47 protein-coding genes (2 of these 47 only partly in view) are annotated in these 57,671 nt (G+C 47.7%); 19 read left to right on the forward strand and 28 right to left on the reverse strand.

Annotated features, from left to right (window positions below):
• Both OCV37_RS16230 and OCV37_RS16235 read right to left on the reverse strand, forming a co-directional pair.
• On the reverse strand, window positions 1–777 hold the 5' end (the start) of the coding sequence (locus tag OCV37_RS16230) for a methyl-accepting chemotaxis protein (protein ID WP_038184265.1). 1,257 nt of this gene lie to the left of the window's left edge; 777 of the gene's 2,034 nt are visible here — the first part of the coding sequence; its start codon is at window positions 775–777; the stop codon falls past the left edge of the window.
• 354 nt (window positions 778–1,131) lie between these two features.
• Window positions 1,132–2,046, reverse strand: a complete 915-nt coding sequence (locus OCV37_RS16235; RefSeq protein WP_211252081.1) for a homocysteine S-methyltransferase family protein — start codon at window positions 2,044–2,046, stop codon at window positions 1,132–1,134.
• A gap of 239 nt (window positions 2,047–2,285) precedes the next feature.
• On the opposite strand from OCV37_RS16235, the gene OCV37_RS16240 reads away from it, so the two are divergent.
• Window positions 2,286–2,813: a PAS domain-containing protein gene (locus OCV37_RS16240; RefSeq protein WP_038184261.1), complete on the forward strand. Its 528-nt coding sequence runs from the start codon at window positions 2,286–2,288 to the stop codon at window positions 2,811–2,813.
• Between the two features lie 7 nt (window positions 2,814–2,820).
• Entirely contained in the window at window positions 2,821–4,305 is a 1,485-nt protein-coding gene (locus OCV37_RS16245) for a methyl-accepting chemotaxis protein (protein WP_051680752.1), read from the forward strand.
• A gap of 140 nt (window positions 4,306–4,445) precedes the next feature.
• On the opposite strand, the gene OCV37_RS16250 is transcribed toward OCV37_RS16245, so the two are convergent.
• Entirely contained in the window at window positions 4,446–5,666 is a 1,221-nt protein-coding gene (locus OCV37_RS16250; RefSeq protein ID WP_051680750.1) for an aldose 1-epimerase family protein, read from the reverse strand.
• Window positions 5,667–5,973: 307 nt separating this feature from the next.
• Between OCV37_RS16250 and OCV37_RS16255 the strand changes: the two genes are divergently transcribed.
• Complete coding sequence (locus OCV37_RS16255; RefSeq protein WP_038184259.1) at window positions 5,974–6,222, forward strand: type II toxin-antitoxin system Phd/YefM family antitoxin; 249 nt, start codon at window positions 5,974–5,976, stop codon at window positions 6,220–6,222.
• On the forward strand, window positions 6,212–6,496 hold the full coding sequence (locus OCV37_RS16260) for a type II toxin-antitoxin system RelE family toxin (RefSeq protein WP_038184256.1): 285 nt from the start codon (window positions 6,212–6,214) through the stop codon (window positions 6,494–6,496). Before OCV37_RS16255 ends, OCV37_RS16260 begins: the two co-directional genes overlap by 11 nt.
• A gap of 126 nt (window positions 6,497–6,622) precedes the next feature.
• On the opposite strand, the gene OCV37_RS16265 is transcribed toward OCV37_RS16260, so the two are convergent.
• The 4 genes from OCV37_RS16265 to OCV37_RS16280 all read right to left on the reverse strand — a co-directional run bounded on the left by OCV37_RS16265 (window position 6,623) and on the right by OCV37_RS16280 (window position 16,578).
• Window positions 6,623–7,504 (reverse strand): HEPN domain-containing protein, encoded by an 882-nt coding sequence (locus OCV37_RS16265; RefSeq protein ID WP_038184253.1) that lies wholly within the window; start codon window positions 7,502–7,504, stop codon window positions 6,623–6,625.
• 403 nt (window positions 7,505–7,907) lie between these two features.
• A complete protein-coding gene (locus OCV37_RS16270; RefSeq protein ID WP_038184251.1) occupies window positions 7,908–10,973 on the reverse strand; it encodes a TrlF family AAA-like ATPase in 3,066 nt (1,021 codons plus the stop codon).
• A gap of 1,245 nt (window positions 10,974–12,218) precedes the next feature.
• The gene (locus tag OCV37_RS16275; protein ID WP_038184244.1) at window positions 12,219–14,816 is read right to left on the reverse strand and encodes an ExeM/NucH family extracellular endonuclease; all 2,598 of its coding nucleotides are present in this window, start codon (window positions 14,814–14,816) and stop codon (window positions 12,219–12,221) included.
• A 310-nt stretch (window positions 14,817–15,126) separates the two neighbouring features.
• On the reverse strand, window positions 15,127–16,578 hold the full coding sequence (locus OCV37_RS16280) for a RimK family protein (RefSeq protein WP_038184241.1): 1,452 nt from the start codon (window positions 16,576–16,578) through the stop codon (window positions 15,127–15,129).
• A gap of 131 nt (window positions 16,579–16,709) precedes the next feature.
• Between OCV37_RS16280 and rimI the strand changes: the two genes are divergently transcribed.
• Window positions 16,710–17,822, forward strand: coding sequence for a ribosomal protein S18-alanine N-acetyltransferase (gene rimI / locus OCV37_RS16285; RefSeq protein WP_038184238.1), 1,113 nt, complete (start codon window positions 16,710–16,712; stop codon window positions 17,820–17,822).
• Window positions 17,823–17,928: 106 nt separating this feature from the next.
• Here the strand turns inward: rimI and OCV37_RS16290 are convergent, their stop codons facing one another.
• The 5 genes from OCV37_RS16290 to OCV37_RS16310 form a co-directional block, all read right to left on the reverse strand.
• Window positions 17,929–18,096 (reverse strand): hypothetical protein, encoded by a 168-nt coding sequence (locus tag OCV37_RS16290; RefSeq protein ID WP_162841939.1) that lies wholly within the window; start codon window positions 18,094–18,096, stop codon window positions 17,929–17,931.
• A 141-nt stretch (window positions 18,097–18,237) separates the two neighbouring features.
• Window positions 18,238–19,686, reverse strand: a complete 1,449-nt coding sequence (gnd, locus tag OCV37_RS16295) for a decarboxylating NADP(+)-dependent phosphogluconate dehydrogenase (protein WP_038184657.1) — start codon at window positions 19,684–19,686, stop codon at window positions 18,238–18,240.
• A gap of 13 nt (window positions 19,687–19,699) precedes the next feature.
• On the reverse strand, window positions 19,700–20,416 hold the full coding sequence (gene pgl / locus OCV37_RS16300) for a 6-phosphogluconolactonase (protein ID WP_038184235.1): 717 nt from the start codon (window positions 20,414–20,416) through the stop codon (window positions 19,700–19,702).
• Window positions 20,413–21,915 carry a glucose-6-phosphate dehydrogenase gene (zwf, locus tag OCV37_RS16305; protein WP_038184232.1) on the reverse strand — a complete coding sequence of 501 codons (1,503 nt, stop codon included), beginning with the start codon at window positions 21,913–21,915 and terminating at the stop codon, window positions 20,413–20,415. The genes pgl and zwf overlap by 4 nt, the downstream gene beginning before the upstream one ends.
• 246 nt (window positions 21,916–22,161) lie before the next feature.
• Window positions 22,162–25,056: an HD domain-containing phosphohydrolase gene (locus OCV37_RS16310; protein WP_038184229.1), complete on the reverse strand. Its 2,895-nt coding sequence runs from the start codon at window positions 25,054–25,056 to the stop codon at window positions 22,162–22,164.
• 304 nt (window positions 25,057–25,360) lie between these two features.
• Here OCV37_RS16310 and OCV37_RS16315 point away from each other — a divergent pair, with 304 nt between their 5' ends.
• Entirely contained in the window at window positions 25,361–26,107 is a 747-nt protein-coding gene (locus OCV37_RS16315; protein ID WP_038184226.1) for a phosphatase, read from the forward strand.
• A 175-nt stretch (window positions 26,108–26,282) separates the two neighbouring features.
• Window positions 26,283–26,639 carry a cytochrome b562 gene (locus OCV37_RS16320; RefSeq protein ID WP_038184223.1) on the forward strand — a complete coding sequence of 119 codons (357 nt, stop codon included), beginning with the start codon at window positions 26,283–26,285 and terminating at the stop codon, window positions 26,637–26,639.
• A gap of 162 nt (window positions 26,640–26,801) precedes the next feature.
• On the opposite strand, the gene nqrM is transcribed toward OCV37_RS16320, so the two are convergent.
• From nqrM to OCV37_RS16335, 3 genes are all read right to left on the reverse strand, one after another.
• Window positions 26,802–27,131, reverse strand: coding sequence for a (Na+)-NQR maturation NqrM (nqrM, locus tag OCV37_RS19835; protein WP_390902299.1), 330 nt, complete (start codon window positions 27,129–27,131; stop codon window positions 26,802–26,804).
• A 140-nt stretch (window positions 27,132–27,271) separates the two neighbouring features.
• Window positions 27,272–28,309, reverse strand: coding sequence for an oxidoreductase (locus OCV37_RS16330; RefSeq protein WP_038184217.1), 1,038 nt, complete (start codon window positions 28,307–28,309; stop codon window positions 27,272–27,274).
• A gap of 88 nt (window positions 28,310–28,397) precedes the next feature.
• Window positions 28,398–29,084 carry a helix-turn-helix domain-containing protein gene (locus OCV37_RS16335; protein ID WP_038184213.1) on the reverse strand — a complete coding sequence of 229 codons (687 nt, stop codon included), beginning with the start codon at window positions 29,082–29,084 and terminating at the stop codon, window positions 28,398–28,400.
• Between the two features lie 771 nt (window positions 29,085–29,855).
• On the opposite strand from OCV37_RS16335, the gene OCV37_RS16340 reads away from it, so the two are divergent.
• Complete coding sequence (locus tag OCV37_RS16340; RefSeq protein ID WP_038184210.1) at window positions 29,856–30,908, forward strand: NAD(P)-dependent alcohol dehydrogenase; 1,053 nt, start codon at window positions 29,856–29,858, stop codon at window positions 30,906–30,908.
• 230 nt (window positions 30,909–31,138) lie between these two features.
• Here OCV37_RS16340 and OCV37_RS16345 read toward each other — a convergent pair whose 3' ends face one another.
• From OCV37_RS16345 to OCV37_RS16375, 7 genes are all read right to left on the reverse strand, one after another.
• A complete protein-coding gene (locus OCV37_RS16345; protein WP_038184207.1) occupies window positions 31,139–31,822 on the reverse strand; it encodes an SDR family NAD(P)-dependent oxidoreductase in 684 nt (227 codons plus the stop codon).
• Window positions 31,819–32,292 (reverse strand): YhcH/YjgK/YiaL family protein, encoded by a 474-nt coding sequence (locus OCV37_RS16350; RefSeq protein WP_038184204.1) that lies wholly within the window; start codon window positions 32,290–32,292, stop codon window positions 31,819–31,821. Before OCV37_RS16350 ends, OCV37_RS16345 begins: the two co-directional genes overlap by 4 nt.
• A 76-nt stretch (window positions 32,293–32,368) precedes the next feature.
• Window positions 32,369–33,538, reverse strand: coding sequence for a sialidase family protein (locus tag OCV37_RS16355; protein ID WP_038184201.1), 1,170 nt, complete (start codon window positions 33,536–33,538; stop codon window positions 32,369–32,371).
• A gap of 86 nt (window positions 33,539–33,624) precedes the next feature.
• Window positions 33,625–35,505 carry a TRAP transporter permease gene (locus OCV37_RS16360; protein WP_038184198.1) on the reverse strand — a complete coding sequence of 627 codons (1,881 nt, stop codon included), beginning with the start codon at window positions 35,503–35,505 and terminating at the stop codon, window positions 33,625–33,627.
• A 24-nt stretch (window positions 35,506–35,529) separates the two neighbouring features.
• Window positions 35,530–36,525 carry a TAXI family TRAP transporter solute-binding subunit gene (locus tag OCV37_RS16365; RefSeq protein ID WP_038184195.1) on the reverse strand — a complete coding sequence of 332 codons (996 nt, stop codon included), beginning with the start codon at window positions 36,523–36,525 and terminating at the stop codon, window positions 35,530–35,532.
• Window positions 36,526–36,544: 19 nt separating this feature from the next.
• The gene (locus OCV37_RS16370) at window positions 36,545–37,429 is read right to left on the reverse strand and encodes a dihydrodipicolinate synthase family protein (RefSeq protein ID WP_038184192.1); all 885 of its coding nucleotides are present in this window, start codon (window positions 37,427–37,429) and stop codon (window positions 36,545–36,547) included.
• Window positions 37,430–37,437: 8 nt separating this feature from the next.
• Window positions 37,438–38,577, reverse strand: coding sequence for an iron-containing alcohol dehydrogenase (locus OCV37_RS16375; RefSeq protein WP_038184189.1), 1,140 nt, complete (start codon window positions 38,575–38,577; stop codon window positions 37,438–37,440).
• A gap of 194 nt (window positions 38,578–38,771) precedes the next feature.
• On the opposite strand from OCV37_RS16375, the gene OCV37_RS16380 reads away from it, so the two are divergent.
• From OCV37_RS16380 to OCV37_RS16390, 3 genes are read left to right on the forward strand one after another with little or no spacing between them, the layout of a single operon-like run.
• Window positions 38,772–40,136: a four-carbon acid sugar kinase family protein gene (locus tag OCV37_RS16380; protein ID WP_038184186.1), complete on the forward strand. Its 1,365-nt coding sequence runs from the start codon at window positions 38,772–38,774 to the stop codon at window positions 40,134–40,136.
• Window positions 40,137–40,160: 24 nt separating this feature from the next.
• Window positions 40,161–41,147 carry a 4-hydroxythreonine-4-phosphate dehydrogenase PdxA gene (gene pdxA, locus OCV37_RS16385; RefSeq protein WP_038184182.1) on the forward strand — a complete coding sequence of 329 codons (987 nt, stop codon included), beginning with the start codon at window positions 40,161–40,163 and terminating at the stop codon, window positions 41,145–41,147.
• Window positions 41,144–41,902: a DeoR/GlpR family DNA-binding transcription regulator gene (locus OCV37_RS16390; protein ID WP_038184180.1), complete on the forward strand. Its 759-nt coding sequence runs from the start codon at window positions 41,144–41,146 to the stop codon at window positions 41,900–41,902. Before pdxA ends, OCV37_RS16390 begins: the two co-directional genes overlap by 4 nt.
• Window positions 41,903–42,063: 161 nt before the next feature.
• On the opposite strand, the gene OCV37_RS16395 is transcribed toward OCV37_RS16390, so the two are convergent.
• On the reverse strand, window positions 42,064–42,741 hold the full coding sequence (locus OCV37_RS16395; RefSeq protein WP_051680748.1) for an expansin EXLX1 family cellulose-binding protein: 678 nt from the start codon (window positions 42,739–42,741) through the stop codon (window positions 42,064–42,066).
• A gap of 241 nt (window positions 42,742–42,982) precedes the next feature.
• Between OCV37_RS16395 and OCV37_RS16400 the strand changes: the two genes are divergently transcribed.
• The 6 genes from OCV37_RS16400 to astE all read left to right on the forward strand — a co-directional run bounded on the left by OCV37_RS16400 (window position 42,983) and on the right by astE (window position 49,831).
• Window positions 42,983–43,519 (forward strand): DinB family protein, encoded by a 537-nt coding sequence (locus tag OCV37_RS16400; RefSeq protein WP_038184177.1) that lies wholly within the window; start codon window positions 42,983–42,985, stop codon window positions 43,517–43,519.
• 207 nt (window positions 43,520–43,726) lie between these two features.
• The gene (locus tag OCV37_RS16405) at window positions 43,727–44,782 is read left to right on the forward strand and encodes an arginine N-succinyltransferase (protein ID WP_084717512.1); all 1,056 of its coding nucleotides are present in this window, start codon (window positions 43,727–43,729) and stop codon (window positions 44,780–44,782) included.
• A 63-nt stretch (window positions 44,783–44,845) separates the two neighbouring features.
• Window positions 44,846–45,880: an arginine N-succinyltransferase gene (gene astA / locus OCV37_RS16410; protein WP_038184649.1), complete on the forward strand. Its 1,035-nt coding sequence runs from the start codon at window positions 44,846–44,848 to the stop codon at window positions 45,878–45,880.
• Window positions 45,877–47,370 (forward strand): succinylglutamate-semialdehyde dehydrogenase, encoded by a 1,494-nt coding sequence (gene astD, locus OCV37_RS16415; protein WP_038184174.1) that lies wholly within the window; start codon window positions 45,877–45,879, stop codon window positions 47,368–47,370. Before astA ends, astD begins: the two co-directional genes overlap by 4 nt.
• 109 nt (window positions 47,371–47,479) lie before the next feature.
• Complete coding sequence (gene astB, locus OCV37_RS16420; RefSeq protein WP_038184647.1) at window positions 47,480–48,820, forward strand: N-succinylarginine dihydrolase; 1,341 nt, start codon at window positions 47,480–47,482, stop codon at window positions 48,818–48,820.
• A gap of 21 nt (window positions 48,821–48,841) precedes the next feature.
• Window positions 48,842–49,831 (forward strand): succinylglutamate desuccinylase, encoded by a 990-nt coding sequence (astE, locus tag OCV37_RS16425; protein ID WP_038184172.1) that lies wholly within the window; start codon window positions 48,842–48,844, stop codon window positions 49,829–49,831.
• 1 nt (window position 49,832) lies between these two features.
• Here astE and OCV37_RS16430 read toward each other — a convergent pair whose 3' ends face one another.
• From OCV37_RS16430 to OCV37_RS16440, 3 genes are all read right to left on the reverse strand, one after another.
• The gene (locus tag OCV37_RS16430; protein ID WP_169739376.1) at window positions 49,833–51,521 is read right to left on the reverse strand and encodes a sensor domain-containing diguanylate cyclase; all 1,689 of its coding nucleotides are present in this window, start codon (window positions 51,519–51,521) and stop codon (window positions 49,833–49,835) included.
• Between the two features lie 367 nt (window positions 51,522–51,888).
• On the reverse strand, window positions 51,889–52,950 hold the full coding sequence (locus OCV37_RS16435; protein ID WP_261888161.1) for an ATP-binding protein: 1,062 nt from the start codon (window positions 52,948–52,950) through the stop codon (window positions 51,889–51,891).
• Window positions 52,943–54,115 (reverse strand): FIST N-terminal domain-containing protein, encoded by a 1,173-nt coding sequence (locus tag OCV37_RS16440; protein ID WP_051680746.1) that lies wholly within the window; start codon window positions 54,113–54,115, stop codon window positions 52,943–52,945. Before OCV37_RS16440 ends, OCV37_RS16435 begins: the two co-directional genes overlap by 8 nt.
• 661 nt (window positions 54,116–54,776) lie before the next feature.
• Here OCV37_RS16440 and OCV37_RS16445 point away from each other — a divergent pair.
• Both OCV37_RS16445 and OCV37_RS16450 read left to right on the forward strand, forming a co-directional pair.
• Window positions 54,777–55,724 carry an SPFH domain-containing protein gene (locus tag OCV37_RS16445; protein ID WP_038184166.1) on the forward strand — a complete coding sequence of 316 codons (948 nt, stop codon included), beginning with the start codon at window positions 54,777–54,779 and terminating at the stop codon, window positions 55,722–55,724.
• Window positions 55,721–56,179 carry an NfeD family protein gene (locus OCV37_RS16450; protein ID WP_084717511.1) on the forward strand — a complete coding sequence of 153 codons (459 nt, stop codon included), beginning with the start codon at window positions 55,721–55,723 and terminating at the stop codon, window positions 56,177–56,179. Before OCV37_RS16445 ends, OCV37_RS16450 begins: the two co-directional genes overlap by 4 nt.
• 25 nt (window positions 56,180–56,204) lie before the next feature.
• Here the strand turns inward: OCV37_RS16450 and OCV37_RS16455 are convergent, their stop codons facing one another.
• Together OCV37_RS16455 and OCV37_RS16460 are read right to left on the reverse strand one after the other, a co-directional pair.
• Window positions 56,205–56,918, reverse strand: a complete 714-nt coding sequence (locus OCV37_RS16455) for an exonuclease domain-containing protein (protein WP_390902300.1) — start codon at window positions 56,916–56,918, stop codon at window positions 56,205–56,207.
• A gap of 18 nt (window positions 56,919–56,936) precedes the next feature.
• A protein-coding gene (locus tag OCV37_RS16460) for a DUF294 nucleotidyltransferase-like domain-containing protein (protein WP_038184158.1) crosses the window boundary here: on the reverse strand, window positions 56,937–57,671 show its 3' end. The gene runs 1,149 nt beyond the window's last position; only the last 735 of its 1,884 coding nucleotides appear in the window; its start codon lies beyond the right edge, outside the window; the stop codon is at window positions 56,937–56,939.

The following is a 57,671-nucleotide window of genomic DNA, read 5'->3' on the forward strand; positions in this document are numbered from 1 at the left end:
TTCGGCAAGAATCGAGTCTGCTTGTGTATTGTTGCCGCCGAGCAGATATTTTCCTTGGGCATGTTCACGTGCATCTACGACCATTGTGCTACCGGTTTTGCCCCACTTCACCTGAGTGAGATTACTCAAGAGCTTGATGGTTGCTTCTTCAACAGGAACACCGATAAACGAGATGGCCACAATCTGCTGGTGGCGATTTTTGATCGGATTGTAGTAAGTGAGATAATGCGTGCCAAACAGATTGACCTGAGCATAGTAGGGCTCACCACGGCTGAGTTTTGCATAGCCCGGGTGAGATTGCCCCAGCAACGTTCCGACGGCTCTCGCCCCTTGTTTATTTTTCAATGAAGTCGACACGCGCACCCAGTCCTGACCTGTCGGCAGAAATAAAGTGGCAATCGCGCCGGTGTCTCGCGTGAATTGATCCACGATATCGGTTGAGCCAATAACGCTTGTCCCGTTCATCGTCACATCTGTCACCGGGTAGCCACGAAAGTCAATGACCTGATCCTGCCATGTTAATCCTTTCAGGTAGCTGTTCTGGAAGGTTGATTCCAGTGTTTTGCTGGTATCCAGATAAGTGAAAAACTGTTGCGAGATGGCTTGGGCGATCCCCTCGACTTTAGATTGGTGATCGGTGAGTGTTGAGTTTAAGAGAATACTTGCAGCGCTACGGTATACAAGTAATGCAATGGTTGAAAAAGAGATGATTAAGCAAAAGAGCATGATTACTCGTAATTGAGTGTTAATACTCTTGTTTTCGTAGTAACGAATCATAGGCGTCCTATAGTAAAAATGAATGAGCTAACGTCTATAGAGTTTCATTTTTGAGTGAATTAACTTACTAGAAAGTCAATATTGCGTGATTCGATTCAGTAGCACATTGATTTGGATTAACAATTAGCGTCGTTTGTACGAAATAAATAAGAATGAACACGATCACTTCATATCGGTGCTTGTTTGGCCCTGATATCGGCTATTTCGCGTTATGTTTTTGAACCGAGATCACGTAATGACAGGTCAGTTCAGCGTCTAGCGCCGAACTGACCTGCAACAATACCTTGTCAGCAGATGTCCGATGATCCGGATAGGAAGGAAAGTCGGCCGGCTGAGCCGGGCCGAGACGTTGAATTAAGGTTTTAGATGTTGACGGAGTTCAGCAATATGCGCCGCCCCGATCCCACAGCAGCCGCCGATGAGTGAGGCGCCCTGACGGCACCATTGTTCCGCCCAGTTCACATAAGCCGGTGGCGTCATATCCGCTCTGATTTCATCGATCTCTTCATTCGCTGCCGCATCTTTTTTCTGCGGGGCAAATGCATTGGCATAAGCGCCGAGTTTGATGTGGTTTTTTCCGAGTTCAGCAAGCGTATTGCGGGCGACATCAATGGCATCACCGATGGTTTCCGGCTGACAACAGTTGAACAGAATTGCTTGAACATCCAGTTCGGCCATTGCCCGGACCGCTTGTGCAACGGTTTCACCGGAGCGGATCGAGGGGTGTTCGACCGGCTCTGAATCTTCCAGCGTAAATGAAACCCAAACCGGTTTTGGCTGTTTGCTGAAATGGTCAATCGATGCCTTGATGGCGATTGCTTCAGCAATCAGGCTTTGTGTTTCGAGCAGCCAGAAATCCACATAAGAGTCGAGTCCCTGAATCAGCGGTGCTGCAATTTCATCAACCCGGGCGGGTTCATATAAGTCCGGGCGATAGGAACCGAACAAGGGCGGCAGAGAGCCAGCAACCTGAGCGCCCGTCTGTGTGGCTGTGACGGCCTGACGAGCCATTTGCCCGGCAGTTTGTGCCAGCGTCAGCGCTTCATTTTTAAAACGGGTTTCACCGATATGAAAGGGAACCAAGGCATAGCTGTTCGTGCTGATGACCTCAGAGCCACTGTGGATGAACACTTCATGTGCCTGTTGAACAATCTCTGGTGTTTCAATCACAGCAAGGGCAGACCATTCGGGTTGGCGAAAGGGCGCTCCGAGACGTTCCAGTTCCCGGCTCATTCCGCCGTCGAGGAGGGTGACTTGATGTTCTGACATGAGATACCTCTGTGTTGATTGATGACCAAGAAAAAAATTAAATATACGTCTGGCAGTGTAGATGTCCGCGAGCAGTTTATCGCAATCGACCCGCGATGCAATAGATTCTGTGATTTTCCAGCTTGCGCATAAAGAAAATGAATCATAGAAAGTTGATATGTATCAAGGTATAAACTTTGCCATATTTTAGCCATAGCATATAGTTTCTTAAGAGGATCGATCATTGTCTAGGGAGAGGTATGGCGGCTACAGAACAGGAAGTATCATTCGATCGGAATGAACTGATTATCACCAAAACGGATTTGCAGGGGAAAATCACCTACGCAAACCGCACATTTATGCGCGTCGCGAACTATGTAGAATCAGATCTGCTGGGTCAGGATCATAATCTGATCCGCCATCCTTCAATGCCGCGAGGTGTCTTCTATGGTTTATGGCACGCCCTGAAATCAGGAACAGAGTTTTTCGGTTTTGTGAAAAACTATACCTCAGATAAAAATTACTACTGGGTTTTTGCCAATATCACGCCGGATCGTATCGGCACGGATGTTGTTGGTTTTTATTCAGTACGCCGGGTCGCTCCCAAAGCTGCGGTACAAACCATTGAAGGCATCTATCAAAAAATGCGCGAACTGGAACAGGCCACTGAAAGAAAACAAGCGCCTGAAGCTTCGTGGCGATGGCTGGTTGATTTGATTCATCAGCAATATCATATGGAGTATGAAGAATTCGTCATCGACCTTTACCAGAAACATCGTTCAGATTAAGGAGTGAATGATGCGTCATACGAGTCAGGTCAGTAGCAATATTTTATTTCAGCGCCAGAAGTTTTTGATTATCTGTTCAGTATTCACGATTGTGATTATTGGGTTATCGATTAGCAATATCTACGACCACGGTTTCAACTATTTTAATATTTTCTTACCGATCTTTACCGTGATTTTTTCAGCTTATGCCTATTGGGATCAACTGCAACCACTGATGGTGCTGAAACGGATTTGTGATGCTTTGAATGAGGCTAAAAAAGGCAATGTTCATATTCGTATTACTGATACCAAAGGGTTGGGAGAAGTGGGGCATGTTGCATGGGCATTGAATGATTTTCTCGATATTGTTGAGACAAACTTTAAAGAATTATCGAATACTTTTCAGCGAACCAGTAAGGGCGTGTTCTACCGCCGTGGGCTGGTGGACGGGATGCCCGGTGAGTTTTTCGAGACGATGCGGAGTATCAATGAGGCAATCGAATCGATGCAGCAAGCACATGTTTTTTCTCGGAAAAATCGTTTGAAAAGTGAATTGCATCATCTCAATACCACCAATTTGATCGTCAATCTAAAAAATAATCAGGAAGAACTGGTGACCTTGTCGAATCAGATGGATGATGTGCTGATGATTGCCACAGAGAGCCGTGATGGTGCAGAACAGAGTCGGGAAGTGGTGCGCGAGATTCGTCACGCGCTGGATGATGTCAATGTCCGGATGGAGAGCATGGAACAGACCGCGCAGACGTTGGGCAAGGAAAGCGTCCGGATTGCCGATACCATTAAAGTGATTACCGGTATTGCCGAGCAGACCAATTTGCTGGCCTTGAATGCTGCCATCGAAGCCGCCCGGGCAGGGGATGTCGGACGCGGCTTTGCCGTCGTTGCCGATGAAGTCCGTTTGCTGGCGGATCGCACCAGAAGTTCAACGGCAGATATCAGTGAGATCATTAATTCACTGATTGGCCCGATTGAAGAAATGGTGTCTCAGACACTGGCAGTCGGACAACAGATGAAAAGTGTCGGGGATGAAGTGACGAATTTCCATGGCAATTTTGACAAGGTTGCCAACGCATCCCAGCAAACTATCTCGTTAATGAATCAGGCGAAGGACTGTTCGTTTGCATCGTTGATTAAACTGGATCATGTCATTTATAAACAGAATGGCTATATCGCATTGGAATCAAACGGCGAAGGTGAGGAGGCAAAAGCAGTTCAGGTTGATCACTTCAATTGCCGGATGGGGCAATGGTATTACGAAGGTGAGGGATATACCGCATTTAGCCAGACAAATGCCTACCATCGTTTAGAAGAGCACCACAAAGCTGTGCATGACAGTATGCAAGCAGCGCTGCAATTGGTGCGTGAAGATTGGCTTGCAGACGATGAGGTGCTGAATCGTCTGGTGGCGATGGTCGATAAAGCTGAGTATGCCAGTAACCGTGTCATCGAATATGTCTCTGAAATGGTCAGGGAAAAACATCATCACGCATAGAGGTGCTGGGGCGATCGCATAAACAAATGCCGGATAAACAAAAAAGACCCGATATGATTGGGTCTTTTCTGCCATTGTGCGCCCATGCCTTGATATGTCTGTTCCTCAGGCAGAAACGACAAACTCAGCATGAGAACGCATTAATGAACCTTACTTAAATCAACCAATGGTTTTTTCACCTGCTTGACCGGGCGTTTGCCTTGAATGTCTGCGACAGCCGCTAAAGCCTGTTTGACTTCTCCGCTGTTACGTAAAACCGTATAAGTGACATCAAAATGTTTCGATGCACCGGCCCCGATTTTCGGAACCAATCCCAGCGGACGTTGATACTTGGTGTTATAAGCGTAGCTGGTGCCCGGTTCAATTCCGGTAACATAGCCTTGTTGCAGCGTATCGGTATTCTTCCAGATGGTCAGAACCGGCAGCTGTTTGATGTTGTAACCGACGGAGACGCCGAGGTTTCCGGCCTGATTATGCAGGACCGCCAGCGTGTTGCCCTGTTTGTCACCGATAGGTTTCAGGTTATAAACCATTTCATCATAGCCTTTGGTCGGACCGAGGTAGGTTTGCCAGTCTTTCAGGCCTTTTTTCGCGTAATCGTTAAAGGGAGAAATCTCACTGGCCGCTGCGGTAATTTTGGCACCTTTTTCCAGAATCGGACGGCCAAAGTTAGAGTGGTAAATGATTTGATACTCGTCTTCATAATCGGCTTTATTCGTTAAAGTGTCATGGACGGCGAACTGGTTGCTGCCGGGGGTGACAGAGAATGAGGTGAGTGTCACGAGTTCTGCTTTCTTGAAGGTTCTTTCAGAGACTTCCCCTTCGACGGTAATGGTATAAGGCGGTTGATCGTCGATCGTCACTTTAACCGTTGAAGCCGGGGTATTTTGAAGGCGGCCATGTAAACTGAGGAGTTGACCGTTGTCGTCAACGCCCGGGTGCCCCGTCCACTCGTAACCGCAGCGCACCATCATCTCATTGAAACCATCTAACCAGCCCAGTCCGTTGCGGCTTTCTAAATCGATAAAGGCAGGATTGACGATCTCTTTGACCGGCGAATCCCAGCCGAGAATGCGTTTGCCATCTTTCTTAACATTAAATATCCCCATGCCACGGGTGGGGACCAAGGTGATTTCTAACTCACCGTTGTTGATCACTAACGTTTCAACTCCCATCTGTTTGCCGCCATGCAACTGGCGTTTTTCGACGGAGAACGGTTGTTGGATTCCTAAATCTTTGTTGGTGACTTTCCAGGCACCGACATCAATATTGGCGGCAGCATCAGTTAAAACAAACTCCGCAGCGTTGACAAGACCGGGAGCAGCAATAAGTAGGGCAGCGACGAGTGGTTTGATCTTCATGACGTTTGATTCCTTGATTGTGAGTTTGATTTATTGTTCTACTGAATCGATTCAGCTAATAAAATACAAACTCACCATTCAGGATCAAATGCAAATCAGTGAAGGTGTGAGCTAATTCTTATGTTTGACAGTGCATGAACCGATTTCTGATTGATGGATCACGTTCAGCAATTGGAGAATTATTGAGCAAATTTTTTATGTTCATCATAAGGTGAGGGAGAATGAATGATAGATGCGATGACCTCTTGTTATACCGCTTGCCTGAGACTAGAATGACCAATATAAAGACCATTTAAGAGACCTGTTTATGACCTCTAAAATTTTGGCTGATGTTGCTGCCAGTATTACTGAGTTAAAAGCCAACCCGATGAAAGTTGCAACCAGTGCTTACGGTGAACCGGTCGCTGTACTCAACCGAAATGAGCCAGTATTTTATTGCGTACCCGCTGAAGCGTACGAAATGATGATGGATAAACTCGAAGATCTTGAGCTACTTGCTATTGCGAAAGAGCGTGAATCTGAAGAGAGCATTTCGGTTCATATTGATGACCTATAAACTTGAATTCAAAAAGAGTGCACTCAAAGAGTGGGAAAAGCTTGGTTCAACGCTGCAACAGCAATTTAAGAAAAAGCTGATTGAGCGATTAGAGAACCCGTATGTGCCAGCCTCAAAACTTTCTGGTGCTGACAATATGTACAAAATAAAATTGCGCCAATCGGGTTACCGCATAGTCTACAAAGTCGAAGACGATATCATTATTGTCACCGTCTTAGCCGTCGGCAAGCGCGAGCGTAATGATGTTTACCGTAAGGCGATGAAACGGCGCTAGTGTTCAAAATAGTAACTGGCGCACAGGCATCAATGCCCCCTGAAATCGAAAAATACAATAGTGCGTCAAGTTTTGGGGGCCTAAGGCTGGGAATGACGAAAGTTAAACAACGGTGGTTTTGTGTCCTCAAGCCCCGTTAATCCGCGCTAAACAAACCCGTTCAACCACTGCTTTTAACTGCAACACTTTCCCTTCGAGATAAGCCAGCTCTTCTGCGGTAATTTCATAATGTTCTGAATAACGGGCTTCGATATAGGCGCGTTGCAGGCGACGGAAGCTGCGACGGTGGAATTTATTGTCGAGCAGGAAAATCGTCTTAAACTCAGGCTCGATTTGCGCACACAGTTTACTCAGCTTCTCGATATTGTGGGATTTGGGTAAATAGTTGGTGCATGTGAGTAATACACAGGCCAAAAAACGTTCCGTCGATTGATGTAATTCAAAAGCAGCGATCGATAACTCTTTTTGATTTAAATAGTGATGATAACCGGAGATAAAAGCATTCGCGCTTTTAAACCACTGTGCATAATGTTTACGGGCAATTTCCCGTTTTTCGGCCTCGGTTAAATCCCCCGGCTCCATCAGTGGTTTCGGTGTCGCGGCAAACAGTTCAATCCCTTCTTCACGGATATCCCGGAAAAAGTAGTGCCCCTGCTGCAATCGTTCGTTCACTTCCTGTAAATCGTGAACAATCAAACCCAACGGCGCAGATTTCACTTTGCGATCAATTTGCTCTTCCGCCCGCTGCCAGACGACATAATCTTCCACCAAGGCAGCTTTGTTGACGATCACCAGAATATCGTAATCGCTGATGTAACCATTGACCGGATCGCTGACCCAATTCCCTTTGGCGTGGCTACCGAACAGGATGATTTTCAGGATACGAAACTCACTTTTACTCCCGGTTTTGCCCTCAAGATAGTCTTCCAGCGTATCGCGCAGAATGGTCGAGATCGTGGCAAGCTCTTGCTGTTTAAATTCAGGCAGATGATCGAGGGAGGTTTTCATAAAACAACATTTGGTCAGTGATGAATGGCTTTAGCATAAAAGAAGCACTCAGCAAAAAACACTGTTTATCATAGTATTAGCATTGTTGAAGGATAAAATGCGACGCGGTTCTTTTTTATTTCTACCCTCGATGATTGTCTCAGATTTTGGCTTCGAGGCATCACACAATGATGCTTATGTGCCAGAACACATTGTGTATTCGGGATGTCCCGTATGTTCATCGCGATGTTAACTCACCACATGAAAGCCTTTATACATAGAATAATGAACAGTCTCGTTCTTCTTGCTTGGGTACTTCACGCCTGGCTCATGCGCCAGTTTGGAGCGGCGGAAATCGGTCGCTGTGAAGCAGATTGTTATGTAAGTCGAAATAGGCTCAGCTATAAGATAAACAAATATAACTTCAATAATATTTTCGTTTCCGTGTATTGAAGGCAGGCATAGCGCCTTCAAGCACTTCAACTATTTTTTGGTTTATTGCCCTATTTTCTATACTTCCCGATAACGTTGAGAAAGTGTAAGAGTTCTCTTTGTTTAAATTGACGTATATAACTTGCTCTGCGTCAGAGACAACGGCAAGGTTGGGATTGTGAGTAACCATAATGATTTGACGCTTTTTCTTTGCTGCTCTAATAAATGGAACTAACACAGTCGCCACACTATGATTGTCAAGGTTATCCTCTGGCTGATCGATAATAAGCGGAATATCATTCTTATCTAAAAGGAGATAGAACACTAGCAGAAGAGCACCCCTTTCACCAGGGGATAGTTGCTCCAGCTCTTTATCACCTTGTTTCAGTTGATAGTTGTAACCGAGAAAGCTCAATGAAAATAAGTAGTTATAAAGGCCTTGCAAGTCTTTAACTTGCTGCGCTATTTCGCGGGGTACGTTATTTTGCCCCGATCTTTTGTCATATTTAAACGCTTCTATCAATTTATCTAAAAAATTTATAACACTATCTTTGTCATCAAAGTCAATTTCACTGGCTAATGCAACTATCTCTTTCTCACCTCCGTCTTTGGAATGGAATGACCCCATCCTGTTCTGAAGAATATATCCTAGAAATTTAGAAACAAAATCCGACGACTTCACTAGCGAAGCATCAACTTCTATTTTATAGTTTTTTAATGTATCTGAGTTCTTGGCTATAATCTCATTTAGCTTGCTTCTAGCACTCTTGTAGACACCTATAACTTCATACCTTTTATCAAATATTTCTCTAGCTATAGCTCTACGTTTTTCGTATTCCTGCTCTATCTTTCTCGGTAGTTCTTCGTTCAAATAAACAAGTTCGGCTTCAAAGTAGAGAATTGTATTTGGTGCTTCTCTACTGCCAAGCAAAGTTTTTTTGTCTTTTTCCCAGCCCTCTTTAGCTGTTATATATTCTTGATATGCTTGCTGCTCCGAATCCAGTCTGCCTTTTTCAAGCTTCAACAAATTTTTATTATCTTCAAGAATATCGTTAAGTGACTTATTATCAGGCTCACTTCTTTCGGAATCATTTTTTTCGATTTCTCCCAAAAGTAACTTGCTGGATTCAAGTGACTTTTCCTCTAATTTCAAAATATGGTTTAATCGTGATAGATCTATTTCTACTGATATCAGTTTTTCTATATCAACATCAAAACCAAACAACTTTCCACCAATTTCATCCTTGAATTCTGCGAAATCGTTATTCTTCTGTTTTATAGATGAAATTACATCACTAATTTTTTGAATATTATTTATCGAGACTTTTTTATCACTCTCGGACTTTTTGATCGAACCCTCAATTCTTTCAATTTCTGCCCGAATATCAGAGATTCTTTTGTTAATTGACTCATGCTTCTGTTTTTTAACCGGGTCTTCGTTCGGGTTGGAGATTGGCACAGGTTCTTCTAGAGCTTGAAGCTCTTCTCTCTTCTTCTTAAGCTTATTTGCGACTTCGGCCTTATAATGGTCTGTTGCCTTTCGTTCCAAATCAATTATTTCTGAATTTATATCTTTAATGTCCGAAATTAATGCATCAATATCCTCAGTCACTGCTACAGTTTTTTTCTCTATCAACTCCTTAAATGACAACGCCCCAAGGTTTTCTGTTTCGGGTATGTGGGAGAAAACAACGCTTTCTATCTCTTCTTGAAATTCGGACGCAGAACTAATTTCATTAGTAAGTCTTTCAAAACGACCCTGCGGCAAATATTTAACCTCGAGCACATCGGTATCCGCGGGCGATTCATCTAGGTTTTTCGTGTTTTCATTACCGCTTTCCCAAGTTACCTTCGCTTCGAATTTTTTCGCTAACCGTCCATTTTTAGCCCTAAATTTATTAGGTGTTAAGAAAGAAAAATCCTTGTTGTCATGGTAATTGGAGCAAAGAGAAAGGATGTCAGCAATCGCGCTCTTACCACTACCTTTATTGCCAATGACGGCCACTAGCTCACTGCTAAATGGTATACAAACATCTTTGAACCAAACATTATTATCTGAATAGCCCTCAACTTGGGTAATGGTTAATTTTTTTATATACTTCGTCTTATTCTTTGAAACTCTTTCAAATAACGGTGGAGCATCGCCAATAAAAACCCTTTCTAAAGGTTCATTTATTGCCTGCTTCAAGCCATCAAAAGTCGGGTCAGCCTTGAGCCAGGTAAAGCATTTTCCTATACGATCTTTGTCATCCGAGGAAGATAGGTAATGCGCATCACTACAATCAAGAAGCAAATCATTCACTCCTTGTTCAGTTAACTGATTTTTTGCCTTGATAAAAGTTTCTATAGATTCTGCAGAAGTAAAAACAATATCTGCCTTATTAATAATGGACTTTTTAGTAGCTATCGATGCATCAGTCCATTTTAGTTCCGCCCACTCGGTTTTTCCAATTGCAATGAGATACTTTCCTAAAAAACAATCTTTTTTAAGGGCGTCAAATATTTTATCTTCTTTTACATTAAGGTTATTAAAGCCTTCCATTAAATCCGATCCATATCTATGAAGCTGATTTTCTGGTACGGATTTTTTAATCTTAGCCCCTAATTCTTTTAAACTTTCCGGTGTGATCGCTCTAGACCAAGTATTATCTGACTCAAATGTGTAGCTCTGCTCCAGAGTGTTAAGAAATTGGCTCTGTATAGTTTCGACAGAAACTTCATCTGAAAAAATTACATGCAAATTTATTCTCTTTAAATCTTGAAATTGTACCCCAGCAAATTTTTCGATTCTAAACTCGATTACCGGCAATAATTTTAAGTTACTGAGCCTTCCTTTTAGCTGCTGCTCATTGGTTAGCTTTTTATACCCATCAATAAATAAATAATCGTTTATTCCGATTACTGAAAACTCTTCCGGTAAACTTTCGAGATCTTGTATATAACTTTCCCAGGTCTCTTCGTTATCTTTCCCATATTTCTGGTAAACAGAAAAAGGAGTATGGACATGCAAGTCCCACTTCCTCCACACGGCGCCTTTCGGATAATTATTATTTATCATTAGAGTCCTTATCCATTTCCAAAGTTGTATAAAGCGTTTCGGCACGCATATTTACATAACAGTTTATTGTACAGAACTACTCTATGAGAATATTTCTGTATAACTTACTGACACTTGATGAAATTTCTGTCCTAATGGCATAAAAACACAAACAAAATACCAGTAAAAAATGTCACTACGTCAGAAATCACAACACTGTCTAACTCACTCACAAATGATTGACTAACGTTCCCACCCACCATAAACATCTCAGATAAGCGCCATTGGTTTGCAAATAAGCACTTAAACACAGTAAATAGCATTGGATAGGTTACAGAAAATCGCCAGAAAAAATTGACACAAACATGACATTTTTTGATGTAGATAGGCTTTGTACAAAATTGCAGCGTTTTTATTATCAGGAAATTGGCCTTCTAAGAATGTTTCACTAAATTCAAACAAACCACTCAACCAAGAAAATCATTCAAGGATGAATGATTAGGCTTTTCCGGGCAGGACGCCCGTAAAAGCTGGTTCTGGAAAGCGCACACCCAAGCCCAACAAAAAAGATGTTCTGGTTCGTCTTTCATCTTTGAAAGATGAACTGGCGCACTGGGCACCGATGCTTCTGAAATCACTGACGCTGATTGTGCGTCAAATCTGGGAGCCTGAGGCTGGGAAGATAAAATTGTGACTCTGCGGTTTGGTGCGCAATCCCATTACGCGATTTCATTAGCATCTCCGACTGCGCCCCAGGTACTTTTTCAAGGCCGAAAAAGTACCCCAAAAGGCCTTTGGGTTGAGTTTAGCGCACATAATCAGGGTCGGATTGATTCGCATCCTGCTCAAGCAATTCTGAAAAATCGTCCATGATTTTTCACCCTGAGAGCATCGTTCAATTGAGCTTTGTTGATTCAATGTTTCACTAAATTCAAACAAACCACCCAACCAAGAAAACCATTCATGGATGAATGGTTAAGCTTTTCCGGGCAGGACGCCCGTAAAAGCTGGTTCTGGAAAGCGCACTCCCAAGCTCAACAAAAAAGATTTTCTGGTTCGTCTTTCATCTTTGAAAGATGAACTGGCGCACTGAGTAACGATGTCTCTGAAATCGAAAAACGAATTGTGCGTCAAATTTCGGTGCCGGAGGCGGGGGAATAGGAAAAGTGCTCATGCGCGGTTTGACACGTTCAGACTCAAGCAAACGCCAGTCGCAAAACAATGACAGGGGACGGCAAGCGTCCCCTGATTGAAGAAAGGTGTTGATTAGGCGTAGCGTCGGATTACCAGTAGCCCGAATAAAGAGACCAAAAGCACGCCGTTGACTGCGCCGCCCATTTTCAGCTCCAGCACCGCAGGATCATGGTCTGATGCGCGGTATTGGTCACGGTATTTAGGCAGGTCGCCCTTATATTTGTTGCTGTAGTCAAACAGAGAAGACTCAGCCGCATTGATATGCCAGTCGGTGGCATCAATGACATGCATTTTCAGACTCGGGCTAATCAGAATGTGGTCTAAAGAACCCACCTCATCGTTGTATGAGTAACTCCAGTTGTCAGGATGAATCATACTGACCGCACTGATGTAACCATAACCCTGCGTGATGTCAGCACCTTGATCGCCAAACTGCGGTTTGCCGTTGATGAAGGTATTTCTGGCGGCATGAATAGTTTTGCCGTATTTCGCCGGAGTGTAATCGGTCAGAACCAGGAGTGGATCTTCCTTACCGTACGCGTTGAGGTCGCCGAGAATCACTTGATGGCCCGGGATCTTTTTCAGTGCTTCGCCAAGAGCCACGGCTGCGGCAACGCGGAAGTTCTCACATGAGCCTTGGAAATCGCGGTCTTGCTGGCCTTGTCCGCCACTCTCAACCGGTGCGGCATCTTCCCAGCAGGTTGAACCTTTGGATTTAAAGTGGTTTACCGCGATGGTCAGTGCTTGCTCACCACCTTGATTACTGCGGACGGTAAAGGTTGGTGCGAGAGAATCGCGCTGATAGTTTTTACCGTCTTCAATGAGATTGCCATCTTTGTCATACACCGCCGGAGCCTGCTGTGAAGGCATGTGGATAATCCGTGGGGTGGTCAGCGTGACCCGTTGGCTGCGATAGATGAGGCCGGTGGTAATTGCATCGGTGCCGATGGAATCCCGTGAATCGATGGTGCCGTCCTGATTGGTATCCATCGCCACATACTGATAGCGGTTTTCCGGTTTGCGAATCTGTTGATTGAGCTGTTCGACCAACTGATGAATCGCGCCACCCTCTCCGAAACCGTTATTTTCAATTTCCATCAGGCCGACGATATCCGCATCGAGCTGCAAGATAGCGCGCACGATTTTTGCCTGCTGGATTTCAAATTCAGCGGCAGTTTTGGCCCCGCGGTTGCTGCCATGCGTATTGGCATCGCCGCCAAACGGCGAATTGAAATAATTCAGTACATTAAACGTCGCAATCCGTAAATCACCGCCTTTTTTCACTTGTGGCGCAGCATTCCGGGGGGAATTGTGCACGAAATTATCCTGAGACAGGGTATTGGTCATGACCAGACGATATTCACCATAGGTGTAGGTGAGAATGCCCTGAGCACCACGGAGGGTATCATTGATACGGATATAATCTTCAGTCGAACCGTCCTGATCGATGTCGCTGCGGCCAAATTGCGGGTAGTAAGGAATTTTGCCATCTGCGGCTGTCTGGTCGGATTCGATAAACAGACGACGCTGCGCATTTTCCAGACTTTGCTGTTTGGCTTGTTCTGAACCGGCAGCGAAATTTTGGTTTGGCTGAACGTTAACACGCCCCTGTGCGACGACCATGTTGTTGCGTCGGGCATCGTAATCGTAACTGAAAGTCCGCGTGACACGCATGTTCAGATCGGCAGGGAGATTGACCAGCATACCTTCATAACGCTCCAGCGTTTGGGCAAAGTTATCATCACTCTCCGATGGGACGATATCCGTTGCCTGTGGCGGTTGCTGCTCGCCCAGTTTGACCCATTGACGGTTATCCGCAGAGAGCTCGGTTAAATCATAATATTCTTTGACTTTACCTTTGGCACAAACCACATCGCCGGGTTTGAGATCGGAGGCTGACTGGCCGGTGTAAATAAATAACCCTTCAGAAGTATTGCTGTTGTAGTCATCTTCCAGCGCTTGCAGGTAGAAGCCTTTGGTGATGCCGGTGGTGACACCACTGACCACACCTTTCACCGTATATTGCTGATCCGTGGTGTTACCGGAGCCACTGAGCAGCGGCGAGCGACTGCCTTCTCCCTGAACTTCTTGAATTGAGATAAAGGATTCACCTTCGCAAGTAAAGGTCGGCACCGGGCTGTCGATGTCAACGCTGCCGAGTCCGTCGATATTGTCTTTTGCAGCCGTGGTCCACTGTGAGGCCACATAGGTTGGCGACGGGGTGAATGCATTGGACTGACGCACTAAGGTGACGTCTTTGGCAAAATAGCTGCCGCCCATGGTGCCAATCACATCATGTACAGCGCCGTTGTGCAGTAAAGCTACCGGGTCATTACCATTAAAATTCAGGACGCTTCCGTTGGTCTCCTGACTGAGTGCCAGAATATCCTGACTGGCTTGGGTGTTGGCAATGACGAGTACACCGTGGGCTGGAATGGTCCGCCCGTCGAGTGGGAGTTTATTGCCCCATTCGCCATTGCCATTGATGGATTTTGCTAGTGTATAACCGTCCAGCGTGCTGGATTGATCACTGGTATTGGCGATTTCGATGGCCTTGTTGAATCCCGAGCCTTCGACATACTGGGACAGCAAAATATCGGCATGGGCCGATAACGAGAGGATGCTTCCGATGGCAATCGAAAGATATGATAGCGAGCTTTTGACTTTCATTTCTGATCCACTTGACGTTGTTTTCCATAATGAGGTGAATTTCGTTCGTTACAAAGCAAATAATAAGCATTGATAATTCACTAGCAAAATAACGAGCGACTCCTTTTATTCCTCGGTGTAGTTTTGCTTTTTAATATGAAACTAAAAATACATTTCAGTGAATTTGAGAAGTGAATCGCATAAATAGCGTCAATAAATTGATATGTGTCACATTATCATATGCAACAACATTTTAATGAAGAGGCTTTTACCACCGCGTGACGGTGGCTGAAGAAGTGCTGTGAGTGGCTCACAGCACGGGGATATGGGTCTAGAAGCCGCGCATCTGAATCCGGCGGAGAAACTCGGTCATAATCCGGTCGTAAAGAAGGTCACCTAAGAAAGCGTCTTCCACATGGTGGTCGATACTCGGATTATCATTGACTTCAATGACATAGACCTGACCATCAACCTCTTTTAAATCCACACCATATAAGCCATTGCCGATTAAATTGGCGGCTTTCAGCGCGGTGTCGATGACATTTTTAGGCACTTGTTTGAGATCCAGTGTTTCAAAGCTGCCGGACGTGGTTCTGCCATTATTGTGGTGGTGATAAATCTGCCAGTGGCCGCGACTCATCATGTATTTGCACGAGAAAATTGCTTGGCGGTTGAGAATCCCGATCCGCCAGTCAAAATCTGTCGGCATAAATGCCTGAGCCAGAATCAGTGCACTCTTCTCAAATAACAAGGCAGCTTCTTGCTTTAGTGAATCCACATCACTGACTTTGATGACGCCGCGTGAGAAGGCCCCGTCAGGAATTTTGAGTACCATCGGAAATGACAGCTCAGCAAGCAGTTTTTCTTGCCAGTCCGGATCAAAGCTTTGCACAATCACGCTCTTCGGTGCGGGAATATGATTACGTTGCAGTAACTCGGTCAGAAAGACTTTATTGGTACATTTCATAATGGATTCAGAATCATCCATGACCACCAGTCCCATTTTTTCAGCTGTTTTGGCAAAGCGATAGGTTTCGTTACTGATATTGGTTGTGGCGCGAATGAATAACCCGTCAAACTCGCCTAAACGAGACAGATGCTCTGCCGTAATCGTTTCCAGATTCATACCGAGTCGCTGGGCGGCTTTCTGGAATCGTTTAAGGGCGGCTTTATCCGATGGCGGCATTTTTTCTTCCGGATCGACTAACATCGCAAGATCGTAGCGAGACGCTTTATTTTGTTTCGGGCTTTTCCAGACTTTCTGGGAGAATTTTTCCAGTGATTCAATAAAGAAGTCCTGTTCTGGGTCAGTCAGTTCCTGAAACGGGAATGGTCGAATCGATTTGATGTGCCACTGCTGATTATGTCTGGATAGCACCAGATGGATCACCGGAATCATAAACTGCTCAAACAGATGACGTGCCAGTTTCTCCAACCCTTTTTGCGGGGTGCGGCCAAAGTAAATTTTGCACTGTAGTTCATGCTCTGACGGATAGAGTTTATTCAGTTTGAGCAGATTGGAAGAGTGCAGAAATGGTTGATGGATGTCGTTAATCGCCATCACCCGGGGAATGACCCGGTGTCCTCTTGCTTCAGCCATGAGTGAGCAATAGTAACCGCTACTCATATAGTCATAGCTGCGACATAAGTTCACAACCTGAATCGATTTGTGGGTGGGTTTCCAGTCGGCGTTCAGATAGTTCTGAACACTGATGACTTGATCGGAAGGGAAATATTGGTGCCAGTCATCGGTATGATCGGTCACAATGAAAAGATTTGCCATGTTTTATGATTCCGGTTGCATGATCGTTTATCTCTTATCAAGCGTCATCCTTGATCAGGATAAGTCGCTTGTAGAGATGAACGTATCGACATAATATTGCATCGCAATCTTCTAACCTTTTGAGGCATCGTATGGACATTCGTCATGCGAACCACACTGATCTTTCTGCGCTAAATGCACTAGAGCAACAGCTTTTCACCGGAGACAAAATCTCACCACGTCAAATGCGGCGGTTTTTGAAATCGGCACACGCGGCCATGTTTGTTGCCGAATCCGACAGCCAACTGGCAGGCTATGCTTTACTTCTGTTTCACCAAGGTACACAGCTATCAAGGTTGTATTCGATTGCCGTAAACCCTGACTTCAGAGGACGAGGCATTGCTCAACAACTGATGGAGCAATGTGAGCGTGCAGCTCTTGATCAAGGTGCTTGTACATTACGGCTAGAAGTCCGTGATGACAATAGGGCAGCGTTAAAATTATATGAAAAAATGGGCTATAAACGGCTCAAAATACTGATGCATTATTATGATGACCAGTGTGACGGGATTCGGATGCAAAAACGGCTTGATCCGCATGAGCCTCGTTTAGAGATTCCGGTTCCGCTTTATGTCCAGACGACTCCGTTTACCTGCGGTGCCGCCTGTTTGTTGATGAGTTTTGCACGCTTTGAACCGGATACCGAGCTGAGCCGTACCCATGAGCTACAGCTATGGCGTGAGGCAACAACAATCTATATGACATCAGGGCATGGCGGCTGTAGCGGACATGGGCTGGCGCTGGCTGCGGCGCGGCGCGGATTTGAGGTGGAACTGTGGAGCCGTTCTTCAACGGTGCCTTTCATCGACGGGGTGCGGGATCCGAATAAAAAGTCGGTGATTGAATTAGTTCATCAGGACTTTTGTCAGCAACTGACTGCCCATTCAAATGTCACCGTCACAGATTTGCCACCGACACAGGCTGAGTTTGAACACTGGCTGGAGCAGGGGGCGAGTGTGTTACTGATGATCAGCACATATCGATTTACCGGTAACAAAGAGCCACACTGGATTTTACTCAGCGGGATGAGCGAACACTTTTTCTTTATTCACGATCCGCATGTGGATGATCAGGCTGATGTGGTCGCGGCGGCTTATATTCCGGTCGGTAAGGCGGTGCTGACTCAGATCATTGGCTATGGTAAGCAGAAGCAGACATCGTGTGTGGTGATACGCAAAAAGAAAGCGCTCGAGAGAGCTGATTAAACGATTGAATCGATAGGAACGCCTAACACGAGCATCCGTAACGTGTTAGGTCAGACAATGGGTTTTGTACCGATGTGCCGTGTATAGATGCTGAACAGTAATATACTCAGGCACATTTTTTATAGTCATTGTTTACGCATTGTTGCATTCCGGCTTCCTGAGCCTGACGAACCAGTTCTTCTCTTTCTGTCGTCACGGTTTCTGTTTCCTCGGGTGAGCGAAACGTTTCGATATCAAGTTCTGAAGGAACAAAGACATAATGTTTATTGAACATTTTTCGATCTCTCTATGGTGCTGATTGGGTGTTACAGATAAAAAAAGATGCTGCTTGATTTTAAGCAGCATCTTTATAAAGGTCAAATTTTAATCACAAATCTATTAGTAAACGAACGATTTGCTGTCTGACTTGCGATGTTTAGACGTCGTAAGTGGTTGATGCCGTATCACCACCGGTGCCTGTCCAGTTGGTGTGGAAGAATTCACCCCGTGGACGGTCAACACGCTCATAAGTATGCGCACCGAAGTAGTCACGCTGTGCCTGAAGCAGGTTCGCCGGTAAACGAGCGGTGGTATAACCGTCAAGGAATGTCAGTGCCGATGTGGTACAAGGCATTGGAATACCGACTTCCAGAGACTTGGCCGCGACTTTACGCCATGCTGCCAGACAGTTATCCAGAATGCCTTTGAAGTAAGCATCAGCGCCTAAGAACGCGAGTTCTGGGTTGGCATCATAAGCATCACGGATATTACCGAGGAATGCAGAACGGATGATACAACCGCCGCGCCACATCAGTGCCACGTTACCGTAGTTCAGTTCCCAGCCGTTTTCATCAGATGCTTCGCGCATCAGCATAAAGCCTTGTGCGTAAGAGATGATTTTTGAAGCCAGCAGCGCCTGACGCAGCGCATCAAGCCATTCTTTCTTATCGCCACTGACTTTCTCGATGGTTTTACCAAATTGAGCTTCAGCCGCAACACGCTGATCTTTGAGCGCTGACAGACAACGCGCAAAGACGGATTCACTGATCAATGTCAGAGGGATACCAAGATCTAAGGCATTGATACCTGTCCATTTACCGGTCCCTTTCTGGCCGGCAGTATCAAGAATCTTCTCAACCAGCGGGCTGCCGTCTTCATCTTTATAGCCCAGAATATCGGCGGTGATCTCGATTAAGTAACTATTCAGCTCCGTTTCATTCCAGTCACTGAACGTTTGTTGCATCTCTTCATGACTCAGGCCCAGACCGTCTTTCATGAATTGGTATGCTTCAGTGATGAGCTGCATGTCACCGTATTCGATACCGTTGTGCACCATTTTAACGAAGTGGCCGGCACCGTTGTTACCAACCCAGTCACAGCAAGGTTCACCGGCATCTGTTTTGGCTGAAATTGCCTGGAAGATCGGTTTGACGGCTGGCCATGCCTGAGGTGAACCACCCGGCATGATGGAAGGGCCAAAACGAGCGCCTTCTTCACCACCGGAAACACCGGTACCGATGAAGTGAATACCTTTTTCTTTCAGGTCGGCAACGCGGCGGTTGGTATCCGGATAGTTGGTATTCCCGCCATCGATGATAATGTCACCTTCGTCAAGCAGTGGCACTAATTGGTCAATGAATGCATCAACAACAGAACCGGCGCGGACCATCAGCATTACTTTGCGTGGTTGCTCTAATTTTTCAACCAACTCTTCCAAAGAATAAGCACCGATAATGTTGGTACCTTTAGCCGGGCCGGCTAAGAATTCATCGACTTTGGATGTGGTCCGGTTATGTGCAACGACGGTAAAACCGTGGTCGTTCATATTCAGAATCAGGTTTTGTCCCATGACCGCGAGACCAATAACACCTATATCGCCTTTCATTGAATTTTTCTCCTCACGCAATCTTTGCTGCTGCATCTTTATCTAAATACCACTCAGTCTCTCCCTGAGATGACTGAACTTTAGCCGCAGGATAAGGTAATGCATCTGCAGCAGTGGTGTGAATTTCATGAACAATGTCTGCCTTACCGGCGCCCAGAACCAAGTAACTGATACGTTTGGCTGCTTCAAGGACGCGCGCGCTTTTCGACACGCGTAACTGGCCTGACTCAGGATGAGAGGCCACGATAGCGAGTGCAGGCGCTTGATAATTGGTGGCACCGGGGAACAGTGATGCGGTATGACCGTCAGCACCGACGCCCAACAGAATCCAGTCAAACACCGGGATGCCATCTTGAGTCGGGATGGTCGCCAGCATCTCTTGTGCGAAACGGTCAGCTTCTGATTTCGGGTCATTTTCCCCTAAAATCCGGTGAATGTTCTCCGCCGGGATTTGAATCTGGCTGAACAATAACGCATTGGCTTCGCCGTAGTTACTTTCTGCATCATCCGGTGCGACACAGCGCTCATCACCCCACCAGAAGTGGAGGTTTTGCCACTGAATTGATGTGGCATAAGGCGCAGAGGCCAGCAGCTTGAATAACATTTTTGGCGTGCTGCCACCCGACAGCGAGATATGAACCGGACGGCCCTGTTCACTATACGTTTTTAAGTCGTCAGCAAGTGAATGCACGACATCATCGGCAGTTTGAAAAATTTTGTGCTTGATCATAATTCGCAATAATCCGTATTGGTTAAGTTTTTACAGGGGAATCGCCATTCTCTGCCATCTCTTTGCAGCAGTTCATCCGATTCTTTAGGGCCCCATGTCCCACAGGCATATCCATATAAAGAGGTTGGGTCTTGTTTGTAGTCCAGAATTGGCTGAACAAATTTCCAACAAGCTTCAACCGCATCTGTGCGGGCAAATAGTGTGGCGTCGCCATTTAAGGCATCGAGCAAGAGACGCTCATACGCAGTAAGCATTTTGGTTTCTTCCAGCGAGGTATAGTGGAAGTCCATTGATGCTTCTTTAGCGCGGAAACCGGCGCCCGGCTCTTTGAGGCCGAAGCACATCAAAATGCCTTCGTCGGGCTGGATTCGGATTACGAGTTTGTTTTCTGGCGCGTTTTGCGCAAATACCGGGTGCGGGGTGCGTTTGAAATGAATCACGACTTCGGTCACGCGGGTCGGTAGTCTCTTCCCGCTACGGACATAAAACGGCACGCCGTTCCAGCGCCAGTTGTTGATAAACATTTTCAGCGCGACGTAGGTTTCGGTGCGTGAATCTTCTGCGACGCCGTGTTCATTGCGATAGCCCGGCAGGAATTTCCCACGGACTTCAGATTCCGTGTATTGTCCGAGGACTAAGTTTTGCTCGAGATCCTGATCGCTGAGTGGCTGTAAACTTTGCAATGCTTTGTTGACTTCATTACGGATTGAGTCAGCATTGATTGCGGCTGGTGGCTCCATGGTGACCATCGCCAGCACTTGCAGTAAGTGGTTCTGGAACATGTCCCGCACGGCACCGGAGTTGTCGTAGTATCCGCCACGCTCTTCTACCCCAAGGAATTCAGCGCCGGTGATTTCGACATAGTCGATGAAGTTGCGGTTCCAGAGCGGTTCAAACATCCCGTTTGCAAAGCGGAAAACCAGCAGGTTTTGCACGGTCTCTTTGCCCAGATAATGGTCGATACGGTAGATTTGATGTTCTTTGAAGTGACGGTGAATTTCGATATCCAGTTCTTGCGCTGACTTGAGATCATAACCGAAGGGTTTTTCGATAATCAGACGTTTCCAGCCTTGCGCTTCATCGTTCAGCCCGTGGGCGGCCAGACAACCGGGGATCACGCCATACAAGCTTGGCGGAGTCGCCAGATAGAACAAGGTGTTGCGTTGCTCGAATTTGTATTGATCGGCCAGTGTATCCAGTCGCTCAGACAAAGTTTTGTAGTCTTCGACGTTGGCGGTATCAATGGCTTGATAGTGAAGATGCTGACAAAAGGCTTCCAGCGTTTCTGGCTCGGTCTTTTCCAGCTCTTGCAGAGTTTTCTTCAATCTTTCCCGGTAGGAATCATCACTATATTCAGTCCGACTTACACCTAAAATTGCAAATGATTTTGGTAACTGATTGTTTGCATATAGATGATATAAGGCAGGAATAAGTTTGCGGTAAGTGAGATCGCCGGAAGCACCGAAAATCACGATGCTGCTGTTTTCAGGTATTACCATCATCTTTCCCTTAAAAACGAGGTATTTCGCGTGTGCCAACGGTAACAGCACAATACCAAAATAAAAAATTGGCCCTTTCTATCGCAATAATAGGTGCTCTCAATATCCATGACACCATTATCCAAGGGCAAAAACTGGCCTCTATTCTCTCTGACAATTTGATTTACATCAACCAAAAGTGTCGATTTGATCAAGTTATTTCATGTCAGAGCACTTGGCTGATTGCGCTTGCTGATCGGGACATCATCACTGATGTGTCATCGTCCTCAGGTATTGTTTCACGCGTTTGATGTGGGCATCTGAGTCAATCTGCGTCATGGATTGTTCTTCCATAAATGTATCGGCATAACGCTGATACAGTTGGTTTTCCAGAAATAATAAATAGAGTCGGGGATCCAAGTGGCCGTTGACGGCCATGTCCGTCATCCGCTCGATGACATCTGACAACCGGATGACTTGTGGATTGGGGGACCCACTGAAGGTCAGGGATTCGAAGACGTCAGCCACTGCGATAATTCTGGCTTGAATCGACAGCTCTTCACCGGTTAAGCCTCTGGGGAATCCATGACCATCCATCCGTTCATGATGACACGCTGCAATTTTCGGAATATTTTTCAGGTGCTCGGGATAGGGTAAGCGTTCCAGTAGCATCAGGGTCTGCACGGTATGCGAGTTGAGGATGAACTGTTCTTCTTCGGTTAATGCGCCGTGGCGGACGGATAAATTATGCAGTTCTCCCCGGTTATAGAGCAGTTTTCCCGGCTTGAGCGAGAACCGATCCTGCCATGTTTCTTGTGGTGTTTCTTGCGAATAGTTGCCGGATTCCCAAGTGACACAGTGACTCGGCTTATCATCAAGTAATTTTTCCATCACGGGCAGAGACCGTGATTGGCCAGCGCGTTGTTTTTCCACCAGACTGATACCCGCCTGATCATCCAATGTCCGCTTCCAGCTGCGTTGTGCAATTTGATGTAATCGCTCGATTTTTTCATTGGTCATCGGTTCATCACCGAGATTACATTGCGCAACGAAGTGGAACTCTTCATCCAATGTTTGGTGAGTCGCCTCAAGCGCTGCGAGCAGCGTTGTCTGATCTTTGCCTTCCGCCAATCCTTTCCAGTAATCGGTTTCAGCCTGAAGTTTGAGCAGCTCAAAACGCATCCGAATTTCATGAATCCGGTTATAAATGGTTTCAAGTTTGGTGGCTTTGTTGAAGATATATTCTGGGGTGGTGATTTTGCCGCAGTCATGCAGCCACGATGCAACGTGTAACTCTTCCCATTGTGCAGTATCCATTTTGAAATAAGGATAGTAATGGGTATCGGTGACGGTTGCTTCAGCTAACCATTCCACCAGTTTCGGTACCCGTTGAGAGTGGCCGCGTGTCTGGGGGGATTTGGTATCCACTGCGGACGCGATCAGCTCAATAAAAGCGTAGAACACCTCTTTTTGCTGTTGCAGCGTGTCGATATTATCTTTTGCGATTTGAGCAAAGCTCATCAGCTCGCGCAGGAAGGCGTGTTTGTCTGATTGTGCCTGAGTAATCGGGCGTTCATAACCCAGATTGAGAATCCCGATCAGTTGCTGACGCCGGTTTAACAGCGGGAACAGATAAACATCCGTGTTAAACAGCTGATCGCGATACTTTTTGATGGCGTTGTCTTGTTTACTGAGGTGGACTACTTCATCTTTTTGTAATTGTGATTTGAGCCATGGTGTTTCATTGAGTAAGTCATTGATATCAATCTTAAATGGAATGATGGCATGATTGGTCAGGGTGATAAATGATTCGGTTTCATTCGAGAATAAATACAGGACAATCGTTTCTGCCCGGGTGATCTGATAGCTCTGCTGGGTCAGCGTCTTTGCCAGTGTATTGAAATCATAATTACTGGCGGTATTGTGGAGTAATTTGAGTAAATCATGCAGGGTGTGCTCCATTAACTGCAACGATTGAGATAAGTTGGCCACCTCTTTGATGATCGATTTGGGATAACGCGTTTTCTTAAATTCAAACCGAGTAATGTTGTCGGAAAGCTGTACGAGATTTTTTAACGGTCGGGCGAGTCTCGATGCAATGATGCCGACTGCTAAAAAACAGACGATGAGCAGAATAATCACGACTTTTAATTGCTGATCCCGCATTGATAATAAATTAGATAACAGCGCATCGTGCGGGGCCGCTTCTGCTAACATTAAAGTGACGTATGGGTTTAATGTCACCGGCGTCAACGTTAGAGACCAATCTTTGTCGCCGTCATTGACGGTTTCATAAATGACCTGACTACTCATGCGATGGAGAATCGGCGTAAATAATGACTTTTCCAGCTTGGTGCGATTCTCTGCCGGCGTATTGTTGACTGAGACACCGGCCTCATGCTGTGCTAACACGTTATACTTCTGATCGAACAGGATGAGTTTGGTATTCTCAGTGAAGCCGATGGCGTCGATCTGTTTCGATAACGAATCCAGGGTGAAATCGGCACCGACAACTTTTTGTCCGTCAGGCGATCGGCGGGACAGAGTGACACCGTGGGTTTTCAGAAAATAAAAGAAGTAGGGCTCTGTCAGTCGGATTTTTCCATCATGCTGCGCGGAGAGAAACCAAGGGCGTTCTCGCGGGTCAAACTGGTTATCAAAGGTCTGGCGATGACTAATCTGCTGGAACTGTTCATCAAGGAAGAAGATGTCATTCTGCCCGTTGATCTGCGTTTGTTGAGCATACAATGCCGCATTCTTTGGCGCTCCGAAACGTCTTAGCTCCTGCTCATCCAAAAGAGGCCGCATGATGGTGAAATCGCCATTGTTGTCGGCAAAGTAGAGCGCCACTAAATTGGGATTTTTTTGAAACACCAATGCCATTGATGCCAGCCAACGCTTGTCATCAATCGGTGAATGCTCCTTTTCGACAAACGTGCTAAAGGCAAGGAAATCGAGTGTGGTGAGGATCGGACCAATACTTTGCTTATATTCGGTCTCGATTTTACGGCTGTTCTCATAGCTAAGCTGTTTGGCGGTTTCAGCCAGTAATGCTTGTGCATGGTTGTAACTGATCAGGATTAATACGCCACCAACGATTGAAGTTAATATCAGGAATAAACTGCCAATATGAAGACTAAGAGAGTAGCGACGTAATTTCATATATTTATCCGTAAATCGAGTCTTTATCGAAAATAAGTATCTGTTAACAGGGGCTGTGGATCTTTCGTGATGTTTGTTGCAGCAATGTGTTGCGGGTCATTGACTTAGGATGGCTAAGCAGTATGTCCGCGCCGCAATCAATACCCGTTCAGATTGAATAAAATTCAGCGACGAAAGGTCAACAGTTCCTAGGATGTAAGTATTGTCGAATGTGGTCAGGTTGCAAAAAAACCGTTGAAATTGGTGATAGCCAGTCACAAAGTGCATTGATATAGTTTTGCGCGGGAGAGAAAAGGGAGGCTTTATGGATATTGTTGTTGATACACATACGCATACTTATGCAAGTGGTCATGCTTATAGTACCTTGCTGGAAAATGTGCGTACTGCGAAAGCGAATGGGTTAAAAATTTTATGTACCACCGATCATGCTGAACGGATGCCGGGCGCGCCTCATCCGTGGTTTTTTGCCAATCAGAGAGTCATTCCAAGATTTTTAGATGAGATCGCTATCATGCGCGGCGTGGAAGCCAATATTTTAAATACGCAAGGTGAGATTGATATACAGCCGCCGGTGCTGGCTCAACTGGACTGGGTGATTGGCAGCTTTCATGAGCCGGTGTTTGCGCCGGTTGATAAAAACACACATACCGAAGCATTACTGAGTGTGATTGAACGGGGTGAAGTGGACGCTTTAGGCCACTTGGGGAATCCCAGATATGATTTCGACTTTGATGCGGTGATCCAGTGTGCCGCGGCGCATCATGTCGCGATAGAGATTAATAACAGTACTTTACTGGGGCATAGCCGGGTGGGCAGTGTGGAACGATGTTACGAGATCGGGCGACTGGCCAAGTTATATGGTGCACCGATTACGACGGGAAGTGATGCACATTTCTGCCATGCCGTCGGTGAGTTGAGCCTCGCCCGGGAACTGATTGAAAAACTACAGATCCCCTCAGAGCAGGTGATTACGCACAGTGCCCGCCAGTTTTTGCAGTTTTTGGCATTGCGTGGGCGTGAGGCGATTGCGGAATTTGATGCAATACAGTAAAAGCAGCGCAATCGGCCCGATAGGGATGAAATAGAAGCAGTGATGAATCGATTGCAGCGTCGCCATCAGATATGCTTTGCCAACAGGCGTGTTTATCTTAAGATAACGAGGCAACATCGGTTCGTCAGCAGTATGATTTAATCAAAACAATAAAGATATGTAAGGAAGCAATGCCATGTTAAAAAAGATAGCCGTATTATTATTAGTGATGTGTTTTTCTCCGGTCTGGGCTAGTGGTGACGTTCATTCATCGATGCGACAGATGAAAAAAGCTTTCCAAGAAGCCGCTGAGTCTTCCAGTGTTGAAGAGATGAAAGTCGCCATCGGTAAATTTGATGAGATTGTCAGTCATCTCAATCAAGGGGAATATCAGGGTGACAGAGGCAAAACCATGAAGGAAGGGTTTGAAGAGCTCTCAGTCGCGATCGATCAAGTTGAATCTGAACTCGACCAAGGTAACTTACAAGGTGCGAAAGAGAAGTTAAAAGCGATTGATTCACTGCGTTCAGAATATCACCGCAAAGTGAGATAATCTGCTCAGACCTACATTCTCAAATCATATTCGTAAGTTTCGTTGCAACAGCCGTTCTGACTTGGCAACGAAACTTATATTTTATATTCAATAGGTCATCCCGCAGATTTGATACCGAAGTCGCGCTAGCCGTATCCGTCTGAACAAATCACCAATCACCAATTAACGCTGGTCATGATTGGGCTCTTGGATTTGATAGAGCGTCTTTTCCTGATTTTCACAGACGTCCTTACAGTTACAGGCCCGTTCCACCCCGATCGAAGACAGCCCGCCACAGCTTCCCTGAATACTACGGCGATGAAAGAGTACACCAATCGCCATACCGAGTATTAAGATCATAAATACAACAAATGTCAGTAGGTAAGTCACGGATGCCTCCTTTGGCGTTTGTCCTAAAGTGAGCGTGGTACGAACAAAGTCTGAGACGAACAATACGCCTTGATTCTTAGTAAAAGTGTAGTTGATAAAAGTGTCGTTGATAAAATAAGGCATCGCAGCAACCGAACCCGACCCGGAATCAGGGCCGGTATGATCGGGTGGTTGATGATGCCCGATGCTCCGACAAGCATCAGTACGTTGCAGAGCATAAACCTAATTTGTAGCATATGCTACAAATTAATGGGCAGTTGCTGTTACAAATTGACTTTGATGGTTTGCCCGCTGTTGCTACTCTCCATCGCCAGCTCTATCAGACGAATCGCGTTAAGCGCGTCTTCAGCCGTGACCGGTGGTGGCGTTCCCTGACGAATCGAGTCGGCTAACTGAACAAAATAGTGTTCATAGCCACCTTGTACCGTCGGTATCAATTCAAGATATTCTTCGGTATAGAGGCTCCCTTCGGCGATGATGACCGTTTCGGCTGGCCGGAGTGCGGTGATACCTGCTTTGAGCCGCTCTTCCTGAGGATCAAGCCCCATTTTGATGTATTTTGCTTGGGTCCCCAAAATCTTATAGCGTAGATTTTCACCGGGACTATATGGATTGGCATGAAGTTGTACCAGAAAATCCGAATAGTCTAATAACACGTTGAAGAAATCCGTCGCCCCGTCAACTTGTCGCATTGAGCGGCACTGTGCGGTGATTGCCTCTGGCATACCGAACAGTTCCAGAGCCTGATCGATAAGGTGAGGGGCGAGATCGTAGAGAATGCCGGAGCCTTCGACATCCGCCGACTCACGCCAGCGCTCTCTGGCTTCAGGACGATAGCGGTCAAAATGAGATTCAAACCATTTCACCTCGCCCAGCTTGCCGTCAGCGATCAGTTTTTTCACCGTGAGAAAATCGTGATCCCAGCGGCGGTTATGGTAGACACTGAGCGTCAGCTGCTGTTCTTGTGCGATACGGATCAGCGTTTCTCCGTCTTGGGCACGAGTGACAAACGGTTTTTCCACCACGACATGTTTACCGTGTTCCAGTGCCATTTTTGCCAGAGAGAAATGTACATCATTGGGGGCGGTGATGATCACCAGCTCAGCATCGGATTGCTCAATCAGTTTTTCTGCACTGTCATAGCAGGTTACCGTCGGAAACTGTGCTGCAATGGCCTCATGTTGTCGGCTGCTGATGGCACAAAACTCAAACTCGGCTAAAGATTCAAGAAACGGGATATGGAACGTTTTCGCTGAATAACCGTAGCCAATTACGGCTGTTTTAATGGGGTGGGACATCATCTTCACCTATTTACTATCGTTAGCATTTAATCTCTGTCGTTGTCCGACATCATGACGGAGTCAGTCATCTTGATCAATCCATGTCTGGTTAAGACCGTTGTGTCATGAGAACGACGCGTCCGAGAATCCGGACTTTATGCGTATCAATGACAGCAGCGCCGTCCGGAAATACGATCCGCATTTGTTGTTCCGGTAAGCGTTGCGCGGTGTGCAGCAATATGCTGCCGTCGATATCCATCAGATAGCGGCCGGAAACGATATCCTGCATATTTTGATCAACCAGATAGATTGCATCGGTGGTCTCGACTTCGATCGTGGAGGCCGCTTTCAGTTGCAGCTCATGCATTCTTTGGGCGGCATAGGGTGACTCTCCGATACTAATTAACGCCCCATGTTTGAGACTGAAGCGCTGAAGAATAACTGTTGCGTGCTGATAAATCTGGCGAGTTTCTGACTGAGATTGGTAAAAGCTGGCCTGATCCTGAATTTGCGGCATAAATTCATGACTTTCCCATAAGGAAGGATGCAAATCTTTGAGTGGATAATCTCTTGGTAAAGCGAGTTGCTTGACGGGAATTCCCAATGAAAGATGCAAGCGGACAATCAATTCATGAGAGGTTCGGCCATGCGCATTCCAGGTACTAAAAGTTGATTTTGGAATATCCAGTAAATTGGATAATTCGATGTAATCTTTGCACTGAGTTTGGTATTTTAAATTGTTAGTAAATGCCGTTCCTTTAAGGTAAGAAAACGTCTTAATATTGTCATTTGACATCCTGAAGCCCTATTTTAGTATGGTTTTAGTATGAGATTGCCCGTGTAAGCTTTATCTGTTTTAAGGAGAGATTTAAGATTCTGACATCAGATTCAAATCGGTTATATCTCCCCGCCGGACAAGTGAAAAAAATAATATCACTACCGGTAGGAGAGCACAGCCAAATGGTCGTGTAGTCCGTCGCAAAAGAGACGATTGATTGGATGTTCGTAGCCCGTTTGCTTCTGTCGTGCTTGTTTTTTTGTCAGAACCGCTGGCTATCAAAGCGGGATAACTTATGGAGTAGATAAAGCATATGCTATTAGAAGATCAGGATTTTTTTGTTGAATCAGTGGAATTTGTTCTGGATGCCGTCGCGCAAGATCAAGTTGGAAATAGTCGCGCTGATATCGGTATTTATTTGATTAGTTTACTCATCGCTGATCAGAAGCTCAGGTCGGGATCCATGCTGAGTGATAAATGAATGATATATTTGTCATTATTGGATATAAAAAAAGGGAGGGACATATAATATATACAAGATAATAAAATATCTTGTTTACAGATGAATATATTCTATTGCATATGTTTTGCTCATGAATATATCAGATGATATGAGGTAATCCATATTTATCGATTGCCTCATTTTTAATGGGGAATATATTTTGTGATTGAAATTCAATGACAATGTATTATGATTTTACGTCCTTATACATTATATCTTTATTGCGCTGATTGACCTTTCTTCTTATGTGTCATTAGCAAGTATTCATCACGAAACAGGAGATGATCATGAAAACAGTTGGCTACGCAGCATACAATCAGGGTGCGACTTTGAAACCGTATGCCTTTGAACGCCGGGAACTGAGAGAGAATGATGTTGCCATCGAGATTCTCTACTGCGGTGTTTGCCATTCGGATCTGCATTCGGTTCGTAATGATTGGGGTGGCTCAACGTATCCGCTGGTTCCGGGACACGAAATCATTGGACGAGTGACGGCCGTCGGGTCAGATGTATCGCGTTATAAAGTTGGTGATACGGTTGGTGTCGGCTGTATGGTTGATTCCTGCCAGCACTGTGATCAGTGTGAAGCCGGTGAAGAGCAGTTCTGTCGTGAAGGGATGACGCCAACCTATTGTGGTCAGGACCGTCATACTCACGAACCGACACAGGGTGGCTATTCACGTCATGTGGTTGTCCGGGAAGAATTTGTACTGTCCATTCCACAATCGTTGGATCTGTCCCGTGTTGCTCCCCTGTTATGTGCCGGTATCACGACTTACTCACCTCTGAAAGCCTGGGATGTCAAAGCCGGGACAAGAGTTGCAGTGTTGGGTTTAGGGGGTTTGGGTCATATGGCGGTGAAACTTGCCGTTGCTATGGGCGCGGTGGTGACCGTCGTTGGTCGTACGGATGCGAAGCTTGAAGATGCGAAAGCCTTAGGTGCACAGCATTATTTGATCTCTTCAGATGAAGCAGCGATGGCGCAAGCGCAGTCCAGCTTTGATCTGATCATTGATACGATTCCGGTCAAGCATGATGTCACCGGTTATATCCCGTTGATGGATGTAAATGGCACACTGGTCATCGTCGGTCAGGTGGGTCTGTTGGACGAACCATCCACGGTTCCGATGATTTTTGGTCGTCGTCGCATCGCTGGTTCGTTGATTGGCGGGATTCCGGAAACACAAGAAATGCTGGATTTCTGTGGTGAACATAATGTTTTGCCTGAGTGTGAAATGATTCGCATGGATGAAATCAATGCAGCATATGAGCGCATGGAACGCTCCGACGTCCGCTACCGTTTCGTCATTGATATGGCAACGATGCCTGAGAGCGCATAACTCAACGATGATTTGTTGTCAGTGATTTACCCTGGCAATGATTCATGTCTGTTTGGGTGATTAGGTCAACAGCATTGCTAAGACCAAACAGGACAATGGCAAAAGCGCTCAAACAGAAAGTGATGACGTAAAAAATGCACCTTCGGGTGCATTTTTTGTGGGTGAATGGGCTCGAATGGTTGTCCGGTCTGAATGGCGGTCATATCTTTTAACCGCCGCCCTATGAAACCTTACGCTAAAGAGGCACCGCCACAGATCACCAACTCTTGTCCGGTAATCGCGTCCGCCTGTGGTGACACAATAAATTTGACGTATTCGGCGATTTCTTGAGGCTGGATATAGCGCCCTATCGGTGGCAGTTTCGGTGGAGACTGTTGCCGTTCCGGATCCTTGAGCATCGGTGTTTCTGTGGCGCCCGGGGCGATAATATTGGCCGTAATCCCCCGTGGGGCGAGTTCCGCTGCCCAACTACGTACCATCCCGATCATGGCTGATTTGGTTGCAACATACTGCGAGCGACCGGCAACCCCGCGGGATGTCCGGCTGCCAATCAGGACAATCCGCCCGCCGGTTGTCATCTGGGTGACCAGTGTGTTGGCGAGCAACTCTGCCACATGGACATGCAGATGCCACAAGGTCTGGCTTTCCTGCAAGTCGAGCCGGCCCAGTGGCGAGGCGGTCATTTTTCCTGCGGCATGAATGAAAGCATCAACCGCTGTGACCGCTTGCAGATGATGTATCAATTGCGTGCTATCCATCAGATCGGCTTGAATCGATGTAAAATCGGGATGATCAATTGCTGGCTGGCTCCGGCTCACTCCGGTGACCTGCCAGTGATCCTCAAGTAATGTGGTTGCAATCGCCAGTCCAATCCCGGAACTGGCTCCGGTGACCAGTGCATGTTTTTTATTCATTCTGTCTCCAGCAAATGCGCAGGTACTTTAAATACCGCTTTTCGGACACAAGCCGGCTCATTGACGGCACACAGCGCCTGATGAGGCTCTCCGGGCATGAAAACCACAAAGTCTCCCTCACGTAAATGCAGATGCTGGCGCAACTCGGGCTGGGCGAGGATAAACAGATCAGGTCGGCGTTCTTCCGCCTGACAGGCGCTGACATCTGTCAAATCGTAATGGATGATTTCTTCTCCTGAGAGCACCACCTGAATATCAGCATACTGGCGATGGTATTCCGTATGGCGAGTCGGGCGTGGCGCGGAGTAAGCATCTCCGATAGTACAGAACCACGCGTGTTGCTCGGGTTGCAACCGGCCATCGGGCGCTTGCTGTAACTGCGCCAGCGTACAAGCCGGATGATGAAGAATGGCACTGAAAACCGCAGGTAAACCGGCGGTTTTCAGTTGCGTAAGATTACCGCTAATCATGATGATTCCTTATCGAAACAAGCTGCCGGCATCCGGCAGCCAGATAATCCATCGAGTTTTGTTGATTTGTATCCGGTCAGGCGTGATTGTCTGTCACCGGATAACGGACGTACTTGATCGCTTGTCGGAAATAGGTATAGGCAATATGCAATGCACCGTCCGGGCCCTGCGTGACGGTGGGGTATGAAAATTCCCGGTTGAGTCGCTGCTGAGAATTATTGGTCATACAGTAACCGTCGCCTTCATCCAGATGACAAATCGTTTGCCAGCTTTGGCCATTGTCTTTGGAAATGGCCAGCGACATCGGCGCCCGCGGCGCGCCCCAGAATGCGGAACGTCCGGTACCCATTTCCGGCTCTTGGGCACCGCTGTCATCTTCAATTTCATCGTAGAGTGAACGTCTGCGCTCGGTGGCACCGGCTGCGCTCATTGGGTTATAAACCAAAGCGAGATCACCATTGTGTAAGGTGGTGACCTGAATGGATGAGTTGTTATTGGGTAGCGCCGTGGCGACCGGTGGACACCATGTGAGACCCTCATCGTCAGAAAAACTCTGGTAGATAGCATCCGCCCAGCGACTGCGGAATAATGCAATCAAGCGACCGTCGTGTAGCGGGGTAATACACATGTGGACACAGCCTAAGCTGTCAGGGACATCCACCTTGCGCCAGGTTTTTCCCTCATCGTCGGAAATGTGAACACCACTGGTATCATAATGACCGACCCACTTTTCTCCGGCGGGGACGGTACAGTAGAAAACCGGTAAGAGCCATCTGCCACTGGGCAGTACCACAATCGGCTGGCGGATAAATGTGCCGGGGTCATCGATCAGGGTTGCGATCTCTCCCCAGCTGATCCCGCCGTCCTGTGACTGGCGGTAGCGGACAATCGCGGTATCCTGATTCCCGGAGACCTGTGCGGTCCATAACAGCCATAACGTTCCTTTGGGATCAAGAAACAAGACCGGGTTTTGTTCCGATCGGGTCGGATCATCGGAGAGGCGGACCGGGGCATCCCAGCGATTGCTGCCGGCCTGAAGCCGGGCACACAGGATGGATATATCGGCGACGCCTTCCTGAGTACCGGCAAACCAGGCACACAGTAAGTCCCCGTTGGGCAGACACAGAAGATTGGCTGCATGATTCTGCGGATAATCGGAAGGCAGCATTGCCGTCATGCAGGTGGGTTGTTCGGCGGCGACAGTGAGGACGCCATCCTTGTTGACTGAGACACACTCTTGGCTCATTCGAAACTCCATCTAGTCATTTCGTTTAATCATAAGTCGGATACTGACGGCGTGTTGCGTGCTCTCCGCCAGCGTAAATCAAGTGGTTAGGCGGTTTTAATACCGCTCATACATCGGCCTGATGCTTTCCAGCACCAAATAATCAAAGCGGCTGCCATGGCCAGAAACAGGAACCACAGCGGGGAGGCTGAGGTGTCCAGTACCAGACCGATACTGGCGATCAGAAAACCCAGCCGCTCCAGCAGATTCAGGTCCTTTTTCAGCCACCCTTGTAAGAACACGGCCCAACAGAAGGTTGCGGCTAACATGCCGGTAAAAGCGATGAGAATCATGTACCAGCTCCCTTGCCATAAGACGACCGGATCCGAGATAAAACTAAACGGCACCAAAAAGATCACCAATGCATAGGAGAAAGCAATAAACCCGGTTTTCGAGGAATCACTTTTACCGATCGCTGAGGCGGCATAGGCGCAGAGGGCTACCGGCGGTGTTACCATCGACAGGACGCAGTAATACATGATGAACATGTTGGCTGCCAGCCGGTCAACACCCATATCAATAATGGCTGGGGCGAAGATAATCGATCCGATGATATAGGCGGCAACCGTTGGCAGACCCATGCCCATGATGATGCAACCGATAATCACCATAATCAGCGATAGGTACAGATTGTTGCTGCCGACTTCACTCAGAATACCGACAAATTTAAACGCCAGATTTGACTGTGTTGCTAACACCATAATGATACCGACCGACGCCAGTGGCACGGAGACCCATGACATCTGTTTGGCGGTATCCATCAGCATCGGGAACAGGATTTTATAACTGTAACGGGTGCTTTTTCTCAGTAAGGGGGCAAGGAGTGCCACCACTGAACCGACAAATGCAGCGTATGGTGCGGAGTATCCGGCAACCAGCGCAACAACCAGAAACAGTGGTGAAATCAGCAGATGCATCCGGGGGCCAAGCGGTTCAAATTTCAGGTCGGCTTTGGAGATATTTCCCACGCCTGATTTTCTGGCTCTTAAGTCGATAATGACAAACAGCGCAAAGTAGAACGCAGCGGCCGGAATAATTCCTGCGGCGGCAATTTCGGTATAAGGAACCCCGAGCATGTCCGCCATCACAAAGGCTGCAATCCCCATGATGGGGGGCATCAGTTGCCCGCCGGTTGAAGCAATGGCTTCAGTTGCGGCGGCCTGCTCTTTGGTATAGCCGGAGCGTTTCATGATCGGGATAGTCAGCACCCCGGTTGAGGTTGTATTGGCGACGGCGGAGCCGCTGACCATGCCGAACAGGGCAGAGCCCAAGAGTGACATTTTCGCCGCGCCGCCTTTCAGCGGTGCGGTGGCCATCATGGCCAGATCGATAAACACACTACCACCGCCGGTCATGGTGAACACACTGCCGAACAGAATGAAAAAGAACACAAAGTTGATCGCGGTACTGGCGGTAATCCCAAACAGACCGTCGGCCTGCATACTGATTAATTCCGTCATCGTATCGAGAGAAAACCCCTCAAAAGCGGTCCATCCCGGAAAGTAGGGGCCGAGAAATCCGTAAGCGACAAAAATCAGCACGACGGAGAGCAGTGAGAAACCGACCGAACGTCTGACAGCCTCAAACAGCACCAGTCCGCCGGCAATGAATGCATATTTATCTGACCACAGCACGTCATCGATCATTTCCAATCGGCTTTCTAACCTCGGAATCGAAACATAGTAGTGCCAGACCACCGACAGGGCGATGGCGATACAACACATATCGAACACCCTTCCCGGCCAGCGTAAGTGAGGATTTTTCAGTTCAAGCGGCTGAAAGCAAATCACCAGTGCAGTGGCCATATAAACATGGACGGTTGCTGCGGTGAGCGGGGATACCGGCGCAAAGAACTGGTTCAGCAGAAACAGAATGTAGGCGATTGCAAGAATCGCCCGAACAGAATTGAGAACATGGTTATACGTCATAACGATACCTTCTGATGCGCCGGTTTATTTCAGCCAGCCCTTCTCGCGATAGTATTTTGCTGCGCCCGGATGCAGGCTGACCAGTTCCGCATGTTGGCCGATATTTTCCGGATGCCAGAACTTTAACGGCGAATGGGTATGCTTGATTTCTTGCTGATTCTCGACCAACGCTTTCGTGACGTTATACACGGTCTTTTCGTCTACGTTGGCATTGGTGATAAACACCGTCGCACTGACCGGGGTAATATAGTCTTTGCTCTGACCGTCATAAGTACCGGCTGGCATGGTTCCGGTGGGTAATCCGACTTTAGCCAGATCCTTGAGCACTTTGTCACTGTAAGGGATATAAACCACATCGTTGGTGAGGGTCATTTCCGTCAGGTTGGGGTGCATGGCCGGGACGTTATCGATATACACATCAATGGCATTGTCACGCATCATTTGCGCCGCCTGACCACTGCCCATCTGCACAACTTTGCCTTCATCTTTGAGGGTTTTGAGATCGGTGCCGAGTGACCGGAAAATGTAATCAGCAATAATGGGAACCTGAGAGCCGGTCGGTTTCATGGCGATGCGGACATGGTCGGCGTGAATGATTTTTTCAAGCGTATCATTGCCAGTTTCTTCGACCCAGGATTTGCGTGCAATCGTGATGGTGTACGCCTGCTGTACGTCGTCCAGAACAATTCTGAGGTTCTGATTTTTCTTGCCTTTATAGATATCGGTCAGGCCGTCTCTGGCCCACACAGTTGCATTGGAGGTGGTGAAGCCGAAGTCGGCTTTTCCCTGATTGACCACCACCGGATTGGTCATACCGCCCCCCCGGGGGATCAGTTTGATTTTGTATTCATTATGGGTCGCTTTCGGAATGAGCTGAGAAAAGGTCGTACCGTAGGTGTACCAGCCATTTCCCGGTGGTTGAGAAATAATTGTCGATGTTGCCGCATGAGACAATCCTGTCACCAGCAGCGTTGATAAAGTCATTATTTTGGCAGCTTTTTTTAACTTATTATTCAACATGGTAGGGTATCCTTTGTGGTCATAAGATTCGTTGTTTAATCATGTTCTGAATCTGTGCAATATCCGTTTGACTAAAGTGCACCGGGTAGCGGCTGTCACCGACAGGCTCACCGAGCAGATTTAACGTTTGTTTGACGACCGCCGGCGCGAATGCAATGGGATATAAGTTACTTCTTAGATCGTTGATTACCTCCTGAGCTTTGGTTGCGGAAGCGAGGTCATGATTGACCCAGCCCTGATAAACCTGATTGACCAAATCGGGAACGATGTTGGCAATCCCGGAGACACAACCGACGGCACCATGCTGGTAACCGGTCAGGATCAGTGAATCCGGGCCTGTCATGACATCAAACTGGTCATGGTGTTGAGCGACGTCCAAAAATCCGGACAAACTGTCATGACTACCGGCACTGTCTTTAATCCCGTAGATGTTGGGATGCATCGCAAGCTGATCGGCCACCGCCGGTGAAATCGTGTTGCCGGTCCGGGCCGGAATATTGTAGAGGTAGACCGGGATGGTTAATTGATCCGCAATGGCCGTGAAATAGTCGATCAATTCCTGATCACGCAAGGCGCAGAACCAAGGGGTAATCACCGAAACCGCTTGTACGCCTGAATCCTGAATCGCCCGCCCATGAGCCAGTGTTTGTTGCAGGGTCAACTCTCCGATATGGCTGACAACATTCACCCGTCCGGCAGCGTGTGCTAAACAGATTTCGGTAACACGCCGTTTTTCCGCATCACTGAGGACAAAAAATTCCCCATTGGTACCGTTACAGAAGATGTTGTTACCCGCTTGAATTTGCCGTTCAACCTGATTTTTTAATTCGGTTTCGTTGAGTTCTCCCCGTTGATCAAACGGAGTGACAATTGCCGCATAGGGTCCTCTCAGTGCTTCGCTCATAATTTTCCTTATTCGTAGATGCTGTGATAAATCGCCAAAACTTGCTGTTCTGTGATTGGCACGGGTGAGTTGTTGATCAGCCGGGTGACTGCCATCGCATTGCGGGCCAGCTCGGGTAATTGTGCTGATTCGATCCCAATGTCTTTCAGACGGGTCGGCAACCCGAGTTGGTTGACCATACTTTCCAGATAGTCAATCAGAGCATGGGCTTTTTGGCCCACGGTCAGCGCTGGATCGGCATCCGGCAGCAATGCGTAAACCTGCGCCAGTTTCTCTTGGCAGGGGTCGCAGATGAATTTCATACAGGGCACCAGCAGCAGTGAGTTGGCGAGTCCGTGCGGAATCCGGTATTTGCCGCCCAGCGGGTAAGAGAGGGCATGGACCAGATGGGTGCCGGCGTGAAAAATGGATGCTCCGCCAAAATAAGAAGCCCACAGCAGATTGAGCCGGACCCCGAGATCGTCGGGGGAGGTGATGACTTGTTCGATATGGGTAAAGAATTTCTGCATACCAATCATGGCGTAGTTGTCACCGACCGGGTTGGAGACACTGGCCGTAAAGCATTCAATCAGGTGACACAATGCATCGACGGAGGTAGAGGCCGTAATATGCGCGGGCATTGATGTGGTCAGAGCCGGGGCCAGTAACACATAATCCGGTAACAGAATCGGCGCAATAATTCCCACTTTGGTTGCTTTGTCGGGAATCGCCACAATGGCATTCGGCGTGGCTTCTGCCCCGGTTCCCGCAGTGGTTGGGATCAAAACTAAGGCTGAGCGTTCGAGCGGCTTTTCACCGGCCAAGAGTCGGGTAAACTGCTCGACGCGCGCTGAATCTTGGGTTTTCGCGAATACGGCAATCAGTTTACTGACGTCTAAGACACTGCCGCCCCCGATGCCAACCACACAACTGATGGTTTGCGGTAGCTGCCGGATTAACTGTAAAACATCTGCTTCTCTCGGTTCCGCCGGTAAATCGTCAATCAGCGTCAGACGTTCGCAGTTTGCACTGAGCTGTTCAATCAATTGTCTGACCTGAGGCAGTGCGCTGACGTTGGCGTCGGTCGCCAGCAGAATGTCCTGATGTGAGCGAGTGATGTCTAAGATTTGGTCGATCTCACCACTCAGCACGGTCGTGAAAATGTGCATAGCATTCACCCTTTCAGTTTTGATTCCATTCAATCATTTGGTTAATTTCAGTCATCAAGATAGCTTATCTATTCGTTTTTTTGCTTGATCTCGATCTCATATAATCAAAATGATTAAAAATAATCAAAAATGTCTTTCTGATACGATTTTTTTTGATTAATATGAATAAAAACGATAAGAGGATAACCACAGATATGTTGAATCAATGCTGCACGGATTTGCCGACGTTTATCGTGTCCGATGATTTTACCGGAGCCAATGATATGGGTGCCGGGCTTGCCAGCCTTGGTGTGCCGGTCTCGGTCATTCTTGATGCATCGTCGCGAACCGTCGTCGCGCCGGATACCACCGCGATTCTGTGCTCCGATAGCCGCGATGACACGCCTGCGGTTGCCGGTGACAAGTTGCAGCAATTGATCCGCTGTTATCCTGAAGTGGTTCGACAGAAAGTCTGTCTTAAGAAAGTGGATTCGACATTGCGGGGCAACCTCGGCGCTGAAATAGCTCAGTTCGTCGGGACATATTTTCCGCTGGCAATTGTCGCGATAGGTGCCCCGCAAGCGGGACGCAGAACGACAAATGGTCATTGTTATGTGCATGATCGGCTGTTGACGACGACTGAATATGCTTCTGATCCCAAATCTCCGGTTCAGTCATCCCGCATTCAAACGCTGCTTGAATCACAGTGTGATTTAGTCACTCGGGAACTGTTTCTCGACCATGTCCGTGCCCCGGCTTTATCTCAGACGATGACTACGTTGCATCAGGCCGGTGCTCAGATTGTGGTGTGTGACGTTGAACGGGCTGGTGATTTACAGGCGATCTATCAGGCTGCGATGCAACTGAATCATCCTGTGCTGGTGGTAACGACAGGGGAAATGGTCAGTGCCATCTGCATGACCGATGACCTCACAGCAAATGTCCATCCACTGACACCACCGATCAGGCAACATCAGGGGGCATCCCCGTTATTGGGTGTGATTGGCTCTATGAGTCAGGTCACGCTGGAACAGGTAGAGCGGGTGGTCGCTCATGAGAGGGTAACCGTTCTCGATATTGATTTGCCACAACTGCTCGGTGCGGAAAGTGACACATACCTGCGTATGCTGAGTCGGTCGGTCTCCGATTGTCTGAGTCAGCACCGGCACTGCTTGCTGCGCAGTTGCCAAGATAAAACGCAAAGGCACGACATTGAGGCGCTGTGTCAGACGTTGCATCTCTCCCGCCATCAACTCGGTAACCGAATCAAACATGGCTTGGCGCAGGTGGCACGTCTGGTGATGCAACCGGATGGGGCTGTGGTAAAGCCCGGGGCGTTATTTCTGTGCGGGGGCGATATTGCGTTGGCGGTGTGCCGGGCTTTAGGCGCGACGCAATTTGAATTACAGGGGCGTGTCGCCCGATGCTTGTCTTGTGGCACGTTATCTTTTGCCGCGTCAGCCGCCCGGCCTGAACCGGCAATACCGGTGTTTACCAAAGCCGGGGGATTCGGGACGCCAGACAGCTTGTTGCAACTGATTACTTTTTTACAACCGAATCAATCATTGGAATCAATTTAGTTTTTATCGATAAGAGGATCAATCATGAACGGTATCATTGGCATTACTATGGGCGACCCGGCAGGGATCGGCCCGGAAATCATTATGAAGGCGCTGGCAGCACCGTCACTGTCTGGTCGTCCGTGTGTGGTGGTCGGCAGTGCAGATATTTTACGGTTAGTGCTGGAGAAAGGCTTGTGCCCGGCCGTTGACATACACCCCATCACACAGGTCGCAGATGCGAATTTCGCACCGGATGTCGTCAATGTGATTGATTTACCATTGACGGACCCGGATAGGTTCCGCTTTGGTGAAGTTCAGGCACAGGCAGGTGATCTTGCTTATCGCTGTATTAAAAAGGCAACGGAACTGGCGATGAATGGTGAGATCTCTGCTGTGGCAACGGCACCATTAAATAAAGAAGCTCTGCATCTGGCCGGTCATCACTATCCGGGTCATACCGAGTTACTCGCGCACTTAACCGAGACCAAAGATTTTGCCATGGTGCTCTATACCGACACCCTGAAAGTCATTCATGTGACCACCCATATTGCGCTGTTGGACTTCCTGAAAAATCTCAGTCAGGAGCGCGTGGCTACCGTGATCGGCATTGCGGATACCTTCATGAAAAAAGCTGGTTTCGAGCAGCCACGCATTGCGGTTGCCGGGGTCAACCCTCATGCCGGTGAAAATGGTCTGTTTGGTCAGGAAGAGAATACGATTCTCAATCCGGTGATTCAAACCATGCAGGCTCAGGGGTTGCATGTATTTGGTCCGTGTCCGCCGGATACTGTCTTTTTGCAGGCCAAGCAAGGGCAGTATGATATTGTGGTGGCCATGTATCATGACCAAGGACACATTCCACTGAAACTGATGGGTTTTTATGATGGCGTTAATATCACTGCTGGATTACCATTCTTCAGAACATCCGCAGACCACGGGACCGCATTTGACATTGCATGGACCGGAAAAGCGAATCCAGAAAGTATGATCACCTCAGTTGAGCTAGCAGTGAAATTAAGCAATATATGAAAAATCAGTATCGGGTTGAAAAAATAGTTGAGTATTTAACGGTTCATAATTTAGCGACGGTTGAAGACTTGGTCAAAGTGGTCAACGTTTCGCCAGCGACCATCCGTCGTGATCTGGTGAAACTGGACGAACAAGGCGTGATCACCCGGACCCATGGCGGGGTTTCGCTCAATCGGTTTGTCGCTTCACAGCCGACAACCAATGAAAAAATGATGCTCAATCCCCGTGAAAAAAACCTGATTGCTGAAGCCGCAGCAGATTTAGTCAGTCCCGGCGATTCTGTTGTGCTGGATGCCGGGACGACTTCAATGGCGTTGGCAAAACATTTTATCGATATTCCGTTGCGGGTGATTACGGTTGATCTGCATATCGCCTTGTTTCTTTCCCAGTATAAGCAGATCGAAGTGATTGTGGCGGGGGGAAAAGTGGATGACAGCAGTCAGTCAACGGTCGGGGAACATTGTCGTTCTTTATTGCGATCGATTAACCCGGACATCGCTTTTATTACTTGTAATTCATGGAGTATCGAGCGGGGGATAACCACACCCACGGAAGAGAAAACCATTCTTAAACGCGATTTGATCGCCAATGCCGATAAAAAAGTCATGATCGCCGACAGTAGTAAATACGGGAAGTATTCGCTGTTTAAAGTGTGTGATTTACATGACATCGATATGATTATTTCTGATCGGCATCTGAGTGATGAAGTCCAGTCTCAAATGGCTCTGAACGGGCTGCCCCACATTCTGGTGTAATCTCATCTCAACGGAAAGGCGATACTGCGGCCTTTCCGTTGTGGTGTGCGGTACTTTTGGACTCAATCACGTTGTGAACGACGACTTTGGGCAAATTGTCATCTTCGATTAAGTCCATTTCACCACCCAGATTTCACCACCAAGCTGAATGAGGACTTGGACTAGTGGTGTGTTGGCAGCTGCATTGCTGTATCGATCTCTGAATCCAGAATTAAAGGCACAGATTTAACTTCAACGGTTTGTCCCCAAAAGTCAGTGACACGGAAGTCATAAGGACCAACACCAAAGCCATCGTTTTTGAGGAAATAGTTGTAAGGTTTGCGTTCTAGTGGCGTGTAGTCATTGCCTGAGCCGGAAATGCGATACGCGACGGCTGTGATAGGGTATTTGTGATCACGCACTTGGATCGCGGTCCACCATTGACTCGAGCCGCCTTTAAAGTGCAGCTTCATGTTACCTGCGCGTTCATTTTCAACGTACTTCCATGAAATTGGAATTCGGCCCGCTTGCAGCGGGGAAATTTCAGCAAAGGCATCCTGATCCAGATCGACATCGCCTTTCTTACATTCAGGACACTGATCATCAATGCGTACGGTGACGGTTTGGTTGGTATTCAGGTTGGTGACTTCAATGACGGCACCACAGGCAGCAGAACCGTTATAGTCAACCGCATTCATCGCTGCGGTATAGATGCTGTCATCCGGTTTGGGGAAGCTACAATTACCGCCACCGCCGTAACCATAGAAGGTACCTTCCCCCGTATGGGTCGATGTATCTGCAAAACTGGAACCGCAGAGTACAACGCCCATGATAAACAATAGATTAGATGTTTTTTGCATAAAAGCCTCACTGTACGTTGAATAAACACAAGTAAATCTTGGTTACAAGAAATCAGTTAAGCATTCTAATGCATATTTAAGACATAAATGTGTCGCTGCGGTCAATTATTCTGAAAAATAATGCCTGTGATCAACGGATCATTGTGCGACATATTTCCGGGAGACCATGTTATACCGGATGTATGATTAACTTTATAGGTTGGTCATATTGATCGTGTCTGTACGATGGGAAGGAATCCAGATGAATCTGAAACATGATTTTGAGTTATTCGCTGCTTACAACCAACGCATGAATATACAAATCTATCAAGCTGCGCAACGACTTTCGGCAACAGAAGTGCAGCGAGATCGGGGAGCTTTCTTTGGCTCTATTATTGGGACGCTGAATCATATATGTGTTGCTGATATTCTCTGGTTGCAACGTTTTGCGACGCATCCGTCTTGCATCAGTGTACTGCGAGCGGTGGCAGATTTGCCCCGTCCGACTGGCCTTGATCAGATTCTCTTTGAGGATTTGGGCCATTTATCTGAACGGCGAATCTGGTTAGATCAGCAGATCATCAACTGGATAAGTGAATTGAATGATAAAGACTTGGTCTCTGCACTCTCTTATTCCAACAGCAAAGGGATTGCTGCAAATAAACGTTTCTCAAGTTTGATATGTCACTTTTTTAATCATCAGACACACCATCGGGGGCAGGTCTCGACGCTACTGTCACAAGCCGGTGTGGACATTGGTGTCACCGATTTATTGGTTCAAATCCCAGAAGAGATTTAAGTCTCGTTTGTGAGTGCTATGTGACGTCTTATCATGCTCATTCGTGGTGACCCGCACCTAGAAAACTGTGGCTCCGTTAGCTACCGTCATGGCATAAAAGTATAAAATCAGGTCAGATTTTCATAATCTTTTTGCTGTTGACTGGCTTACGCTAGGAGCATCAGAGAAGTTTGTACCGAAATAATTTTACACAAGGATTCCGTGTTGATGATTATTTTCCGTCCCGCTCAATTGAGTGATATCCAACAAATCGAACGTCTGGCCTATGAAAGCGGCCCGATGGTTTATACCTTGCCTGCACAACGTTCTCATCTGATCAAAAAAGTGGAACAGTCGATTGATTCATTTCGGCAGGCGGTATTCTCTCCCGGGGAGGAGCGTTATTTCTTTGTGCTGGAAGAGACCCTGACCGGGCAAATTCTCGGCACCGGGGCTATCAACGCACTGGCCGGATATCAGGAACCCTTTTATGCGCTGCGGAATGATATTCTGATTCACTCTTCCCGTGAGCTGAAAGTCCATAGCCGTATTCACGCCCTGACCATGACCCATGATCTCAGTGATCACTCTCAGCTGTGCTCTTTTTATATCATTCCGTCTCTCAGAGAGAGTCTCTACCCGGCCTTAATTACGCTGGGGCGACTACTGTTTATGTCGATTCATCCTGAGCGCTTCACGACCGACTGGCTGGCGGTGATTCCGGGGGTGGCCGATGAAAAGGGTCGCGCTCCGTTTTGGGAGCATGTCGGCAGAAAGTTTTTCCGCATCGATTACAACCAGGTGGAATACTACAACGGGACCCGGGACAAAACCTTTATTGCCGAGTTGATGCCGCATCATCCGTTGTATGTGCCTTTGATTCATGAAGAAGCACAAGCGGTGATGGGGCAGGTGCATCCTGATGCGGCATTGCAATGCGGCTTGTTGAGTGGGCAGGGGTTTGAGCCGGATAAATATGTCGAAATTTTTGATGCCGGTCCTATTCTGACGGCAAACCGTAATACCCTTGATATCTGGCAGCATCATAAATTGTGCCGGGTCAAAGTGGTTGAGACGCTCCCTCAGCGACGCAAATATTTAATCGGTATCAGTGATGAGACCGACTTTCGTGCCGTGATGGGAGAAGGCTGGCTGGAAGGTTCGACGCTGTTGCTGATGCCGCAAACGTTGCAGGCATTCGCCGCCAATCCTCACCATAAGATTGAGACCGACAGACAGTTCTGGTGTTTTCCCGTCAGTGACCAGACTGAAACTTGTCTATAGTGAACATAAATCGTGACTGAACGTCGATGATTCGTGAACATAAACCATTCAGGGATAATGAAAATGATGGTGATCCGTCCGGTTGCAAGGAGTGACCGTAAGGCAATAACAGAACTGGCGACGCAAACCGGCGTCGGCTTTACCTCGTTGCAAAATAACGAGAGTCAGCTCAATGATCGGATTGAGCGGATGCGGCGGACCTGGGAGCAACAAGCGCCGCTTGCCGAGCAAGGCTATCTGTTCGTGCTGGAAGATAGCGACAGCGGTAAAGTTGTCGGCATCAGTGGCATTGAAGCGGCGATCGGGCTGAATGAGCCTTGGTATAACTATCGGGTCGGAACGCTGGTTCATGCGTCCAAAGCTTTGGATGTGTATACCCAGATGCCGACGCTATTTCTCAGTAATGACCATACCGGTTATAGCGAGCTATGTACCTTATTTCTCGACCCGGCATACCGTCACAGTAAAAACGGTCATCTGTTATCGAAAAGCCGGCTGCTGTTTATTGCGACATTTCAGGACCGTTTTGCCACAAAATTGATCGCCGAAATGCGGGGGGTCTCTGATCAGGACGGTCATTCCCCGTTCTGGGAGAGTCTGGGCCGTCATTTCTTTGCGATTGATTTTGCCCATGCCGATTATCTGACCGGGGTCGGCCAGAAATCGTTTATTGCCGAACTGATGCCAAAACATCCGCTCTATGTGGATTTCCTCAGCGATGAAGCCAGAGACGTGATTGCTCAGGTTCATCCCAGTACTCTTCCGGCGCGGAAAATTCTTGAAAGTGAAGGGATGCGCTATGAAGGTTATGTGGATATTTTCGATGCCGGTCCGACACTGGAAGCCTACATTGATGACTTACGCGTGGTACGAAAATCTCAAACCCGCGAGGTTCAGGTTTCAGAGACGGAAACCACAGGTCCGGTTCACTGTTTGATCGGCAATCAAAGCTTCACCGACTACCGGGCCATCCTCGGCACGCCGGTGGTGACCGAATCCCATATTTCTCTGACCAGTACGCAGGCACAAGCGCTGCACGTCACCGAAGGTGACACGGTGCGTCTGGCCCCACTTTTTGCACAGGAGAATATCTCATGAGTCAGCCAAGCCTTTATATTCATGGTGTCTGGAGCGACGGACATGGTGACGAGTTTGAAAAACGCAACCCGGCTACAAACGCGGTCATTTGGTCGGCCAAGGCCGCAGCACCGGATGATGTCGAACAGGCCGTTATGGCGGCTCGTCAGGCATTTCCGGTCTGGTCTCAGACCCCGCTGGCAGAGCGTCTCGTATTATTGGAACAGTTTGTTGCACGACTGGATGAGCGTAAAGAAGAGCTGGCTGAGGTGATCGCCCAGGAAACGGGTAAAGTCCGCTGGGAAGCTCTGACCGAAGTGCAGGGGATGATGAATAAAGTTCAGGTGTCGATACAAGCCTACCACGAACGGACCGGTGAAAAAGTCACTGACATTGCCGGCGGAAAAGCAGTACTGCGTCACCGTCCGCACGGGGTACTGGCGGTGTTCGGCCCGTATAATTTTCCCGGTCATCTCCCAAACGGGCATATTGTCCCGGCCCTGATCGCCGGAAATTGTGTGGTGTTTAAGCCGAGTGAGCTGACTCCGTGGACGGCGCAACTGACGCTGGAAATCTGGCACAGTGCCGGTTTACCTGCCGGGGTGATTAATCTGGTTCAAGGCGGCAAAGATACTGGTATTACACTCTCTTCTCACCCGCAAATCGACGGCTTGCTGTTCACCGGCAGTGCCAATACCGGTTATCACCTGCATCGCCAGATGGGCGGACAGCCGGAGAAAATTCTGGCCCTTGAGATGGGGGGCAACAATCCGATGGTGATTGAGTCTTACGATCAGCTGGACGCGGCGGTCAATCTGGTGATTCAGTCGGCGTTTATCTCATCGGGACAGCGCTGTACGTGTGCGCGTCGGCTGCTGGTCAGACAGGGGGCGGATGGGGATCGCCTGATTGAGCGGCTGGTGGCGGTCACACGGCAGATTCGTGTGGATCGCTGGGATGCCGAGCCACAACCATTTATGGGGGCGGTGGTGTCGAATCAAGCCGCCGATGCTTTGCTGGAGACGCAACAGTATTTGTGTGATTTAGGGGCGAAACCGTTATTGACCATGACCCGGCCTGACCCGGATACCGCACTGCTCACCCCCGGCATACTGGATGTTTCTGAAGTGGATCAATTGCCGGATGAAGAATATTTCGGGCCGCTGCTCAGTGTGATGCGTTACCAGACGCTGGTAGAAGCCATCGGGATCGCCAATCAGACCCGCTTTGGATTATCGGCCGGGATTATTTCGACGCAGCGTGACGACTATGAACAATTTGCCGCGACCATTCGCGCCGGGATTGTCAACTGGAATCGGCCGCTGACCGGCGCGGCTCCCACGGCACCATTCGGTGGTATCGGCGCTTCGGGGAACCATCGTCCGAGTGCCTTTTATAGTGCTGATTTCTGTGCATGGCCGATGGCTTCGGTTGAAGCGGAACAACTCACGATGCCGGAATCGGTTTCTCCGGGGCTGGATTTTTCCGCCCCGGCGGATACATCTGCATAAGCTGTTGTTGAAAGAACTGTTGTTGAAACGACTGTTGTTGAAAGGAATGTGTTGTTGAAGGGAACGTGGTGAAGGAGAAATGGAAATGACACAAAACAAGCCATCGTCAATGCCTGCTGTTGAAGTCAATTTTGACGGCTTGGTCGGATTAACCCATAACTATGCCGGTCTGTCGTTCGGCAATGTGGCTTCCACCAGCAACAAAAGTCAGGCCGCCAATCCCAAACTGGCCGCACTGCAAGGATTGCAGAAGATGAAAGCATTAGCGGATAGCGGATTCAAACAGGGGGTGCTGCCACCACAAGAACGCCCCTGCATCCCGACATTACGCCGCTTAGGGTTTTCCGGGACCGATGCGCAGGTGCTGACGCAGGCTGCCCGGCAAGCCCCGCATATTCTGACAGCGGTGAGTTCCGCTTCTTCGATGTGGGTTGCCAATGCGGCTACGGTTTCTCCGTCGGCAGATACACAAGATCGACGGGTTCATTTCACGGTCGCCAATCTAAACAACAAGTTCCACCGGGCGATTGAAGCCGAGACCACGGGCAATGCGCTGCGCCGTATTTTTGCCGACCCGGATCATTTTGCTCATCACGCCGCACTGCCACAGCAAGCGATCATGGGAGATGAAGGCGCTGCCAACCATAATCGCCTGTGTCAGCATTACGGGGCCGCAGGTGTCGAAGTGTTCGTCTATGGCCGTCAGGTGTATGGCGGGCGGGTCGAACCCAAACGTTACCCGGCCCGCCAGACGCGTGAGGCCAGTGAAGCGATTGCTCGCTTGCATCAGTTGGATCCGGCAAGGACGGTGTTTGTGCAGCAAAATCCAGAAGTGATTGACCAAGGGGTGTTTCATAATGATGTGATTGCGGTCAGTAATGGCCCGGTGTTGTTCTATCATCAGGAAGCATTTCTTAATCCATCGGCGGCATTTGCGGAGATGCAGGCCAAGCTTGCTGCTGTCGCGTGTGAATTGATGCCGGTTGAAGTCCCGAGTGCACAGGTCTCAGTTGCTGACGCAGTTAACACTTATCTGTTTAATAGCCAGCTTTTAACTAAAGCCGATGGTAAAATGCTGATTGTCGTCCCGCAGGAAGCCCGGGAACATGAAGGGGTGTGGCGCTATCTTTCTGAACTGATCCAAAGTAACGGTCCGATCGATGCAGTGCAGGTATTCAATTTACGGGAAAGTATGCGTAATGGCGGCGGTCCGGCTTGTTTACGTCTGCGTGTTGTGTTGAATGAAGCTGAAATTCAGGCGACTAATCCGCATGTATTGATGAGCGACGAGGTTTACCGGACGCTTACGAATTGGGTTGAGAGACATTATCGCGATCGCCTGTCGGAACATGATCTGGCTGATCCTCAGTTGTTGCTCGAAAACCAGACTGCGCTGGATGAGTTAACCCGGATTCTGCATTTAGGATCCATCTATCCGTTCCAGCGTTAACCGGCAGGAAAGGAGAACAGGATGAAGGATTTTCTGCACACAACGTTACAGGGGCAACCGCCGGCTGAAACCGCCGGAGAAAACGATTATTTAACTTGGCAGTGGCTGGCGGATGGTGTGTTACTGCTGGCGCCGAAAGTCGCAGCCACAGACGTCAAACATGTGTTGATCTCGGCGGGGGTGCATGGCAATGAGACGGCACCGATTGAAATTCTGTCACGGCATGTGAACCGCTTACTGAGCGGGGAAATGCCCTTAGCGGTACGGTTATTGGTCGTATTCGGCAATCCGGATGCGATTCGGGCCGGGGTACGTTATCAAACGGTGGATTTGAACCGATTGTTTCATGGTTATCACCGGAATTATCCGGCATGTCCGGAGACTGAGCGTGCTGTGGTGCTGGAGCATATCGTGGAGACGTTTTTTGCCGATACCGGCACCGAGCGATTTCATTTTGATCTGCACACGGCGATCCGTGAGTCTTTTCACGTCCGCTTCGGTGTACTGCCGCAAAAGACACTGGCCTCAGATGATTTTCTCCACGGTTTGATCGGTATGGGGCTGGAAGCCTTGGTGATCAATCCGATCCCCGGCGGTACGTTCAGTTATTACACCCATGCAGCGTTGCAAGTGCAGAGCTGTACGCTTGAACTCGGTAAAGCCCGTCCCTTCGGTGAAAATGATCTCAGCCAGTTTGCCGCAGCTGATACGGCATTGGGGTGTTTTATTCGCGGGGAAGCATTTTCTGCCGATATGTTAGCGCCGATTAAGGTGTATCAGGTCGCGCGTGAACTGAAAAAACTGTCGGATAATTTTCACTTTATTGATGTCAGTGACGATGCAAAGAACTTTACTTGCTTCACGCAAGGGACGGTAATCGCACAGGATGAGGATGTGACTTATCGGGTTGAACGCGCCAACGAGTGGCTGATTTTCCCCAATGCCGGGGTGAAGACCGGTCTGCGTGCCGGTCTGATGCTGGCAGAGGCCGATCTCGATGCGTTAATGTGAGTCAGGGGGCTGAGTCCCCTTCGGGGAACAGCGATGACTCATCCTGCCCGGGCGGGAGCCGATGTGAGGGGTTACCTTGCGGTTCGACTCGGTTTCTGCCTTGTTGCTTGGCCCGATAGAGACGTTTATCGGCCATTCGGTAAAGTGCTTCAAATGTTTCAGCATGCGTGCGGGTTGCAATCCCGAAGCTGGCGGTCAGATAAATCTCCAGTGTTTCGTGACAAAATGGTGTTTGTGCAATGATGTCCCGTAAATTTTCGGTATAGGCACTCGCCTGTTCTCCATTGGTATCGGGAAGTAATATCACCATTTCTTCACCGCCCCACCGTGCAATGACATCATGCTCGCGGGTATGACGTTTGAGCAGTTTTGCCATATGTATCAGCGCAAGATCACCGATATGATGTCCGTGTGAGTCATTAATTCTTTTGAAGTGATCGATATCCATCATGACGAAACTGAGCGGTTTTTGGGTCCGGTTTGACTGCTGAATGCAGTGATGGCCCGCTGCCAGAAGTGAACGTCTGTTGAACAGATTCGTTAATGGATCATATGACGATAGATATTCTGCCGTGATTCTTTGTTGCTCCACATCTTTTAACCGATAAGCCACGATCACGGCCAGAATAATCGCTTCAAATACCACCCCGAATACAGCACCGTTATAGCTGTAATAGTTATAGGGAATCAATCCCCATACTGACAGTGTCGTAATCAGCAGGCCTAACATGCTGCATAAGACCGCAATCAGAAAATACCGAGTGTCTTTGGTTTTGTTCAGGTTTAATCCCCCCAGTAAGATCATGATCATGGTCGTCAGTGAGAGAAACTTAAACGCAAGTTTGGTCGCCCAAAAGTGCATGTTTAAGCTGATCAGAACCACCATCGCCAGAATTCCCAGACCACTATAGATCAGTAACGCTAAATTCAGTTTGGGAGTGGTTTGATGGATACGCAGAAAGTGAGACACAAAGATTAAGCCGGAGACCCCATGAAAAACCATCATGATTAGGGTGAGATTATTTTCAATCAGCAGTGAATTGGGATACAGCCAAGCAAAGCCATAGCCGTTATAAGAAATATTGACGATGATAAAACAGCTGATATAGAGCGAATAGAAAAGAGCATCCAACTGTTTGATGGAAAAGTACAGGACAAGGTTCATGCCGACCAAGGCCAGCAACACGCCATATAAGAGCCCGGATGTGACATGGATTTGCGAATCGAGGGCTCTGGATTGATAAGCGTCGAGTAAAGCAATGGGAAGGGTTAATGGGTCAAAAGACTGACCACGGATGAAAATCTGACTTTTCCCCGGCGGGATCTTCATATCGAACACAAAGCCGATGCCGGGCAGCAGCTGTGCGTCGGCGAACTGATGATCACCGGAATGCCATGTCTGAATCAAACCCTGATCATTGACTAAATAAATGGTCAGATCATCCACCCAGGCTTGCGCGGCATTGAGGCGGCGATATTGTTCAACCCGGGTATCATTTTGTACGTCTAACTGAATCCACGTGGCGTGTTTATTGATACCAAATGACATAAAGTCTTGAGGCGGGTGCTGAACCTTTCCGGTCTGAAAGCGTTGTCTGGCTTGCGCAAGCGATATCGGGGTTGTGGTCTCCTCGTGAAAATAAGCGATGTCGGTCAGTAAGGTCGGGATGCTATTGTGCGGGCTTGTCATTGCCAAAACATTTTGACAATCAACGATCAGTAAAAAAATAATTAATACAAAGCGCACCATCATATTGATTGATTCTATTTTATCTTTTCGACGAGAGATTGAGGTGGAAACATCACATCACTTGGCATGATTTGAATGAGATGATGATGTGTCATACGAGCATTATCCAGAGATAATGCCATGATTTAAAATAGGTGAACTGGCTTTGGGGATGGTTATTTTTAATTATCTCAATAGCGATACAATTTACATGATTTATCTTGCACTTGAGTAAAAGACGTTGTGCAAATTGCGTCTGTTTGTCTATGGATAAATGTCTATGAACGAATGCGCGGTCGTGCATCGGGTGAACCGAGCAATGTGTGATTCAAGCGCGTTTGAGTGGCAGATGAATCGTAAATGTGCTGCCTTCGCCCACGATGGAAGCAACCTCAATACATCCCCTGTGTTTTTCGATAATGCCATAAGTGACTGAAAGTCCCAGTCCGGTGCCTTTGCCGACGGGTTTGGTGGTGAAAAATGGATCAAAAATATGGGGAATCATTTTCTCATCAATGCCGATACCATTATCACTAATCGTAATAACGACCTGATCCGCCACCACGGTCGTTTGGATAATAATGGTGCCCCAATCGGGAATGGCTTGCACAGCGTTGACCAACAGATTGAGAAAGACCTGATTGAGCTGAGAGGGCAGACATTCGATCGGGGGTAATAGGCCATATTGGCGTATCACTTCTGCTTTGAATTTGATTTCATTCCAGACCACGTTGAGTGTACTGTCGATGCAAGTATGGATATCAACGGTTTGCCATTCACTATTGCCGGGACGCGAAAAGTCGCGCAAGTCTCGTACAATTCTTCGAACGCGTGCCACACCGTCGATGGATTCGTTCACCAGCGTGATAATGTCAGTCCGCAGATAGTCGATATCAATGCTGCGTTTATAAGCATCGAGCCGGGCTTGATTTTCAGGGGATAACTCCGCTTCATATTGAGCATATTGGTCATGCAGTGCCAATAATTGCTCCACATAGCCTTTGAGCATATCAAGGTTAGAATTCACAAACCCGATCGGGTTGTTCACTTCATGGGCAACACCTGCCGCCAATTGACCAATGGATGCCAGTTTCTCAGACTGCAGTAGTTGATTGTGGGCATCCTCCAGCTTTTTGATTAATTTACGCTGCTCTTCGCGTTCCTGAGTTAAGTCACGGTTGATCCGCTCATTTTCATGTAGTGCTGATTCGAGTTCAGCCGTACGACGACGCACTTGGTTTTCCAGCATGACTGTATCCTGAAACAGACTGTAGTTGCCGGACTGTTTGTTTGCCTCACGTTCTGCTCTGTCCATCAGTGACGTGACAACTTTATTGAGGCGGCGTATCTCCTGACGCAGAGCGGCTTCATTTTCTTCCGCGTCAGTCATTGGCATGTTCCTCGTCTCCGAATTTTATCTCATCACCAAAAACAATCCCTGTCAGGGTTTGATTGATGTGGACCCCCCCAAATTGTTCACCATAGGTACTGAATCCGACGGCGTTATATTGATGGAGCAACTTACCGACGGCTGCTTTGCTTCCGTTGCGGGTTGCCTCCAGATTACGCAAGATGCAGTCACACACTAACATGCCCTGAATATGCGTGACGTGGTCTTCCAACGCTTTCAACGTCGCGGTTAATTTATCGAGCATATTTTCGCCATGAGCTACTCTGAGTACGACACCTTCATCGATGGCACAATAGAAAGTCAGGCTACCATCCGGGTTCGCATGTTGAATCGAGCGAACAAAATCAGTGCCGTCGATCATCACCACCACGGGCCAAGCGGCAAAATGGTTCGAGTTGAGTTGTTCCGGGTCAACGTCCACGAGGCGGGCGTATTCTGCGGCTGCCGGGAGCCCGTTAATTTCTTTGACAATACGGTTCTTGGCATCGACTTCCGTAACCACCATTCGTTCATGGCCGGAAATAAAGTGCTGTGTCTTAAACAGGTGAATCGCGAGAGAGGTATTGATCAGTACCAGCGTTGCACTATCGGTATGAAATTGCCCGTCGGCAAAGACCCAAGTCTGTTTGAATTTCAATTCGTCGCCGGCAGAACCACCAAACATCCGGATATGCCCGAGCCCGTCTTGTAAAGCGTGAGTGACCGGCTCTTCGCGTACCGAGAGTCCATCAATGAGTAAGAAGCCAAAATTTTGGTTGGTCTCGACATAAGCGGGGGAACTTTCCAAGCGTCGTAGCAAGTCTTGAGCAAAGGCGCGGCCATAAGAAATTTCAAAAGTTTGAAGTTGTTTCAGATGACCGACAACAGCGGTACAGGATGCCGCAGAAAAACTGATTCCTGTCAGGCTGTGGTCGAGATAACCTGCCGGACCAATTTCACCGGCGGTGGTACACCCCACCACTAACGTCTCAGGAAAGTACTGATGAATGGCTGCTGTCAGCAGCGGTAAATCATAATTGCTGGAACAGAAGAAAATAACCAAGGCCATCTGTGGCTGCACGATTTGGGTCTGCAGTTCTAAAACAGCCGTGGCTGCATCCGGTGAACAAGAATGGCCTGTCAGAATCGGTTTCGATTTATCCATCACTGTCTCCGGAGATGACCGTTGTGTGTTTTTCCCATGGATGAAAGCCCGGTATTGCTGCCAACGTCTCGTTCCGCTTGCTTTGCACATTCTGGATTACACTGACTCTCACCCATACCAAAGTCAGCCTATGTCTGGGTGTCCTTCATGTAAGCCATTTTTATAAGCCTGTTGTTATCGACTTAGGATTGCCAAACCTGTTGTTATAAACCTATTGTGATAATGCTATGGCTATAAACTTGTTGTTATAAATCTATGGTTATAAATCTATAGTTATAAACTTATGATTATAAATTTATTGTTACAAAACATAACTACAAACCACAGTCACAAACCATTATTATAAGCAAGTGTTATAACCATTGTACTTGGTCCTTGCATACTACAGAGTACTTGCATATCACTGACTGTAGGGGGAGCAGCGTGATATGTATGAGTGTTTTGCTATAGGTATAGTTCGTTGACCGTAGAAAGACCAAAAGTGCTTTGTAGAATTTGTGACCGTCATCTTCGCTCTGAGTCGTCAGTCATGTTTCGGTTATGGACGGATGTGAGATTGATTGGCTCAATATCAAGGTCAGGAAAGGAAAGGCTTTCTTTGATGATGATAGGAAGATAGACTTTAATTCTTTTATATACTTACTGAGGAACAACTTTACTCATGGATATCGTGAATCTGCTGTTTAATAATTTATTTACAGTGCCAGTTGCACTGCTGATTTTTGTATTCTTTCTACTCAAATCCGCAATCATTTTCGTCCCTCAGAATCAGGCCTATCTGATTGAGCGGTTTGGTAAATATCGGTCAACCAAAGAAGCCGGTTTACATTTTTTGGTCCCGTTTATTGATCGGATCGCTGCTGACCGTTCATTAAAAGAACAGGCCGTTGATGTTCCCCAACAGAGTGCGATTACCAAAGATAATATTTCTCTGCATGTGGATGGTGTCCTGTATTTTCGAGTGCTTGACCCATATAAAGCTACCTATGGTGTCGATGATTATATTTTTGCCGTGACTCAGTTATCTCAGACAACGATGCGTTCTGAGTTGGGTAAAATGGAGTTGGATAAAACGTTTGAAGAGCGTGATGCGCTGAACACCAATATTGTTTCTTCTATCAACGAAGCCGCTGGTCCTTGGGGGATTCAGGTATTGCGCTATGAAATTAAAGACATTATCCCGCCTCATTCGGTGATGGAAGCGATGGAAGCGCAAATGAAAGCAGAGCGGGTCAAGCGGGCTCAAATTCTGGAATCTGAAGGGGATCGTCAGGCCGCAATTAACCGTGCGGAAGGGGAGAAACAATCGATTGTTTTGTCAGCGGAAGCGGATAAATCTGAGAAAATCCTCCGTGCAGAAGGGGAAGCCAAAGCGATTATTGCGGTGGCAAATGCACAGGCAGAAGCCCTGCAAACGATTGGTGATTCGGCCAATACGGAAAGCGGTCAGAAAGCGATTCAGCTTGAACTTGCAACTAAAGCAATTGCGGCGAAACAGGCCATTGCCAAAGAATCTTCGATGGTGATTCTGCCTGACAGCGCGACAGATGCCGGTTCTATGGTCGCACAGGCGACAGCAATCATTAATCAGTTGAATAAGAGCCGATGATGGATTTTATCATCGCACATTTGGTACAGATACTGGCGGTAGTTGGCTTGATCTTATTGGCTGTTGAAGTGTTGGTACTGGGTGCGAGCACGTTTGTGCTGCTATTGATGGGAATGGGGTTACTACTGGCATCACTGTCGATGTATCTCGAATGGATTCCCGCAACATGGCAATGGGCACTGGTGGCGACGACTTTCTATACATTGGTCTCAGGCGGTGTTTTGTGGCCGATTTTTAAACGCGCACAGCAAAAGCCTGAACATACGAATGTCAACAGCGATCTGATTGGTCACAGTTTTGTGCTACCACAAGATACCACGCCGGAGACACCGACATCGTATCGTTTCTCTGGTATTGAGTGGCGTCTGATCGCTCAAGAGCCATTAACCAAAGGGACTTTGGTTGAAGTGATTCATTTACAAGTCGGTGAGTTATTCATCCGGGCAAAACAGTAGTCCAAGACCTCGTGTATTGAAACCCCTATCCGGTCAGCAATTGGCGGATAGGGGTTTTTTGTAAGCCAAGCTTTTTGGCTTGCACCAAAAACAGTTCGCCGCAGGCAAGTGCATCACTGGCTGCCGAATGAGCGCAGTAATCCGGGAGGTGATAGTAACGTCGTAAATCATCTAACTGATAACTGTCATGATGCCGGTTTCTTCCCGCATAACTAAAGCGTTTTTCAATCTCCAGTGTATCGACAAAATAACCGGGGAATGCTTTGAGCTGGTAATGTTGCCGGAGAAAATGGGTAATAAACCGTTTTTCTATCGGACAATGATGCGCCAGTAATATTTTCCCCTGCGCCCGCTCCAGCAGCCGATTCATCCCCTCGACCAGCGAGATACCTTGCGCTAAAGCGTGCGGTGTCAGCCCGTTGATTTGTGCTGTCTCCGGTTTGATAAACTCCCCATGATTGATCAATAGCTCTTCATGACCGGCGATATCAATCGCTTCTAAGGTGAGATCAACCATTCCTATCGAGAGGATCTGATCGTCGGAGGGGGTCAGACCGGTTGTTTCGAAATCAAGTGCCAGAAAGCGAAGTTCGCTGAGTGGGGTCTCCGGAAGTACCAAGGGATGTGACAGATATGCCCGCAATGCAGCCGACCAGTGTGGATCGATTTGAATCCGTTGTCGCAGTGCTTCTGCGTCGAATGGATGTTTCCAGTGTTGTAGCCAGTCAGTCAGCATCATGAGGCTCTCTTTATATTGCTATCGTCCTTTGACAAATTTCAGCTTGGCGACATCCTGCAATTCGCTGATGATTTTAAACGCATCTTTTAAGTGTTTGCGTTCAAAGCTACTGAAATGATCGGGAATAATATGATTATTCGGTGAGGTGCCGGACAGAATTGCATTCAGTTGATGGCGGAAACGAACCTGAGTAATAAAGCGGTAGGCACCAATAATATTTTCACAACTGTCCTGAGACAGTCCCCCGTGTTTGGCAGCATAGCGAAAGCGCTCTTCCGTACCGGTCAAAGAGCCGCCGGCTGAGAGACTGAAAATCCTTGCCAGATCGATGATCAGGTTCAGTGCATATTTTTTAATATTCAGGGTATTGCTGTTTTGCCCGCTTTTTTCGAGAACCAGATTGTTGAAAATCCCGAGTGGTGGCTGTGTTTCAACCGCATCACGGACCAGTGCCGGGATAAACGCGGTACTCTGCTGAATACAGTCATGTAAATGTTGCTGGATTTGATCGACCAGCTCCCGTTTCCCATAAATGGCGCGGACTTCAAGAAACACGCTGATACTCAGCAGCCGGTTATATTCCGGGCTGGACACCCATTTTTGATAGTATTCTTTCCACCGGGAGACGGGTTGGCACCATTTCGGGGATGCCGCCATATAGCGCCCGTCACAGATGGGATAGCCACAGGCTGCCAAAGCATTACACACCCGCATCGCCAGATGGGTAAAATAGAGTTTATGTTCATCACTGGC

It is taken from the genome of Vibrio rhizosphaerae (genome assembly GCF_024347095.1).
In the GTDB taxonomy this organism is placed as follows: Bacteria; Pseudomonadota; Gammaproteobacteria; order Enterobacterales; family Vibrionaceae; genus Vibrio; species Vibrio rhizosphaerae.

Bases quoted from the DNA above. Each gene is read 5' to 3' on its own strand.
- OCV37_RS16330 (WP_038184217.1), bottom strand. From the start codon at position 28,309: ATGATGTCCCACCCCATTAAAACAGCCGTAATTGGCTACGGTTATTCA.
- astE (WP_038184172.1), top strand. From the start codon at position 48,842: ATGAAGGATTTTCTGCACACAACGTTACAGGGGCAACCGCCGGCTGAA.
- gnd (WP_038184657.1), bottom strand. From the start codon at position 19,686: ATGAAAGGCGATATAGGTGTTATTGGTCTCGCGGTCATGGGACAAAAC.
- OCV37_RS16310 (WP_038184229.1), bottom strand. From the start codon at position 25,056: ATGAAATTACGTCGCTACTCTCTTAGTCTTCATATTGGCAGTTTATTC.
- OCV37_RS16370 (WP_038184192.1), bottom strand. From the start codon at position 37,429: ATGAGCGAAGCACTGAGAGGACCCTATGCGGCAATTGTCACTCCGTTT.
- OCV37_RS16405 (WP_084717512.1), top strand. From the start codon at position 43,727: ATGATTATTTTCCGTCCCGCTCAATTGAGTGATATCCAACAAATCGAA.
- OCV37_RS16315 (WP_038184226.1), top strand. From the start codon at position 25,361: ATGGATATTGTTGTTGATACACATACGCATACTTATGCAAGTGGTCAT.
- OCV37_RS16280 (WP_038184241.1), bottom strand. From the start codon at position 16,578: ATGGCAAATCTTTTCATTGTGACCGATCATACCGATGACTGGCACCAA.
- astA (WP_038184649.1), top strand. From the start codon at position 44,846: ATGATGGTGATCCGTCCGGTTGCAAGGAGTGACCGTAAGGCAATAACA.
- OCV37_RS16435 (WP_261888161.1), bottom strand. From the start codon at position 52,950: ATGACTGACGCGGAAGAAAATGAAGCCGCTCTGCGTCAGGAGATACGC.
- pdxA (WP_038184182.1), top strand. From the start codon at position 40,161: ATGAACGGTATCATTGGCATTACTATGGGCGACCCGGCAGGGATCGGC.
- OCV37_RS16355 (WP_038184201.1), bottom strand. From the start codon at position 33,538: ATGAGCCAAGAGTGTGTCTCAGTCAACAAGGATGGCGTCCTCACTGTC.
- OCV37_RS16270 (WP_038184251.1), bottom strand. From the start codon at position 10,973: ATGATAAATAATAATTATCCGAAAGGCGCCGTGTGGAGGAAGTGGGAC.
- nqrM (WP_390902299.1), bottom strand. From the start codon at position 27,131: ATGCCTTATTTTATCAACGACACTTTTATCAACTACACTTTTACTAAG.
- OCV37_RS16345 (WP_038184207.1), bottom strand. From the start codon at position 31,822: ATGAATAAAAAACATGCACTGGTCACCGGAGCCAGTTCCGGGATTGGA.
- OCV37_RS16275 (WP_038184244.1), bottom strand. From the start codon at position 14,816: ATGAAAGTCAAAAGCTCGCTATCATATCTTTCGATTGCCATCGGAAGC.
- OCV37_RS16365 (WP_038184195.1), bottom strand. From the start codon at position 36,525: ATGTTGAATAATAAGTTAAAAAAAGCTGCCAAAATAATGACTTTATCA.
- OCV37_RS16335 (WP_038184213.1), bottom strand. From the start codon at position 29,084: ATGTCAAATGACAATATTAAGACGTTTTCTTACCTTAAAGGAACGGCA.
- OCV37_RS16245 (WP_051680752.1), top strand. From the start codon at position 2,821: ATGATGCGTCATACGAGTCAGGTCAGTAGCAATATTTTATTTCAGCGC.
- OCV37_RS16265 (WP_038184253.1), bottom strand. From the start codon at position 7,504: ATGAAAACCTCCCTCGATCATCTGCCTGAATTTAAACAGCAAGAGCTT.
- zwf (WP_038184232.1), bottom strand. From the start codon at position 21,915: ATGGTAATACCTGAAAACAGCAGCATCGTGATTTTCGGTGCTTCCGGC.
- astD (WP_038184174.1), top strand. From the start codon at position 45,877: ATGAGTCAGCCAAGCCTTTATATTCATGGTGTCTGGAGCGACGGACAT.
- OCV37_RS16360 (WP_038184198.1), bottom strand. From the start codon at position 35,505: ATGACGTATAACCATGTTCTCAATTCTGTTCGGGCGATTCTTGCAATC.
- OCV37_RS16395 (WP_051680748.1), bottom strand. From the start codon at position 42,741: ATGCAAAAAACATCTAATCTATTGTTTATCATGGGCGTTGTACTCTGC.
- OCV37_RS16430 (WP_169739376.1), bottom strand. From the start codon at position 51,521: ATGACAAGCCCGCACAATAGCATCCCGACCTTACTGACCGACATCGCT.
- OCV37_RS16380 (WP_038184186.1), top strand. From the start codon at position 38,772: ATGTTGAATCAATGCTGCACGGATTTGCCGACGTTTATCGTGTCCGAT.
- OCV37_RS16440 (WP_051680746.1), bottom strand. From the start codon at position 54,115: ATGGATAAATCGAAACCGATTCTGACAGGCCATTCTTGTTCACCGGAT.
- OCV37_RS16350 (WP_038184204.1), bottom strand. From the start codon at position 32,292: ATGATTAGCGGTAATCTTACGCAACTGAAAACCGCCGGTTTACCTGCG.
- OCV37_RS16290 (WP_162841939.1), bottom strand. From the start codon at position 18,096: ATGTTCAATAAACATTATGTCTTTGTTCCTTCAGAACTTGATATCGAA.
- OCV37_RS16450 (WP_084717511.1), top strand. From the start codon at position 55,721: ATGATGGATTTTATCATCGCACATTTGGTACAGATACTGGCGGTAGTT.
- pgl (WP_038184235.1), bottom strand. From the start codon at position 20,416: ATGATCAAGCACAAAATTTTTCAAACTGCCGATGATGTCGTGCATTCA.
- OCV37_RS16390 (WP_038184180.1), top strand. From the start codon at position 41,144: ATGAAAAATCAGTATCGGGTTGAAAAAATAGTTGAGTATTTAACGGTT.
- OCV37_RS16255 (WP_038184259.1), top strand. From the start codon at position 5,974: ATGACCTCTAAAATTTTGGCTGATGTTGCTGCCAGTATTACTGAGTTA.
- OCV37_RS16400 (WP_038184177.1), top strand. From the start codon at position 42,983: ATGAATCTGAAACATGATTTTGAGTTATTCGCTGCTTACAACCAACGC.
- OCV37_RS16260 (WP_038184256.1), top strand. From the start codon at position 6,212: ATGACCTATAAACTTGAATTCAAAAAGAGTGCACTCAAAGAGTGGGAA.
- OCV37_RS16375 (WP_038184189.1), bottom strand. From the start codon at position 38,577: ATGCACATTTTCACGACCGTGCTGAGTGGTGAGATCGACCAAATCTTA.
- OCV37_RS16250 (WP_051680750.1), bottom strand. From the start codon at position 5,666: ATGAAGATCAAACCACTCGTCGCTGCCCTACTTATTGCTGCTCCCGGT.
- OCV37_RS16455 (WP_390902300.1), bottom strand. From the start codon at position 56,918: ATGATGCTGACTGACTGGCTACAACACTGGAAACATCCATTCGACGCA.
- OCV37_RS16445 (WP_038184166.1), top strand. From the start codon at position 54,777: ATGGATATCGTGAATCTGCTGTTTAATAATTTATTTACAGTGCCAGTT.
- OCV37_RS16240 (WP_038184261.1), top strand. From the start codon at position 2,286: ATGGCGGCTACAGAACAGGAAGTATCATTCGATCGGAATGAACTGATT.
- astB (WP_038184647.1), top strand. From the start codon at position 47,480: ATGCCTGCTGTTGAAGTCAATTTTGACGGCTTGGTCGGATTAACCCAT.
- OCV37_RS16320 (WP_038184223.1), top strand. From the start codon at position 26,283: ATGTTAAAAAAGATAGCCGTATTATTATTAGTGATGTGTTTTTCTCCG.
- OCV37_RS16340 (WP_038184210.1), top strand. From the start codon at position 29,856: ATGAAAACAGTTGGCTACGCAGCATACAATCAGGGTGCGACTTTGAAA.
- OCV37_RS16235 (WP_211252081.1), bottom strand. From the start codon at position 2,046: ATGTCAGAACATCAAGTCACCCTCCTCGACGGCGGAATGAGCCGGGAA.
- rimI (WP_038184238.1), top strand. From the start codon at position 16,710: ATGGACATTCGTCATGCGAACCACACTGATCTTTCTGCGCTAAATGCA.